Consider the following 57,033-nt stretch of genomic DNA (forward strand, 5'->3'; position numbering starts at 1 on the left):
CACCGTGTGCGACACCCCCGGAGTGTTCTCCACAAAACTGGTGATCAACCAGTTCAGGTTCTGCGCCGCCTGGCTCATCGGCCTCACACTAACGCTCCTACTGGTACGTGGGGCCGAGGCCCCGGTCCGGCCGACCAGGCGTGGTACCGGCCTGGCGTCCCTGCTGAATTCCCCTGCGGAGATTGGTCAACCGGCCCCGGACGTCGTCCGGACGGCGGGAGACCGACGGACCGGTCGGGGCGGCCTGCTGGTGCTGCTGCGCGGCACCGGCCACGAGATTGGCCCGCGGCACGCGCCGCGGCAGGCCCGAGGTGGTGACACCACCCGCGGACGGCTGGCGGAGCTGCTCCGCCTGCCGCCACCGTTCGTCGTTGGGCGACGTACGCCACGTGCTCCCCGTGTCGGCGACCGGCTCCCTGCGGGGAGCGGGGGGCTGTGCCGGGGAGTGCGCGCCCGACGGCGGCCCAGGCTGGGCGGGCCGCGCCGGGAGGGGCGGGTTCTGGGGGGACTGGACAGGGCCTTCCGGCTCCTGCGAGGACGGGGGCGCCGCCGGGGGCGGTGCCTGACGGAGACCGAACCAGGTCGATTCCATCTCCTCGAAGATCGGGGTCCGCTCGGACACGCCCGGGTACTGCCGGGGCTCGGACAGCGGCGTGTGCAGGTCGCCCTGGTCGGGCCGCCGCCCGGTCTGCGCGGGGGGCTGCGGGGCGGGCTCGCCCCGGTAACCCTGCGGACGCTGCCCGGAGTTGCCGAACACGTCGTCCTGGTACTGCTGCCGCCCGTCGTAGCCGCGCTGGTCCCGGTAGGGCGGCTCGTCGTACGCGGGCTCCGGGCGGGGCGGCTCCTGGTAGGAGGCCGGCGCCTGGGCGGGCTGCTGGTACGACGGCTGCTGGGGGGGCTGCGGGTAGGACGGCTCCTGGTAGGAGGTCGCGTACGGCTGCTGCGGGGCGGGGAACTCGCCGGTGTCGGACGGGTTGCGTCCGTCGGCGGGGGGCCTGTTGCCGGTCTGCGGGTACGCGTACTGGCCGGTGGTCGAGGGGTCGTCGGCGTGGTCGGGCAGCCCCTGCGCGGCCCGCGCCTGGCGTGCGGCGAAGGCGTCGGCCATCGCGGAACGGCCCGTCGGCTGCTGCGGCGGGGCGGGCGGCTGGTACGGCTGCGGGCCGGGCCCGACAGTCGGGAACTGGCCGGTCGCGGTCCGGTCGTCGTGACCGCGCGGGTGGTCCTGCTCGGCCCGTGCGACCGGTATTCGGCCGCTCTCCTCGACACTCGTGGCCCAGCTCGGCCGTCCGCCGGGCGTGCCGGCCGGGGTCTGCGGCGGGGCGGGCGCGGGCGGCGGGGCCTGCGGCGCGGGGACCGGAGGGGGCGGCGTCTGCGGCGAGACGCGCGGGGCGGACTCCTCGCCCACGGGACGGGAGGGCAGCGCGGGGCGCTCGGCGGGGCCGCCGACCTGGTTGCGGGGCCGTTCGGCCGGGCGGCCACCGAGGCTGCGCTGCCTGCCGGGCCCGGTGCCGTCCCCGAGCCGCCCGGGACCGAGCCGTCCCGCCTCGGCGGCGGGGCGGCGGACCGGCGGCGGCTCGCGGTGGAGCGTGGCGGTCGGCGGGGCGGAGCCGTCGGCCGGGCGCGGCCTGACGCCGTCCTGGGCGACGTCGGCCGGGAGCATGACCAGCGCGGTGGTGCCGCCGGAGTCGGAGGGACGCAGCTGGATGCGGATGCCGTGCCGCAGGGACAGGCGGCCGACCACGAACAGGCCCATGCGCCGGGAGACGGAGACGTCCACCGTCGGCGGGTTGGCGAGCCGGTCGTTGATCTCGGCGAGGTCCTCGGGCGACAGGCCGATGCCGGTGTCGTGGATCTCCACGAGCACCCGGCCGTCCGGCAGGGCGTGGCCGGTGACCTTGACCTTGGTCTGCGGGGAGGAGAACGACGTGGCGTTCTCCAGCAGCTCGGCGAGGAGGTGCACGAGGTCGTTGACGACGCGTCCGGCGACGTCGGTCTTGGGGACCGCCGACAGCTCGATGCGCTCGTACTGCTCCACCTCGGAGGCGGCGGCGCGCAGGACGTCCACCAGCGGGACGGGGCGCGTCCAGCGGCGGCCGGGCTCCTCACCCGCGAGGACGAGGAGGTTCTCACCGTTGCGGCGCATGCGGGTCGCGAGGTGGTCGAGCTTGAACAGCGAGGAGAGCTGGTCGGGGTCGGCCTCGCGGGACTCCAGCTCGGAGATGAGCGACAGCTGACGCTGGATCAGGCCCTGGCTGCGGCGGGAGAGGTTCGTGAACATCGCGTTGACGTTGCCCCGCAGCAGGGCCTGCTCACCGGCGAGGCGGACGGCCTCGCGGTGGACGTCGTCGAACGCCTCGGCCACACGGCCGATCTCGTCCCGCGTGTAGACGCCGATCGGCTCGACGGACGTGTTGACGTCCTGCGGCTCGGCCTCGGACATCTGGCGCACGACCTCGGGCAGCCGCTTGTGGGCGACCTCCTGGGCCGTCGCCTGGAGGCGGCGCAGCGAGCGGACCATCGAGCGGGCGACGACGAACGCGCCGACCAGCGAGAGCCCGAGGACCAGCAGGACGACGGCGCCGTTGAGGATCGCCTCGTTCTCCGCCTCGTCCTGGAGCGCGCGGGCCTGGGCGATCATCTCGTCGAGCAGCTGCTGCTCGATGCTGTTCATCGCCTGGATCTTGTCGCGGTCCTGCTCGAACCAGTACTGGTACGTGCGGTAGCTGCCCGCGATGCCTTCCTCGGCGGCGAAGACCTGGTCGGCGAAGGTGCGGGCGGCGGAGATGTTGACGCTGCCGCCGTACAGGGGCGCCAGCAGCTCGGTGGCGCGGTCGGAGTCCTGGTAGATGTCGCGGAACGTGTTGAGCTTGGCGCTCTCGTTCATCATGTTGCTGCGGCCGTAGCGCCAGTCGCTCTCGGAGAGTTCGGCACGGCCGCCGGGGAGCTGGTCGCGGGCGAGGCCCGCGGTGATGACGGCGCGCTGGATGGAGGCGTGCTCCTTGGCGGCCGAGAACGCGGCGAGGGCGCGGGTGCTGCGGATCATCACGCCGTTGCCGGTGGCCTGCGCCATGTCCTGCGAGAGGCTGAGCAGCGAGGTGATCATGCCGTTGTAGCGGGAGATCGTCTGGGAGACGTACTCCGGGTCGAGGAACGCGTCGTTGCGCAGACCGCTCAGCTCGTAGAGCTGGGTGCCGATGTCCGTGATGCTGGCGGTGATACCGGCCATCGCGGGGTCGGTGGTGTCGATGCGCTGCGTCGCGTTGTTGAACCGCCCCAGGGCCGCGTCGGACGCCTCGCGCGGGCCGATGACCTCGTCGCTGGTGTCCGGCTCGCCGACGATCAGCGGGCCGACGGCCCGGTCGCGCTCCTCCTGGAGGGCGGCGGCGAGGAGGGTGGCGTTCTCGGTGACCTCGGTGAGCAGCTGCATGTCGTCCAGCTGGTCGATGTTGGCCATCGAGTTCTGGAGCCGCAGACCGCCGAGGATCGTCGCGGCGACGACGGGCAGGGCGATGAGGGAGACCAGCCGGGTGCTGATGCGCCAGTTGCGCAGGGCGAGCCGGGAACCGGCCTGGCTGGGCCGCGCGGGCGCCGCCCCCGCTTCCTTCTTGTCCTTGTCCCCCTCGGAGGTGCCCTCGGACGTGGGGCGTCCGCCGTCGGGGTCAGGGCGCGCCGGGCCGTCGCCCGTGCCGGGGTCGGCCGCGGCATCCCGGTCGGTCACACCACCTGGCCCCGCATCCCCCGCAGCACTGCCTTCCCTCTTCAAACGTCCCTGCACTAGCGTCGCAACCTCTGGACCTTGGCGCCCGTCGTCGTGACGACGAAGCGGTGTCGAGCCGGGGGCGGATGGTACGCCCCGTTCCGGTCGTTCGGGCAACCGACGCGTCTTGCGATCAGCCAGTGCGTGACGCCTGATGCGCGCCCCTCACAGGGCGGCCGACCCGCGACGGTCCGTGGAATTCCAGCACAGTGGCCGACCGGCAACAAGGGCCCGGAACAAGGCCGTGACATCTATGACGCTGTGGCGACGAACCCTCACGGTGTGTGGAACTCACGTGGGGGCAAACCGGACTTACGCCCACCCGAGCACCACGGGATACACACGGCGCGACGGCCGGGGACGCGGCAGAAGTAAAGCCATATCGCCCTTTGTCGGCTTTGTCCACGTCGAACTCACGTCTGCTTTGACCGCTTTTGATCGGAGGGCGTGAACAAAATCACAACGATTCCGTGACAGATTGATGGTTTATCGATGTTCCCGGAGACATAAGTGATCACAGTTGTGCGGACGCGCGACGGCCCCCCGGACGGTGAACCGTCCGGGGGGCCGGGGTCGCAGGGCGTGGACCTCGGGGGCGGTCAGCCCTGCCAGCTGTGGGGCGCGCGGAAACCGGTGCTGCGCTCCAGGCGCCGCCAGCCCGCGCTGGAGCGCACCCGGACGGTCGGCGCCACGGGGCCCTGCGCGGCGCGCGAGATCAACAGCGCGGTCACCGCCGCCAGTTCCTCGGCGCTCGCCTGGCCCTTCTCGACCTTGACCAGTCTCGGGTCGCCACTCGTCTCGACGCTCATCAGACCTTCTCCTTCATCCGTACTCGTCGCTCACCGTCGGACGGACACCGCGGGGACCGCGCCTCGTCGCGCGTTCCGCCCACCGGGCCGCCGGGAACTCACAGGGGCGGGTTGCCGTGCTTGCGGACCGGGAGGTCCGCGTGCTTGGTGCGCAGCATCGCCAGCGTGCCGATCAGGACGGACCGCGTCTCGGCCGGTTCGATGACGTCATCGACCAGACCGCGCTCCGCCGCGTAGTAGGGGTGCATCAGCTCGGCCTTGTACTCCTTGACCATCCGCGCCCGCATCGCCTCCGGGTCCTCGGCCGCGGCGATCTGGCGGCGGAAGATGACGTTGGCGGCTCCCTCGGCGCCCATCACCGCGATCTCGTTCGTCGGCCAGGCGAGCGTGACGTCCGCGCCGATCGTCTGGGAGTCCATGACGATGTACGCGCCGCCGTACGCCTTGCGCAGGATGAGGGAGATGCGGGGCACCGTCGCGTTGCAGTACGCGTACAGCAGCTTGGCGCCGTGCCGGATGATACCGCCGTGCTCCTGGTCCACGCCGGGCAGGAAGCCGGGCACGTCCAGCAGCGTCAGGATGGGGATGTTGAACGCGTCGCACATCTGGACGAAGCGTGCGGCCTTCTCCGACGCGTGGATGTCCAGCACACCGGCCATCGACTGCGGCTGGTTGGCGACGATGCCCACGACCTGGCCGTCGAGGCGGGCCAGCGCGCAGATGATGTTCTGCGCCCAGCGCTCGTGGACCTCCAGGTACTCGCCGTCGTCCACGAGTTCCTCGATGACGGACCGCATGTCGTAGGGGCGGTTGCCGTCGGCGGGGACGAGATCGACCAGCGCCTCGCCGCGCCGGTCGGCGGGGTCCTTGGCGGTGACGGCCGGGGGGTTCTCGCGGTTGTTGCTCGGCAGGAGCGACAGGAGGTAGCGGACCTCCTCGATGCACGTCTCCTCGTCGTCGTACGCGAAGTGCGCGACGCCCGAGGTGCCCGCGTGCACGTCGGCGCCGCCGAGGCCGTTGTGCGTGACCTCGGCGCCGGTGACCGCCTGCACGACGTCGGGGCCCGTGATGAACATCTGCGAGGTCTCGCGGACCATGAAGACGAAGTCGGTGAGGGCCGGGGAGTACGCGGCGCCGCCCGCGCACGGGCCGAGCATCACGGAGATCTGCGGGATGACCCCGGAGGCCCTGGTGTTGCGCTGGAAGATGCCGCCGTACCCGGCGAGCGCGGAGACGCCCTCCTGGATACGGGCGCCCGCGCCGTCGTTCAGCGAGACCAGGGGGGCACCGGCCGCGATGGCCATGTCCATGATCTTGTGGATCTTCGCGGCGTGGGCCTCGCCCAGGGCGCCGCCGAAGATGCGGAAGTCGTGCGCGTAGACGAAGACCGTGCGGCCGTCCACGGTTCCCCAGCCGGTGACGACGCCGTCCGTGTAGGGACGTTTCGCCTCGAGACCGAAGCCGGTGGCCCGGTGGCGGCGCAGTCCGCCGACCTCCTGGAACGAGCCGTCGTCGAGCAGCAGGTCGATCCGCTCCCTGGCGGTCAGCTTGCCCTTCGCGTGCTGGGCCTCGGTCGCCTTCTCGGACGGACCGCGCAGCGCCTCGGCACGGATCGCGCGCAGCTCGGCGACTCGTCCCTGGGCGTCGAGGACGGGGGCCGGCTCGGTGCGGTCGGACCGCTCGGCCTCGGAAAGATCGGTCATGTATAGACCCTACGAAACCGGGGCCCGGCCTGCCCTCGTCAGATCCGTACAGTCTCCGCCCCCGATTCATGGCCGCGCTGGACAGAAGTCGGCCGCCCAGGGGCCGCCGTGCAGGGAAGTGGCCCAGCGAACCGCGGAGGCGCTGTGGGATGTCCACAGCGCCTCCGCCGCCACTCACTCCTCCGGGTGAAGCCCGGCCCGGAGCAGGCCGTAGGTGTAGGCGTCGTCCAGCGCCTGCCAGGAGGCGGCGATGACGTTGTCGGCGACGCCCACGGTGGACCACTCGCCGGTGCCGTCGCTCGTGGTGATGAGGACGCGGGTCGTGGACTGGGTGCCCTGCTTGCCCTCCAGGATGCGGACCTTGTAGTCCACCAGCTGGATACGGGCCAGCTCCGGGAAGGTCTGCTCAAGCCCGGTGCGCAGCGCGCGGTCGAGGGCGTGGACCGGTCCGTTGCCCTCCCCCGTGGCGATGACCCGCTCGCCCTTGGCGCGCAGCCGCACCGTGGCCTCGTTGTCCACGCCGCCGTCCGTGCGCTGGTCGGTGATCGTGCGCCAGGACTCCAGCCGGAAGAAGCGGCGGCTGCCGCCCGCGACCTCGGCGCGCAGCAGCAGTTCGAACGAGGCGTCGGCCGCCTCGTAGGTGAAGCCCTTCAGCTCCTGCTCCTTGACGCGGGCGACGATCCGGCCGACGAGGTCGCGGTCGCCCTCCAGGTCGTAGCCCAGCTCGCGGCCCTTCAGCTCGATGGAGGCGCGGCCCGCCATGTCGGAGACGAGCATGCGCATCGAGTTGCCGACCAGGTCGGGATCGATGTGCTGGTAGAGGTCGGGATCGACCTTGATGGCGGAGGCGTGCAGCCCGGCCTTGTGGGCGAAGGCGGAGACGCCGACGTACGGCTGGTGGGTGGACGGCGTGAGGTTGACGACCTCGGCGATGGCGTGCGAGATGCGGGTCATCTCGGTCAGGGCGCCCGCCGGGAGGACGCGCCTGCCGTACTTCAGCTCCAGGGCGGCGACGACGGGGAACAGGTTGGCGTTGCCGACGCGCTCGCCGTAGCCGTTGGCGGTGCACTGCACGTGGGTCGCCCCGGCGTCCACGGCGGCCAGGGTGTTGGCGACGCCGCAGCCGCTGTCGTCCTGCGCGTGCATGCCGACGCGCGCGCCGGTGTCGGCGACGACGGTGCGGACGACGGCCTGTACCTGCGCGGGCAGCATGCCGCCGTTGGTGTCGCACAGGACGACGACGTCGGCCCCCGCGTCCGAGGCGGCGCGGACGACGTCGAGGGCGTAGGCGGGGTTGGCCACGTAGCCGTCGAAGAAGTGCTCGCAGTCCACGAAGACGCGGCGGCCCCGCTCACGCAGGTGCGTCACCGTGTCGCGGATCATCGCCAGGTTCTCGTCCAGCGTGGTGCGCAGGGCGAGTTCGACGTGCCGGTCGTGCGACTTGGCGACGAGACAGACGACGGGGGCGTCGGAGTCGAGCAGCGCCTTGACCTGGGGGTCGGCCGTGACGTCGGCCCCGGCCTTGCGGGTGGAGCCGAAGGCGACGAGCTGCGCGTGGCGGAGGTTCAGCTCGGTGCGGGCGCGGGCGAAGAACTCGGTGTCCCGGGGGTTGGCACCCGGCCAGCCGCCCTCGATGAAGCCGACGCCGAAGGTGTCCAGGTGACGGGCGATGGTCAGCTTGTCGGCGACCGTGAGGTTGATGCCCTCCCGCTGGGCGCCGTCGCGCAGCGTGGTGTCGAAGACGTGGAACGCGTCGCTGGGGACGCTCCGGTCCGTGGCGTCGGTGGTCATGTGGTCAGGGCTCCTGTCCTGGGGAGGACTTCCGGTGATGCGGTCGGAGAGTGTGACGGGGGACGGAAACCGGTCCGGGGCGCCGCGTGCCGCGTGCGGAAAACGAAAAGACCTCTCGCGGATGCGAGAGGTCTGCGCGCGGGTCGTGGCACGGTGGCCGCTGCCGCTCTGGGGCGAGGCGTCAGCAGGTCACTGCGGACCGGCGCGCTGGTCACCGATAATCATGGCGAACCGAAGCACGGGCCCAGTGTGGCACAGGGCCATCCCTGTGCCACCCGCCGTCTCACCATCCGGACCCGGCGCCGGGGCGTGCCCGTCAGGCGATCGGGTGCAGCCAGCCGTGCCGGTCCTCGATCCGGCCGGTCTGGATGCCGACCAGGGTCTGGCGCAGCCGCATGGTGACCTCGCCGGGCTCGCCGTCCGCGACGGTCCAGTCGGCGGCGGCCGACTTCACGGAGCCGACGGGCGTGATCACGGCGGCGGTGCCGCAGGCGAACACCTCGGTGATGGTGCCGTCGGCGCAGCCGGTGCGCCAGTCGTCGGTGGACAGGCGGGTCTCGCCCGTCGCGTAGCCGAGGTCGGCGGCGATCCGCAGCAGCGAGTCACGGGTCACGCCGGGGAGCAGGGTGCCGGTCAGCGCGGGGGTGACGATCGTCGCGTCCGCGCCGCTGCCCCGGACGAAGTAGAGGTTCATGCCGCCCATCTCCTCGATCCAGCGGCGCTCGACGGCGTCGAGCCACACGACCTGGTCGCAGCCCTGCCGGACGGCCTCGGCCTGCGCGAGGAAGGACGCCGCGTAGTTGCCCGCGCACTTCGCCTCGCCGGTGCCACCGGGGGCGGCGCGCACGTACTCCTGGGAGAGCCAGACGGAGACCGGCTTGATGCCGCGCGGGAAGTAGGCGCCGGACGGGGAGGCGATGACCATGAACAGGTACTCGTTGGCCGGGCGGTTGATGCCGAGGCCGACCTCGGTGGCGATCATGAACGGCCGCAGGTAGAGCGACTGCTCGCCGCCGTCCGGGACCCAGTCCCTGTCCTGCGCGACGAGCACGTCGATGGCCTCGACGAACAGCTCGGTCGGCAGTTCCGGCATGCCGAGCCGCCGCGCGGAGCGCTGGAAGCGGGCGGCGTTGGTCTCCGGCCTGAAGGTGGCGACGGAGCCGTCGGGCTGGCGGTACGCCTTGAGGCCCTCGAAGATCTCCTGGCCGTAGTGCAGGGCCATGGTCGCCGGGTCCATCTGGAGCGGCGCGTACGGTTCGAGGCGCGCGCCGTGCCAGCCGCGGCCCTCGGTCCAGCGGATGGTCACCATGTGGTCGGTGAAGTACCGGCCGAACCCGGGGTCGGCGAGGGCGGCGTCGCGTTCCGCCGGGGAGAGGGGCCGGGCGGAGGGCTTGAGGTCGAAGGCGAGACCCGAGGTCGTCATGGGGGATGTCCTTGTGCGTCGTGGGATGGGCGGACCGTGTGCCCGTCGCCCGCTTCGGTAGTAGGACGTCCGAGCTTTCGGAGGGAGAGCGGCCCCGTGCCCGATCGTGGCGCGGGGCGGTGCGTACGGTGCGTGCGATGGGTGTGCGCGGCGGGCCCCCGGGGGGATGACCCCGCTCATGGTCGCACCCGGCGGCCGGGTTGCCCAGCCACCGGGTGCCCGTCCCGGCGGTGTCGCCACCGCCGGGACGCGTGATCCGGGGCGGGTCAGCCGGTGACGCGCGCGGCCAGCGCGTCGCCGACGGCCTGCGTGGAGCGGGCGGGCGCGCCGTCGCGTGCGGCGAGGTCGGCCGTGACGGCGTCCTCGACGCGGGTGGCCTCGTCCTCGTGGCCGAGGTGGCGCAGGAGGAGCGCGACGGAGAGCACGGTGGCGGTGGGGTCGGCCTTGCCGGTGCCCGCGATGTCGGGCGCGGAGCCGTGGACCGGCTCGAACATCGACGGGAAGGCGCCCGAGGGGTTGATGTTCCCCGAGGCGGCGAGGCCGATGCCGCCGGTGACGGCGGCGGCGAGGTCGGTGAGGATGTCGCCGAAGAGGTTGTCGGTGACGATGACGTCGAAGCGCTGGGGCTGCGTGACCATGAAGATGGTGGCGGCGTCCACGTGCAGGTAGTCGGTCGCGACCTGCGGGAATTCGCGGCCGACCTGCTCGACGGTGCGCTGCCAGAGGTGACCGGCGTGCACCAGGACGTTGTTCTTGTGGACCAGCGTCAGCTTGCGGGCGGGGCGGGCGGCGGCGCGCTCGAAGGCGTCACGGACGACGCGCTCGACGCCGTACGCCGTGTTGATGCTCACCTCGGTGGCGACCTCGGCGGGGGTGCCGGTGCGCATCGAGCCGCCGTTGCCGACGTACGGGCCCTCGGTCCCCTCGCGGACGACGACGAAGTCGATGTCGGGGTCGCCCGCCAGCGGCGAGGCGACATGGGGGAACAGCTTGCCGGGCCGGAGGTTCACGTAGTGGTCGAAGGCGAAGCGCAGCTTCAGCAGCAGCCCGCGCTCCAGCACGCCCGACGGGACCGACGGGTCGCCGACGGCGCCGAGGAGGATCGCGTCGTGCGCCTTCAGGCGTTCCAGTTCCTCGTCGGGGAGCGTCTCACCGGTGGCGTGCCAGCGGCGGGCGCCGAGGTCGTACGTGGTGGTGCCCAGCTTGACGTCCTGGGGGAGGACGGCGGCGAGGACCTTGAGTCCCTCGGCCACCACCTCGGGGCCGATGCCGTCACCGGGGATCACCGCGAGATCGATACTGCGAGCCATGCCGCGACCCTACGCCCCGTCCCACCGATCGACACAGTCGGTCCACGATCCGGACATGGGTGCGAGCGCGCAAGGGCGCCGGGACGGACCGGCGGCCCGTCCGTGCCGGACGGGCCGCGGGGGGAGCGGGCGGGTCAGTGGTCGGCGACGCCGCCGTTGTCCCGGCGGTCGAGGGCGCGCTGGAGGGCGTGGGCGGCTTCGCGGCGGCTGGCGTCGCGGGCGGCACGGGCGTCGGCGCGGGCGCGGCCGAGGGCCGTGCCCCCGTCGGACGCCTGCCTGCTTCGTGGGGCGTACGGCATGACGGATCAGCTCCCGGATGGAGGACCTGTGACGACTGGGGCGGCTGGGGCAGCGGTGCCCTGAGTGCAACCTCCACAAAAATAGCGGTGATCAGCCGTCATGTCTCGCCAAGTACATGAGCGTCCTACTATCTGAGACGCCCCGGGGTCGATTCCAGCCATCCGGCGGGTCGGGCGGTCAGCCCATGTGCGGGTAGCGGTGGTCGGTCGGCGCGACCAGCGTCTCCTTGATCGCGCGCGGCGAGGCCCAGCGCAGCAGGTTGAACTTGGAGCCCGCCTTGTCGTTGGTGCCCGACAGCCGGGCGCCGCCGAAGGGCTGCTGCCCGACGACCGACCCGGTGGGCCGGTCGTTGACGTAGAAGTTGCCCGCCGCGAACCGCAGGCGCTCGCCCGCGTCGGCCAGCACGGACCGGTCGCGCGCGAACACCGCGCCGGTCAGGGCGTAGCCGGAGACCGACTCCATCTGGTCGAGGACGGCGTCGAACGCGTCGTCCTCGTACACGTGCACGGCGATGATCGGCCCGAAGTATTCGGTGGTGAAGACCTCGTTCTCCGGGTCGGAGCAGGTGAGGACGGTCGGCCGGACGAACCAGCCCACCGCGTCGTCGTGGCCGCCGCCCGCGACGATCTCGCACGCCGGGTCGGCCTCGGCCCGGGCGAGGGCGGCCGTGACCTTGGCGTAGGCGCGGGCGTCGATGAGGGCACCGAGGAAGTGCGACAGGTCGGTGGGGTCCCCCATGGTCAGGGCCTCCGTCCCGGTGACCAGGGCGTCGCGCACCCCGCCCTCCCAGAGCGAGCGCGGCACGTAGGCGCGGGAGGCGGCGGAGCACTTCTGGCCCTGGTACTCGAACGCGCCGCGGATGATCGCCGTCGTGAGGGTGGCCGGGTCGGCGGTGGGGTGGGCCAGGATGAAGTCCTTGCCGCCCGTCTCGCCGACGATGCGCGGATAGTTCCGGTAGCGCTCGATGTTCTCGCCGACGCCGCGCCACAGGTGGCGGAACGTCGCCGTGGACCCCGTGAAGTGGATGCCGGCCAGCTCGGGGTGGGGCAGGGCGACCTCGGAGACGGCCCGCCCGTCGCCCGTCACCAGGTTGACGACCCCGGGCGGCAGCCCGGCCTCCTCCAGGAGCCGCATGAGGAGGACGGCGGAGTGCGTCTGGGTCGGGGAGGGCTTCCAGACGACCACGTTGCCCATCAGGGCGGGGGCGGTCGGCAGGTTCCCGGCGATGGCCGTGAAGTTGAACGGCGTGATGGCGTAGACGAAGCCTTCCAGCGGGCGGAAGTCCATCCGGTTCCAGACGCCCTTCGGCTGCACGGCGGGCTGCTCGGCCAGCAGCTCGCGGGCGAAGTGGACGTTGAAGCGCCAGAAGTCGATCAGCTCGCAGGGCGCGTCGATCTCGGCCTGCTGCGCGGTCTTGGACTGCCCGAGCATCGTGGACGCCGCGATGGTCTCGCGCCAGGGCCCGGACAGCAGCTCGGCCGCCCGGAGGAAGACGGCGGCCCGCTCGTCGAACGGCAGGGCGCGCCAGGCGGGGGCAGCCGCGAGGGCCGCGTCGATCGCGTCGCGCGCGTCCTGCTCCGTGGCCTCGGCGAAGGTGCCGAGGCGGGCGGCGTGGCGGTGGGGCTGGACGACGTCCACGCGCGGGCCGCCGCCCATGCGGCGCTCGCCGCCGATCGTCATGGGCAGCTCGACGGGGTGGTCGGCGAGCTCCTTCAGCGCGGCTTCGAGGCGCGCGCGCTCGGGCGAGCCGGGTGCGTACGAGTGCACCGGCTCGTTCACCGGCACGGGGACCTGGGTCACGGCGTCCATGGCCTCGGACTCTCCTTCGTGAGGGGGTGGTCGGACTGCGGCGGGGTCGGTCAGCCGCGGGTGGCGAGGGAGCGGAGGAAGAAGCCGAGGTTGGCGGGGCGCTCGGCCAGGCGGCGCATGAAGTAGCCGTACCAGTCGGTGCCGTAGGGCACGTAGACCCGCATCCGGTGGCCCGCCGCGGCCAGCCGGGTCTGTTCTTCGGGGCGGATGCCGTAGAGCATCTGGAACTCGTAGCCGTCCTGCGCCAGCCCGGCGCGCTTGGCGACGGTCTGGGCGACGGCGACGAGGCGGGGGTCGTGCGTGGCGACCATCGCGTAGGCGCCGCCGCGCATCAGCGTGCGCAGGCAGCGGACGTAGGCGAGGTCCACGTCGTGCCGCCGCTGGAGGGCCACCTCGGGCGGTTCGCGGTAGGCGCCCTTGACCAGGCGGACGCGGGCGCCGGTCTCGGCCAGGTCGCGGCAGTCGTCCTCGGTGCGGTGGAGGTACGCCTGCACGACGGCGCCGGTGCGCGGGAAGCGCTCGCGCAGGGCGGTCAGCACGGCGAGCGTCGAGTCGGTCGTGGTGTGGTCCTCGGCGTCGAGGGTGACGGTCGTGCCCGCGTCGGCGGCGGCCTCGGCGACGGCGAGCGCGTGCCGGTACGCCAGGTCGTGCCCGTCGGGGAGCGCCTGGCCGAACGCCGACAGCTTCACGGACATCTCGACGCCGGGGCCGTGCCCCGCCGCCTTCAGCCGCCCGGCCAGCGCCAGGTAGGCGTCACGGGCGCGCAGGGCCTCGGCGCGGTCGCGGACGTCCTCGCCGAGGTGGTCGAACGTGACGGACAGGCCGCGCGCGGTCAGCGCCTCGGCGGTGGCGACGGCGTCGTCCAGCCCCTCGCCGGGGACGAAGCGGTCCACCACGGGGCGGGTCACGGGCGCCGACGAGACGAGCCGCCGGACGGCGGAGCTGCGCGAGGCCGCCAGCAGGACCGGTCCCAGCATGGGCACCTCCGGGGGGTGAGGCGGTGGACGGGGGGTGTGTCACGACGGTAGGAAGCCGCCGGGCTCCCGGCCATCGACATCTGTCCTGCCTCCTGCCCCCGGAACTCGGACAGATGTATGACGCCCGCCACTCCCCCGCGTCGGCGCCGCCCTGACCTGCGGCTTCCCGCCGCCCCGCGGCCCGGTCCCCGAGGCGCGGATTCCGGGGCCGGCTTACGCCGAGTTCGCGAACGGCGGGGGCGCCCGGGAGCGGCGCGGACGGGCGGACGGGCGGCACGCCCCCTGGACGGGAGCGGCCCGGTCGCGCTAGGACGGACGGGTGACGGGCACGGAGTACCAGGAGCTGATCGACGAGGCATGCGCGCTGCTCGGCACGCCCGCGACCCTGGAGGGCCGCGACTTCGGACTGATCGCGTACGGGGCGCACGACAGCGCGGACGACCGCGTCATGGACCCGGTGCGGACCCGGTCGATCCTGAGCCGACGCTCCACGGCGGCCGTCAGGACGTACTTCGAGGGCTTCGGCATCACCCGCGCCGAGGGCCCCGTCCGCATCCCGCCCGACCCGGACGCCGGGGTCCGCACGGGGCGGCTGTGCCTGCCGGTACGGCACGGGGGCGTCGTCTACGGCTACATCTGGCTGCTGGACGACGGCGCGACCGCGCTGGACGACCCCCGCCTCGTCGGCGCGTCGGACGTCGCGGACCGGATCGGTACCCGGCTCGCGGCCGAGGCACGCGCGGGAGCGCGGCTCGGCGAGCTGCTGCGCGCGGCGCTCTCCCCCGCCGGGCGCAGCCGCGAGCTGGCCGCCGCGCTCGGGGCCGCGGCGGACGGGCCGCTGACCCTGGTCGCGCTCGCCCCCTGGCCCGAGGGACGGGACACCCCGGCCGGGCTGCCGGGCGCGATCGCCGTGTCGCCGATGGGGCGGGGAGGGCCGCACGGCGCGCTGGCGGTGCTGGCCAGACCGGCGGGCGCCCGTACGGTCGGGATGCGGCTGCGGGAGCTGTTCGGCGGCGCGGCGGGCGTGGGCGGGGCGCGCGAGGGGGTGGCGGACCTGGCGGACGCGTGGACGGAGGCGCTGGCCGCCGCGCGGACGGCCGTGGCGGAGGAACGGTTCGGCGGCCTCGCCGACTGGGCGGCGCTCGGCCCGTACCGGCTGCTCACCGCGCTGCCCGACGCCGCGCCCGACCCGGCCGTGGCGCCGCTGCTGGGGGCGGAGCACCGTGAACTCGCAAGGACGGCCGAGGTGTTCCTCGACCACGCGGGGCAGGCCGCGCGGACGGCGGCGGCGCTCGGCATCCACCGGCAGACGCTCTACTACCGCGTCTCGCGCATCGAGCGGCTGACCGGCCTCGACCTGGCGGACGGCGAGGACCGGCTGCTGCTGCACATGTCCCTCAAGTCGGGCCGCCTGCGCGGCGTGTAGGAAGTGGTCATCCGCCTGCAACGAAGACGGACCGTTAGCACTGGATTGGCAAATCCACGGCTGACTTAGCAGCGGCTACGGTCAGTCGTGGTGTCGACTGTTACCAGTTCCGATCTTCATTCCCGCGGCGTTGCTCACGTCCCTACGGTCCTCGGTAGAGCTGCAAGCTGTGCGAACAGGGTCCGGCAGTTACGCTTCGCTGCCATGGGCAACTACCGGGGACCTGCCGTCGTCATCCTCGACAACGGCCGCCAACTCTCTGTGACCGCCGACCTCCGGACATCGACCGTGTCCGGCCGACCAAGCTGGCAAGGCACACTCAGCACCCCGATCAGCAGTCAACCAGTAGAACTAATCAATCTTGGCCAAGGGGTGCTGCGTGTCGGCACGCGAGACGGGGCGTTCGTCCGCGCTGACATCTCCGACTGGCTCGGATCACCGGCCGGCCTGTTTCAACTCACCATCGAAGGCAACGGAGACGCTCCTTTCTGAGCATCAAGGTCTATCGTTCCCCCCATGCCCGACCACACCTCGCCATCATGGGACTGGTGGAACGCCCAGCTCCCACCCGAGAGTCGAGCGATCGACTTCGTGGACCATGCACGCGCTCAGATACGGGATTTGCTTCCCTATGTGACTCACGATCAGCGAGTAGAGCCACCTGCAGTCGCGAATGCCTGCATTGAGTCATTCTTGGCCAACGTCCGATTGATGGCCGACTTCCTATTCAAGGGTCACCCCGAGAAGGATACACGCGCAGTTGACCTCGTTTCCGGATGGCAATTGAGCCCGCTGCTGAAGGAGCGACTTGAGAAGTGGTGGCTCCTGGCCAGTCGGCACGTCATGCATCTCTCCAGAGAACGAACTCCCGAAGATCTCCGAGACGTACAGCCAGTCACCCGCGACGAGTACAGACAAATGGCTATGGACTGCGAGGAGGCATACAACGCATTCCGCAAGGCTTACCAGAACAAGGGATCGAAATGATAGCCACAAGCGAAGCATCGTTCTCGGCTGACTACCAGCACCACATCGACTCACCCAGGCAGAAACCCTGGATGCCCGCCACTCACACCCATCCTTTTCTCCGCAGGAAGCTTTGAGCACACTGCGCCTACCTGCTGACAGGTGGGCATCGCCTGGGAACGCCTCTTGAGGGCCGTGACCGTCACGACAGGCGATCGGATCGGAATGCTCACGAACAGCCAACGCGCATGATGCTCATAGAGCCCGGATCCCAGTGTTTCCGCGGGACCAGCGCTCACAAGTTCGCGGATCCTACGGGCCCGGGAGACGCCAGGTCCGGCGGTCACCACCGGCGGCGGACGGTGGCCTTGCCGCCGGTCACCAGGCTCGCCGGGGGCACGTCGTCGGCCACGACCGCGCCTGCGGCGACCACGGCGTCACGGCCGATGCTGACGCCGGGCAGGATCGTGGCCCCTGCCCCGATCCACACGTTCTCCGCGACGTCGATGGGCCCGCCGCTCAGCCACCCGCGCCGCTCCCCCGGATCGACCGGGTGCCCGACGGTGAGGAACGTGGCCCGCGGCCCGACCATGACCCGCGGGCCGAGCCGGATGCCCGCGTAGTCGAGGAACGTGCAGTTCTGGTTGATGAACACGCGCTCGGCGAGGTCGAGGCGCAGGCCGTGGTCCGTGTAGAAGGGCGGTTGGATCGTGCAGCGGGGCGGCAGCGGCCCGCCGAGGATCTGCTCGAACAGCTCGGCCCTGCCCGCCTCGTCGTCGAAGGGCAGGACGTTGAGGCGGGAGGTGAGCGCGGTGACGCGCAGGACCCGGTCCGCCATGGCCTGGAACGCGGGGCTGTGGATGCGCAGGAGACGGTCACCGGACATGTCGGCGGTCCTTTCCGGTGTGCGGACGGCTGGCCGGAGGCGGCTGCCGCCGCGCCCAGGAGGGGAGCCACACGGCGCCGGGGAGCCCCGGCAGGCTCCGGAGGTGGGTGAGGAACCCCCGGAGCGCCGGATGGGGGTGCGCCCGGGGGACGAGGAGCGAGAGCGGGTACGCGAGGGTCGGGTCCACGACGGGGATGCGGCGCAGGTCGTGGGGCGCGGGCCAGAGGTACCGGTCGCGGGCGCCGACGAGGGTGGCCGTGTCCGGGGAGTCGGCGAGGGCGTCGAGGAGCACGTCGTCGCCGAAGTGCGGGCCCGCGGCGTCGATGCGCAGGTCGAACGCGTCGGTGAGCTGGTCGTAGAAGTCGCCCCATTCGCTGCGGGGCGCGATCCCGGGCACCCAGATCCGGTGCCCGCGCAGCTGCGGTGGCGTCAGCGTGCGTGCGGTAGCGAGCGGGTGGCGCGGGCCGACGAGGAGGTGCAGCGGGGAGTCGAACGCGCGGATCATCCGCACGTCGGGCGGCAGCGTGTCCGGGTCGGTGACGGACCGGAACGAGGCGTCCACGTCGCCCGCCGCGACGGCGGCGACCGCCACGCGGGGGTCGTCGGCCCGGAGAGTCACCACGTCGAGGTCGGTCCCGGGGCGCGACCGCCAGTACGCGTGCAGGACGACGGCCTGCGCGCTCCGCAGGCCCAGGACGTCGATCCGCAGGGCGCGCGACCCCCGTCTGACGGCGGCGACGGCGCGCTCGACGCCCGCGACGACGCTCCGGGCGTGGGGCAGGAACGCCTGGCCGTCGGGCGTCAGTTCGACGCCTCGGGGGGTGCGGGTGAAGAGCCGGGCCTCCAGCTCGCGCTCCAGCGCGGCGATCCGCCGGGAGACCGCCTGCTGCGTCACGCCAAGCTCGTCCGCCGCCCGCCGCAGCTGTCCGCGCTCGGCCGCCCGGACGAACGTCCGCAATGCCTCGGTGTCCATCGGTGCACCTTATGGGCGCACAACCGATCGTTGTGGCGCGCCCGGGAGCGGTTGTCGCCCGGGACGGCCGACCCGGGATACTCGGGCGACGGTCCCGGCGCGCGCCGGGCGGGGAGGAGAAGCCGGATGTCAGGGACGACGACGGCCGTGGCCCGTCTGGTCACCTTCGTGGAACTCGACGGCGCCCCGACCGCGCGCCAGCTGTCGGTCTCGGCGCGCCTCGACGCCGAACTCGCCGACGGGCGCGGCCTGGTGCTGCTCGGCGACCGCGGCTGGACGATGGCGGGCGGCCCCGGCCTGTGGACGAGCCTGTCCGCGGAGGACATCGAGCGGGACGCCCGTACGGTGGTCGGCCCCGACGAGCCGTTCGACGGCCGGACGCACGAGCGGATGGCGGCGGACCACTGGCGCGCCCTCGCCGACACGCTCGGCCGCCACGGGGTGGCCGTGGACGGGGCGGGGCTGGCGCGGCTGCCGCACGACGTCGTGCTCGGCGAACGCCTCCGCGCCCGCCTGGCCACGAGCCGCTAGGGCCCGTCTTCACAGGGGTCGCCCTGCTCACGACGCCTGGCACGCACGCTCGCTGCGTTGCCGCATCGTCCCAGTACGCCCAGTACAAGGACGATCCGGCGCCTTGCGATCGCACGCACCAGACGCCGCGAGCGGCCGGACGCCCCCTGTGAAGACGCGCCCTAGCGCGCCGCGCGCAGCAGCGTGAGGGCGGCGGCCTTCGCCTGCCCGGTCGGCCCCCGGGCGCCGTCCCCGCCTTGGTGCCCCGCGACGACGGTCGCGCCCTCCAGCAGGTACAGCAGCTGCGCCCCGACCGCGGCGGGGTCGGCGGCGCCCGCGCGGGCGGCGATCCCCGTCAACAGGTCGTGGTAGCGCACGAGATGGCGGACGGCGATCCCCAGCGCAGGTCCCTCGCGGTGCTGGATCGCGGCGTTGACGACGGCGCAGCCGCGGAACGCGGGCTCGCCGTACCAGCCCTCCAGCGCGTCGAAGACGGCGGCGAGCTGCCGCTCGGGGTCGTCGCCCGCAGCCTCGGCGGCGCGTTCGAGCCAGTGGACGGTGCGGTCGCTGCGCGCTTCGAGCACGGCCTCGACGAGCCCGTCCTTCGAGCCGAAGTGGCGGTAGAGCGTCTCCTTGGAGATCCCCGCGCGGGCGCACAGTTCGGCGACGCCGATGCCGTCGAGCCCGTGCGCGTAGAAGAGCGCGGTCGCCGCGCGCAGGATCTCGGCACGGGTGCGCGCCGGGTCCAGCCTGGCTCCTTTGGCAACGGGCATGGAGAGATGGTACCAACCGGTCCGATCGCCTGCTACCTTCATCGAACCGATCAGTTCGATGAGAGGCGTCGCCCATGAGCGGACCCACACGCGTGCCCGGCATACCCACCGACCCGGTCGCCACCGACCCGCCCCCGGACGCCCGTCCCCCCGCGGCGACCACCACCCTGTACGTGGACAGCGGCGGCGAGACCCTGCTCGGCGTCCTCTACCTCCCGGCGGGCCCGGGACCGCACCCCGTCGTCGTGCTGCTCCACGGATTCCCCGGCAACGAGCCGAACTTCGACATCGCCCAGGCGCTGCGCCGCGCCGGGTACGCCGCCGTCGTCTTCCACTACCGGGGGTCCTGGGGCGTCGGCGGCTCCTGGTCCTGGCGGAACGCGCTGGACGACAGCGCCCGCGTCGCCGCGGCCGTCCGCGAGCCCGCGTTCGCCGCCGAGCACGGCCTCGACCCCGGCCGGATCGCGCTCTGGGGCCACAGCATGGGCGGGTTCGCCGCGCTCATGACGGCAGCGGACGACCCCACGATCGACGCCGCCGTCTCCGTCGCCGCCTTCGACTTCGGCACGGCGGCGCGCGCCCTCGCCGACGACCCGGCCGCGAGCGACCTCCTCGCCCGGGACTGGGAGGGCAACCTCGACCCGCTCACGGGCACGAGCGGCGCCGCCCTCGTCGCCGAGACGGTGGCCGCCGGGCAGGCGTGGAGCCTGGCGGGCCTCGCCCCCAGGCTCGCCGACCGGCCGCTGCTGCTGATCGGGACAGGACGCGACACCGTCACACCGGCCGACGTCCACCACCACCCGCTCGTGGCCGCCTACCTGGCCGAGCCGGTGCCCCGCCTCGAACACCTGGTCCTGGAGACCGACCACCCGCTCTCCGACCACCGGGTGACGCTCGCCCGCACCACGATCGCCTTCCTCGACCGCCACCTGAAGCGGAGCCCGTGAGCGCCGTCTCCCCCTGGCGGCTCGCGCTCGGCACGGCCTCGGCGCTGGGGTTCGCGCGGTTCGCCCCCGGGCTCCTCCTGCCCGACATGCGCCAGGACCTCGGCTGGAGCCTGGCGCGCGGCGGGGTCCTGACCACCGCGAACGGCGTGGGCTACCTCGCCGGAGCCGCACTGACGGCGGCCTGTGTGCGCCGCCTCGGGCCCACCGCGACGTTCCGCGCGGGCATGCTGCTGACCACGCTCGCCCTCGCCGCCACCGCCGTCGGCGAGGGTGCCCCCGCGCTCGACGCGGCGCGGGCGGGCGCGGGGCTCGGCGGCGCGCTCGTCTTCATCGCGGGCGGCCTGATCGCCGCCCGCGCCGGGGCGACCGCCGTCACCGTCTACTTCGCCGGGACGGGCGCAGGGATCGTCCTCGGCGCCCTGACCGTCCCGCCCTTCCTGGGGCAGCACCCCGGCAGTTGGCCCGTGGCCTGGGCCGGGCTGGCCCTGTGCTCCGGCCTCGCCACCGCCCTCTCCTGGACGGCCGCCCGCACCGACGCGCCCACCGGCGGCGGTGGCGGTGGCGGCGGCCGGGCACGCCTGCGCCCGCTGTGGCGCACGGCCGCCGCGTACGCCCTCTTCGGCGCCGGGTACATCGCCTATCCCACGTTCCTCTCCACCACGCTCGCCGCCGCGGGCACCCCGTCCTGGCAGGTGGCGCTGCTGTGGACGCTGCTCGGGGCGGGCGTCCTCGCGGCGCCGCGCCTGTGGCGGCGGCCGGTCCTGCGATGGCCCGCGCACCGGCTGCTCGCCGTGCTGCTGGCGCTGCTCACCGCCTCGGCGCTGCTCGCACTCCCCTGGCTCCCCACCCCAGCGACCGTCGCGTCGGTCCTCCTCCACGGGCTGTGCTTCATGGCCGTGCCCGCCACCGTCACCGCCCTGATCCGCTCGTCCGTCCCGGCCGACGGACAGGCGTCCGCCCTGGGCGCGTTCACGGTGCTCTTCTCCGTGGGCCAGACCCTGGGCCCCTGGGCGGCGGGGGCGCTGGCCGACCTGACCCGCCCCTCGGCGACGCTCCTGTGGACCGCCGCGCTGTGCGCCGCCGCCGCACTCCTCTCCGCGGCCGGACGACACGAGGCCGGTCGGCGGTGCGGCGCCACCGACGGGGAAGATGTGCGTACATGAGAGCACCGGACGTACCGCCCAAGGCCCTGCTGCTCGACTTCTACGGCACGCTGGTCCACGAGGCCGGCGGCATCATCGCCGCCATCTGCGACGAGGTGCGGCGTACGGCGCCGCGCGCCGCGGCGGTGACGGCCGGGGACGTCTCCCGGCTGTGGTGGACCGGCTTCCGGGAGCGCACCGGCCGGTCGTACGGACGCGACTTCCGCACGCAGCGGGACATCGACCGCGCCGCCCTCGCGGTCGCGGTGCGACGGTACGGCTCCACCGCCGACCCCGACGCGCTGGTGGAGCGTCAGTACGCCTACCGGCGGCGGGCGCCGCTGCACCAGGACGCGCGCGAGCTGCTCGCCACCGGCGTGCCCGCGTGCGTCGTCTCGAACATCGACCGCGCCGACCTCGACGCGGCGCTCGCCCACCACGGGCTCGGCGGGCGCTTCGTCCACGTCGTGACCAGCGAGGACGCGCGCGCGTACAAGCCACGCCCCGAGATGTTCGCCGCCGCGCTCGACCTGCTCGGCTGCGCGCCGGAGGACGTCCTGCACGTCGGCGACTCGTACGCGAGCGACGTCCTCGGCGCGCGGGCGGTCGGCATCCCGGCGGCCTGGGTCAACCGCTCGGGGCGCGCCAGGCCCGACGGCCCGCCGCCCGCGCACGAGGTGACCGCCCTGACCGGGCTGCTGCCGCTGCTCACCTGACCCGAGGGGCGAACGCCCGGAGCGTCGCGTCCACGAGAGCGTCGGCGTACGAGGCGGTCAGCGGGCCGCTGCGGTGCAGCCACCGCTGGAAGAGCGGGGCGTAGAGCACGTCGAGGACCAGGTCGAGGCCCGCGTCGGCGTCGAGCTGTCCGGCCGCCTGGGCGCTGCGCAGGCGCACCTTCTTCGCCTCGTCGAGCGGCCGGGCCAGCTTCTCCGCGTACTCGGCCGCCAGCGCCGCGTCGTCGGCGATCTCGATGGTGAGCGCCCGGATCAGGCGGTCGAAGGACGGCTCGGCGAACTCCTCGGCCGTGGCGCGCAGGACGAGCTTGAGGTCAGCCTCGACGTCCCCCGAGCCCGGCAGCGTGACGGACTGCCCGCCCGCGTCCTCGCTCAGCGCCAGCAGGGCGGCGAAGACGACCGCGCTCTTCGACGGCCACCGCCGGTAGATCGTCTGCCTGCCGACCCCGGCGCGGGCGGGGATGGCCTCGACCGTGACCTTCTCGTACGGCTCCTCCGCGACCAGGGCGCGGGTGGTCGCGAAGACCGCCTGCCGGGACCGTTCCTTGCGCCGGGAGTGGTCCGGGCCCTTCTCGTGGGACATGCGGCCACGGAGGTCGAGGCGCTCGGCGTCAAGGTCACCGTCGTGCAGATGGGCGGCTACGACACCGGCCTGTTCACCACGGGCACCACGAACACCGGGCCCCAGGCGCTGTACGGGCCCCTGCGCGCCCAGATGGAGGCGATGTGGGGCGACGCCGTCTCCCCCGGGCCGGAGACCGCCGCCCCGGTCGTCATGGAGCTGGCCTCCCTGCCCGACGCGCCCCGGCGGCTGATCGTCGGCAGCCAGTCCTTCGACCACGTCCTGGCGATGGGCGAGGCGCAGGCGGATCTCTACCGCTCCTGGGAGCGCCTCAGCCGCCTCGCCCCGGGCTGACCGGGGGCGGGGGCGGGGGCGGATACGACGAAGGCCCGGTCGATGACCGGGCCTTCGTGTGTAGTAGCGGGGACAGGATTTGAACCTGCGACCTCTGGGTTATGAGCCCAGCGAGCTACCGAGCTGCTCCACCCCGCGGCGACATGTCGAACTCTACGCCACCGAGCGGGCCCGGCCAAACCAACCGCCTCCCGGGCCGTCGCACAGCTGGCCGATGCACCGTCAACTCCCTTTGCCTGAGCGCTCGTTGATCGCAGGAGAAAATCCACGGGTGGTTTACGCAGCCGGAGCGGGAACGCTATCTTCGACACCCCATGGGAGCGCTTCCAGTCCCCCCACCGCTGCGCCGTCCCGGAAGGAACGATCCGTTGCGCACCTCACGAGCCGCCCTCACCTCCACCGCGCTCGGCCTGCTGGTCGCGGCCGGTGCCGTGTTCACCGGCCCCCTCGCCCCCGATCGGGCGGCGGCGACCACCCAGGACGCCCCGGCCGCCGCCGGACTGCCGGACGACACCGTCTTCCTCAACCACCCCGACCAGGTGCACGCCTGGGTCGCCGCCAACCCGGACGACCACCGCCGCCCCCTCGTCGAGAGCCGGATCGCGGACCGGCCGCAGGCCCTGTGGTTCTCCAACTACGAGCCCGACGAGGTGACGGCCGACGTCGCCGCCGTCACCGGCGCGGCGCGCGAGGCCGGGCACGTACCCGTCCTCGTCTCGTACATGATCCCGAACCGCGACTGCGGCGGCGCGTCCGCCGGGGGCGCGCCTGACTTCCCCGCCTACCTGGAGTGGACCGGACGGTTCGCCGCCGGGCTGGGCGACGGGACGTCCCTCGTCGTCCTGGAGCCCGACTCGCTGGCGCTCACCACCTGCCTCGACGGGGCCGGGCGCGCCGAGCGGTTCGCCGCGCTGCGTGAGGCGGCCGACCTGATCCACGCCGCCGCCCCGCAGGCCCGCGTCTACTTCGACGCCGGGCACTCCGGCTGGCACGCGCCGGAGACGATCGCCGCCGTCCTGGCCGAGGCGGGCGTCGCCGCGCACGGCGACGGCATCTACTCCAACGTCTCCAACTACCACCGCACCGCGGACGAGACGGCCTTCGCCGAGGACGTCCTGAACCGGCTGGGCGACCCGGAGCTGACCGCCGTCATCGACACCAGCCGCAACGGCAACGGCCCCGACGGCGACGCCTGGTGCGACCCGCCCGGCCGCCTCGTCGGCGACGCGCCGACCGCCGCCACGGGCCACGACCGCATCGACGCCCTGCTGTGGATCAAGCGTCCTGGCGAGCTCGACGGCTGCGCGGGCCCCGCCGGGCAGTTCTCGCCCGACATGGCCTACGCGCTCGCCGGTGGCGGGTCGGGCGGCTGAACGCGCGGACGGGGGCGGCCGGTGGGCCGCCCCCGTGCGTGTGCCGCGTCGATCAGTCGGTCAGTCGGTCAGGTCCACGCCGCGCGCCGAGGTGGCGCCGATCTCGGAGGCGATCTCGCCGAGGACGGCGGCCGGGATCGTGCCGTCCACGGTGAGGGCGATCAGGGCCTCGCCGCCCTCCTCGGCGCGCGCCACCTGCATCCCCGCGATGTTGATGCCCGCCTCGCCGAGGACGCGCCCGAGGGTGCCGACGACGCCGGGGCGGTCGGTGTAGCGCAGGAACGCCATGTGGTCCGCCACGGCCAGGTCCACCGTGTGCGCGCCGATGGCGACGATCTTCTGCTGGAACTTCGGCCCGGCCAGCGTGCCGGACACCGAGACGACGTCCCCGTCCGTCAGGGTGCCGCGCACGGTGATGACGTTGCGGTGGTCGGGCGACTCGGAGCTGGTCGTCAGCCGCACCTCGACGCCGCGCTCCTGCGCGAACAGCGGGGCGTTCACGTACGAGACGGTCTCGGCGACGACGTCCTCGAAGACGCCCTTCAGCGCGGACAGTTCCAGGACCTTCACGTCGTGCTGGGTGATCTCGCCGCAGACCTCGACGTCGAGGCGCTGGGCGACCTCGCCCGCCAGGGCGGTGAAGATGCGGCCCAGCTTCTCGGCGAGCGGCAGGCCGGGGCGTACGTCCTCGGCGATCACGCCGCCCTGGACGTTGACCGCGTCGGGGACCAGCTCACCGGCCAGCGCGAGGCGCACGGACTTGGCGACGGAGATACCGGCCTTCTCCTGCGCCTCGCCGGTGGAGGCGCCCAGGTGCGGGGTGCCGATGACCGTGTCGAACTCGAACAGCGGCGAGTCCGTACAGGGCTCGGTGGAGTACACGTCGAGACCGGCGCCCGCCACGCGGCCCTCCTTGAGGGCGCTGAGCAGCGCGGCCTCGTCCACGATGCCGCCGCGCGCGGCGTTGACGATGCGGACGGACGGCTTGACCTTGTGCAGCGCCTCGTCGCCGATGAGGCCCAGCGTCTCGGGGGTCTTCGGCAGGTGGACGGTGATGAAGTCGGCGGCGGTCAGCAGCTCGTCGAGGCTCACCAGCTTGACGCCCATCTGCGCGGCGCGCGCGGGCTGGACGTACGGGTCGTAGGCGACGATCTCCATGCCGAAGGCGGCCATGCGCTGCGCGACGAGCACGCCGATGCGGCCGAGGCCGACGACGCCGAGGGTCTTCTCGGCCAGCTCGACACCGGTGTACTTGCTGCGCTTCCACTCGCCGTTCTTCAGCGCGGCGTTGGCCTGCGGGATGTTGCGGGCGGTGGAGATCAGGAGGCCGCAGGCCAGCTCGGCGGCGGTGACGATGTTGGAGGTGGGGGCGTTCACCACCATGACGCCGGCCTTCGTGGCGGCGGAGACATCGACGTTGTCCAGGCCGACGCCGGCGCGCGCCACCACTTTGAGGCGCCCCGCCGCGGCGATGGCCTCGGCGTCCACCTTGGTGGCGCTGCGGACGAGGACGGCGTCCACGTCGGTGATCGCGGCCAGCAGCTCGGCGCGGTCGGCGCCGTCGCAGTGGCGGATCTCGAAGTCGGGCCCGAGGGCATCGACGGTGGCGGGGGAGAGCTCTTCAGCGATGAGTACGACGGGCTTGCTCACGTTGTCTCACAGATCCTTCGGGGATGGCCGCGTCCCGACGGCCGAGGCGGGGAGAGGTAGGCAGCCACGAGAAGACGCACGACGCTGTGAGCCTGTGACGCGCTTCGTGCTGTGAAGTGTATCGGCGGGACGGCGGGACGGGCGGCTTGTGCCCGTCCCGCCGCCCGATCGAGCGAACTCCCGCGGTCGCGTTGGCGATCGCGAAGATCAGGCTTCGTCGTCCACCCAGCTCATGAGCTTGCGCAGCTCCTTGCCGGTGGTCTCCAGCAGGTGGTCGGCGTCGGCCTTCTTGTACTCGTTGTACTTCGGCAGGCCCGCGTTGTACTCGGCCATCCAGTTGTTGGCGAACGTGCCGTCCTGGATCTCGGCGAGGATGCGCTTCATCTCGGCCTTGGTCTCGCCGGTGATGATGCGCGGGCCCGTGACGTAGTCGCCCCACTCGGCGGTCTCGGAGATGGACCAGCGCATCTTCTCCAGGCCGCCCTCGTACATGAGGTCCACGATGAGCTTCAGCTCGTGGAGGCACTCGAAGTACGCGATCTCCGGCTGGTACCCGGCCTCGACCAGCGTCTCGAAACCGGCCTTGACCAGGGCGGAGGTGCCGCCGCAGAGCACGGCCTGCTCGCCGAAGAGGTCGGTCTCGGTCTCCTCGGTGAAGGTCGTCTTGATGACACCGGCGCGGGTGCCGCCGATGGCCTTCGCGTAGGAGAGGGCGAGGGGGAACGCGGCGCCGGTCGCGTCCTGCTCGACGGCCGCGATGCACGGCACGCCGCGGCCCTCCTCGTACTGGCGGCGCACGAGGTGGCCCGGGCCCTTGGGGGCGACCATGCACACGTCCACGCCCGTCGGGGGCTTGATGAAGCCGAAGCGGATGTTGAGGCCGTGACCGAAGAAGAGCGCGTCGCCCTCGTTCAGGTTGTCGCGGACGGACTCCTCGTACACCTTCCCCTGGATCGGGTCCGGGACCAGGATCATGATCACGTCGGCCTCGGCGGCGGCCTCGGCGGGGGTGGTCACCCGCAGGCCCTGCTCCTCGGCCTTGGCACGGGACGTCGAGCCCTCGTGCAGGCCGACGCGGACATCGACGCCCGAGTCACGGAGCGACAGGGCGTGGGCGTGACCCTGGCTGCCGTAGCCGAGGACCGCCACCTTCCGGCCCTGGATGATGGACAGGTCGGCGTCGTCGTCGTAGAACAGCTCGGCCACTTTCAGTCTTCTCCTCTTGTGTCTCACATGTCCGGGCCCGCACGGGAGGCGGGCCCGGGTGCTGCGCGGTGGTCAGCCGCCGGTACCACCGTATGCGGTGGCGGCGGGCGGCCCGTGCCGGTCTCGCTATGCGGATCGGTCCAGGGCCCGCAGCGACCGGTCGGTGATGGACCGCGAGCCGCGTCCGATGGCGATGGCGCCCGACTGGACCAGCTCCTTGATGCCGAAGGGTTCCAGCATGCGGAGCATGGCCTCCAGCTTGTCGCTGCTGCCGGTGGCCTCGATGGTGACGGCCTCGGGGGCGACGTCCACGGTCTTGGCGCGGAACAGCTGGACGATCTCGACGATCTGCGACCGCGTGTCGTTGTCGGCGCGGACCTTGACCAGGACCAGCTCGCGGTGGACGGCGGCGCCCGGGTCGAGTTCGACGATCTTCAGGACGTTGACGAGCTTGTTGAGCTGCTTGGTGACCTGTTCGAGGGGGAGGTCGTCCGCGCCGACCACGATGGTGATGCGCGAGACCTCGGGGTGTTCCGTGGTGCCGACGGCGAGGGAGTCGATGTTGAACCCGCGCCGGGAGAACAGCGAGGTGATCCGGGAGAGGACACCCGGCTTGTTCTCCACCAGGACGGAGAGTGTGTGCTTGGGCATGTCGGTTCGCTACCTCGTCGTGGGTCAGTCGTCGGTCTCGCCGAAGTCGGGGCGGATGCCCCGGGCGGCCATGACCTCGTCGTTGGAGGTGCCTGCGGGGACCATCGGCCACACCATGGCGTCCCCGTGCACGATGAAGTCCACGACGACCGGGCGGTCGTTGATGGAGTTGGCCTTCTCGATGACGGCGTCGAGGTCGGCGGGGTCCTCGCAGCGCAGGCCGACGCAGCCCATGGCCTCGGCCAGCTTGACGAAGTCGGGCACCCGGGTCCCGGCGGCCGACCCGTCGTGGAGCACGGTGTTGGAGTAGCGCTGGTTGTAGAACAGCGTCTGCCACTGCCTGACCATGCCGAGGGCGCCGTTGTTGATGACGGCGACCTTGATCGGGAGGTTGTTGAGGGCGGCGGTGGTCAGCTCCTGGTTGGTCATCTGGAAGCAGCCGTCGCCGTCGATGGCCCACACGGTGGCCTCGGGGCGGCCCGCCTTGGCGCCGACGGCGGCCGGGACGGCGTAGCCCATGGTGCCGAGACCGCCGGAGTTCAGCCAGGTGCCGGGGCGTTCGAAGGGCAGGTAGTGCGCCGCCCACATCTGGTGCTGGCCGACGCCCGCGGTGAAGACCGTGCCCTCGGGGGCGAGCTGCCCGATGCGCTCGATGACCTGCTGCGGGGAGAGCGAGCCGTCCGCCGGCAGGTCGTAGCCCAGCGGGTAGGCGTCCCGCCAGGCGTCGAGCTGCTGCCACCAGGCGGCGTACCCGGCGGTGGCGTCCGGGCCGCGGCCCTCGGCGTGCTCGTCGGAGCGCAGCGCGGCGAGGAGGTCGGTGACGACGTCCTTGGCGTCGCCGACGATGGGCACATCGACGACGCGGATCTTGCCGATCTCGGCCGGGTCGATGTCGGCGTGCACGATCTTCGCGTGCGGCGCGAAGGAGTCGATGCGGCCGGTGACGCGGTCGTCGAAGCGGGCGCCGAGGGCGAGGATCAGGTCGGCCTTCTGGAGCGCCGTGACGGCGGCGACCGAGCCGTGCATGCCGGGCATGCCCAGGTGCTGGCGGTGGCTGTCGGGGAAGGCGCCGAGGGCCATCAGCGTGGTCGTGACCGGGATGCCGGTCAGTTCGGCCAGGTCGAGCAGCTCCGCCGCCGCGCCCGCCTTGACGACGCCGCCGCCGACGTACAGCACCGGGCGGCGTGCCTCGCCGATCAGGCGGGCGGCCTCGCGGATCTGCTTGGCGTGCGGGCGGCTGACCGGGCGGTAGCCGGGCAGGTCGGGGGTGGGCGGCCAGCTGAACGTGGTGGTCTTCTGGAGCGCGTCCTTGGCGATGTCCACCAGGACGGGCCCGGGGCGGCCTGTGGAGGCGATGTGGAACGCCTCGGCGATGGTCCGCGGGATCTCCAGGGGGTCCGTGACCAGGAAGTTGTGCTTGGTGACCGGCAGGGTGATGCCGCAGATGTCGGCTTCCTGGAACGCGTCGGTGCCGATGACGCCCGAGGCGACCTGCCCGGTGATGGCGACCAGCGGGACGGAGTCCATGTGGGCGTCGGCGATCGGGGTGACGAGGTTGGTGGCGCCGGGGCCCGAGGTGGCCATGCACACGCCGACGCGGCCGGTGGCCTGGGCGTAGCCGGTGGCGGCGTGGCCCGCGCCCTGTTCGTGCCGCACGAGGATGTGGCGGACGGCCGTGGAGTCCATCAGCGGGTCGTAGGCGGGGAGGATCGCGCCGCCGGGGATGCCGAACACGGTGTCGGCGCCGACCGCTTCGAGGGAACGGATGAGGGACTGGGCGCCCGTCATGGTCTCGGTTGCGGCGGCGGGCTGCTGTCCGCCTCGGGGGGCCCGCGGCTGCGGCTTCGGTGCCCCGGTGGCCTGCTCGGTCATCGGCGTTCTCTTCTCGGGGAATGAGGGGGTGACGCTGGGGTGGGCGGTCGCCGGGATCGCGCCGGCCGACCGGTCCTGTGCAACAAAAAACCCCTCGTGCCGTCATGGCATGCGAGGGGGAGCGCGTCGCTGGTGGTCCGGAAGGTCGTCCCGGGGTCAGCCGACGCGCCGTCCAAGTACGAGGATTCGCGAGTGCATGGCACTGACATTGCTCCCCTGTGGCGTGGTGTGTCAAGCGACCGCGAATGACGTCTCACTATGTGGGCTTACTAGGTGGGCCGAGTATCGGGGCCGCCTGGCGGGGGTGCGTGGCGGCGGCGGGACGTGGGTCTGCCAGGGGCGTCGCGGAGGGCGCGGCGCCCGGCGGGCGGCCCGGCGAGGGCGGCGGAGGCGGTGATCACGGCGGGGGCGGCGGGCCCCGGCGTGGCGCGGATCACGGGGGCGGGGGGCGGCCCGTCGGCACGTTCCGGCCGTGGTGGCGGGAGCGGCCGGGCGCCGCCGGGTACGGGCACGCGCCCCTCGGCCAGCAGGCGGCGCAGCCGCCCGGCGTCGAGGGGGCCGCTGAAGGCGAGGCCCTGGGCCTCGCCGCAGCCGAGGGCGCGGAGCGCGGCGGCCTGCTCGGCGGTGTCCACGCCGTCGGCGAAGGTGTCGATGCCGAGATCCGCGGCCGTGTGCAGCAGGGCCGCGGCGACGGTGCGCAGCACGTCGGACTCGGCCAGGCCATCGACCAGGTGGCGGTCGAGGCGCAGCAGCCGTACGGGGAGGCGCTGGAGCGCGGCGACTCCGGTGGCGCCGCCGATGCCGCTGAGGGCGATGGCGATGCCGAGGCGGCCGAGGTCGGCGACGCGCCGGGAGAGGTCGGCCGTGGCGAGGACGGCTCCCGCGTCGGGCACCTCGATCATCAGGGCGCCGGGGCCGAGGCCGTGGCGCCCGAGGAGGCGTTCGAGGCGGGGGGCGGCGAGCGTGCGGTCCGCGAGCGAGGGGCCGGGGATGCGGACGGCGACCGGGACGGTGAGGCCGTCGAGGTGGCGCCCGGCGGCCTCCGCGATGGCTTTCTCCAGCAGGCGGCCGGTGATCTCGGCGGGCTGCTCGCCGTGGGCGCCGGGGCCGCGGCGGGCGGCGGGCGGGCCGGGCGACTGGGCCGGGACGCCGTGGGCGCAGGGGCGCCTGGCGAGGGCGGAGACGGCGGTGACGCGGCCGTCCGCCAGGTCCACGATGGGCTGGTGCAGGAGGACCAGGGGCTCGGGCGGGCGCGGCGCGTGCCTGCGGCGTTCGCCCCACCGGTCGTGTCCGGCGTGGCCGGGGTGCTCGGCGTAGGCGCGCGGCATGTACAGCTCGACGCGGTCCTTGCCCGACTGCTTGGCCCGGTACATGGCGAGGTCGGCGTCGCGCATGAGGGCCGTGGGGGTGGCGCCGGGCTCGGCGAGGGCGACGCCGATGCTGGCGGCGATGCGCAGTTCGCGGCCGTCGATGAGGTACGGGCGGGCGACGGCGGCGCGCATGCGTTCTGCGATGCCGAGGACGCGTCCCGCGCGGGTGCGCGGGTCGTCGCCCGGGTCGCCCGCGATGAGGGCGGCGAACTCGTCGCCGCCGAGCCGCGCCGTGGTGTCCTGGGCGCGGACGGACTCCCGCAGCCGGGCGGCGGCCTGGATGAGCAGTTCGTCACCCGCCTGGTGGCCCGCCGAGTCGTTGACCGCCTTGAAGCCGTCGAGGTCGATGAAGAAGAGGGCGGCGGCCCGGCTCGCGGGGTGGTCGGTGGCGAGGGCGTGGCGCACGCGCTCGGTGAACAGGGCGCGGTTCGGCAGGTCCGTGAGCGGGTCGTGGGTGGCGCTGTGCTCCAGCTGGGCCTGGAGTCTGACGCGCTCGGTGACGTCCCGGCTGTTGAGGATGAGGCCGCCCGCGTGGCGGTTGACGGTGGACTCGACGTTGAGCCAGCGGCCGTCGCCGTGCCGGACGCGGCACTCGATGCGGGTGGCGGGCTCGCGGACGGGCGGGACGGACAGGAAGCGGCGCAGCTCCTGCCGGACGCGCCCTTCGTCGTCGGGGTGGATCAGGGCGGCCAGCGCGCCGCCGATGAGGCGGTCGGCCTGCTGTCCGTAGACGCCGCTGGCGGCCGGGCTGACGTACCGGAGCGTGCCGTCCCGGTCGGCGATCATGATGACGTCGCTGGATCCCTGGACGAGGGAGCGGAACCAGTTCTCCTTCTGCGCCAGTTCGCGGGTGAGCTGGACGTTGTCGAGGAGGGTGAGCCCTTGGCGGACCAGCAGGGCGAGGACGACCGCGCACGCGGTGAAGCCGACGACCCGGTCCACGTCCCGGCCGCTGACTATGGTGATCAGGATGCCGAGGACGCAGACGGCCGCCGCCAGGTAGGGGGTGAGGGCCGCGAGTGACCCGGCGAGCGGGCGCACGGGTCTGGCCGGGACGTGGCCCGCGGGTCCTGGCGGGAGGTCGGGCGCCTGGTCCTGGGCGTCCTCGCCGCGGCCGACCAGCCAGGGCGCGACGGCCAGCAGCAGGGAGGCGGCGAACCAGCCCGCGTCGAGCAACTGGCCCGAGCTGTAGCGCTCGCGCAGCAGCGGCGAGGTGAAGAGCGCGTCGCACATGACGGTGAGGACGAGCGCGCCGACGACGGTGTTGATGGCCGCCCGGTGGGCGGCGGAGCGCCGGAAGTGGAGCACGAGGACGATGCTCACGAGCGCGATGTCGAGGAGGGGGTAGGCGAGCGCGAGGACGGCGCGGGTGGCCGTGATGCCCTGCCACTGGGCGGTGTGGGCCAGGGCGACGCTCCACGAGAGCGTCATCAGGGAGCCGCCGATGAGCCAGGCGTCGAGGGCGAGGCGGATCCAGCCGGAGCGTGTGACGGGGCGTTTCGCCAGCATGAGGAGGCCGACGATGGCCAGGGGCGCGAACAGCAGGTAGCAGAGGTCGGCGACCGAGGTGCGGGGCACGGGCTGGCGCAGCACCACCTCGTACCAGGCCCAGACGGTGTTCCCCATGCCGATCATCAGCGACGAGAGGCCGATGAGGGCCCAGCCGGGCCGCAGGTCGCCCGCCCGTCCGTGCGCGAACCACAGGCAGGACCCGGCGGCGAGGAACGCGGCGGCGCTGAGGCCGAAGTCCCCCATGACGAGGGCGGCGCCGGTGGATCCCCAGCCGAGGAAGGCGCCCGCCGCGTAGCCGGTGCAGACGGCCGCGAGCGCCAGCTGGGGGACGGGTCCGCTCAGCAGGGACCGTCGGTCGGATGCGGGTCGTCGGAAGGTCTTCCGGTGGAACATGCGCGTGCCGCCCCCCTCTCGTTCGGGCTCGCCCCGGACGGACGATACACCAGAACAGTCACTCAGCGACATACCCATCTCACTTAAAGTGACTACAGGGGAGAGGGGTTGCCCCACCCGTCCGTGTGGGCCGCGGGCCCGGCCGGTCAGCCCTGCGCGCCGGTCGCCTTGACGTACCGCACGGGCTCCCCGGCGGCGAAACGGGCGAGCTGCGCGTACAGCAGCCGCTCGGCGCGCGGCCGGAAGGCGGAGCTCGGCCCGCCGACGTGCGGCGTGATCAGGACGCCGGGCGCGTGCCAGAGCGGGTGTCCGGCGGGCAGCGGCTCGGGGTCCGTCACGTCGAGCGCGGCGCGCAGCCGTCCCGCCACCGTCTCGGCGAGCAGCGCGCCGGTGTCCACGACGGCGCCCCGCCCGACGTTGACCAGCAGCGCGCCGTCCTTCATGCGGGAGAGGAAGGCGCCGTCCACCATGCCGCGCGTGGACGCGTTGAGCGGCGCGGAGAGGATGACGACGTCGGCGGCGGGCAGGAGGCGGGGCAGCTCCGTGGTGGCGTGGACGGGGCCGCGCGGGGTGTCCCGGGCGTGGCCCGCGACGCGCAGCACCTCGGCGACCTCGAACGGGAGCAGGCGGTCCTCGATCGCGGCGCCGATGCCGCCGTAGCCGACGATCAGCACCGTCAGGTCGGCCAGCGAGGCGCGGAAGCCGGGCTGCCAGCGGCCCTCGGCCTGGGCGCGCACGTCGCCGGGGATGCCGCGCAGGGAGGACAGGGTCAGGGCGAGGGCGAGTTCGGCGGTACTGGTGTTGTGCAGGCTTCCGGCGTTGCACAGTTGCGCCCCCTGCGGAAGGGAGGGGACGGCGGGCAGCATATGGTCGATGCCCGCGGTGAGTGTCTGGACGACGCGGACCCCCGTCATGTGGGGCAGCGGGCGGAGCACGTCCTCCTGCGGACGCATGTACGGGACCACGTAGAAGGCACAGCGCGCCGGGTCTGCGGGGAACTCCCCCGATGCGTCCCAGTGGTGATAGGTGAGCGCCTCGGGCAGGGCGGTCAGCTCGGCGGGCGGGAAGGGCAGCCAGACATCCTGTGTGGTCATACGGTCAGGCTATGACCCCGTTCCCGGCCGCCCGGCGAGAGGGCGGCGGTGCCGGAGGACGCGGCCCGGCGCGGGGAACGGCCGCGAGCAGCGGCGTGCCAGTGGAAGGAACGGCGGCGGGTGCGGTACAGGACGGTGGGGGCGTCGGCCCTGCGGGTGGGGGCCGTCGGGCTGGGCTGCATGCCGATGAGCTGGGGCTACTCGGCGTCGGAGCGGTCCGGGGAAACGTCACTGCGCGCCGTGGACGCGGCGCTGGACGCCGGGTGCTCCCTCCTCGACACGGCCGACATGTACGGGCCGTTCACCAATGAGCTGCTGCTCGGCCGGGTGCTGCGCAGGCGCAGGGCCGACGTGTTCGTCGCCACCAAGGGCGGGCTCCTGGCCGGTGAGCAGCACCTCGTGGCCGACGGCCGTCCCACCTCGATACGCCGGGCCTGCGACGCCTCGCTGCGGCGGCTGCGGACGGACGTGATCGACCTCTACCAGCTGCACCGCCCCGACCCCGAGGTGCCGGTGGAGGAGACGTGGGGCGCCATGGCCGACCTGGTGCGGGCGGGCAAGGCGCGGGCGCTCGGGCTGTGTGCGCTGGAGGGCCGCGTGCGGCGGCGTGGCCCCGGCGAGCCGCCGCACGCGGCGACGCTGCGGCTGCTGGCGCGCGTCCAACAGGTGTTCCCGGTGAGCGCCGTGCAGGCCGAGCTGTCGGTGTGGGCGACCGGCGCGCTGGAGCGGCTGGTGCCGTGGTGCGCGACACGGGGTGTGGCGTTCCTGGCGGCGATGCCGCTGGGCAGCGGATTCCTGACGGGCACGCTGGTGCCCGGCGGCGGCTTCGAACCGGCGGACCTGCGGGCGCGGCACCCCCGGTTCACCGCCGAGATGATGGCGGCGAACCAGCCGGTGGTGGCCGGGCTGCGGCGCGTCGCGGCCCGGCATCCCGGCGCCACCCCGGCCCAGGTCGCGCTGGCCTGGCTCCTCGCGCTGGGACCGCACGTCATCCCCGTGCCCGGCACGAAGAAGGCGCGCTGGGCGGTGGAGAACGCGGGGGCCGCCGAACTGGAACTGACGCCGCGCGACCTGGCGGAGATCGCGGCCCTGCCGCCCGCCCGCGAGTCCTGGGAGTGAGGACGGCGGCGCGCGCGACGCATCAAGAGGGGCGGGGCGGGGTACGGCGCCTCCCGGAGGTGTGCTGATGACGTTCCGCCATGGCACGTACGCGACACTCGCCGCGCTGGCGCTGCTGCTGTCGGCCTGTTCCTCGGACGAGGGGGACGGCGCGGAGGGCGGGGGCACGTCGGCGGCGCCGTCCCCCGCGCCGTCGGGGAGCGGGACGCCGCCCGAGGAGTCGGCCTCGGCGCCGGTCGCCTCGGTGGCGCCCGCCGAGGGGTCGGCCGAGGTGGTCGGCACGGTGGCCGAGGGGCTCGACGCGCCGTGGAGCCTGGTCGCGCTGCCGGGCGGGGACCTGCTCGTCGGCTCGCGTGACGACGGCACCGTCCGGCGTATCGCGGCGGACGGCGGGGCCGTGACGGACGCCGGGACGCTCCCCGGCGTCGCGGGCGGCGAGGGCGAGGGCGGGCTGCTCGGCCTCGCGACGGCGCCCGACTTCCCCGAATCGGGCCGCCTGTACGCCTACTTCACGACGGACGACGACAACCGCGTCGCGACCTTCCGCTACGACGGCTCGGCCGCCGCGGGGGAGCAGCTGACCCCGGACGGCGACCTCGTCACCGACATCCCCAGGGGCGCGGCGATCCACCACGGCGGGGCGCTCGCGTTCGGGCCCGACGGCATGCTGTACGCGGCGACCGGCGACACCGACAACACCGGCCGCCTGTCCCAGGACGAGCGGTCGCTCGCCGGGAAGATCCTCCGCATCGACCCGGTGACGGGCGGGGCACCGCCGGACAACCCCGCGCCCGACTCGCTGGTGTACTCGCTCGGGCACCGCAACGTGCAGGGGCTGGCCTGGGACTCCGAGGGCACGCTGTGGGCGACCGAGCTGGGTGACGACACCTGGGACGAGCTGAACCGCATCGAGCCGGGCGGCAACTACGGCTGGCCGGAGCAGGAGGGGCGCGGCGGCGAGGACGCGGGCTTCGTCGATCCGGTCGAACAGTGGCCCCCGGCCGAGGCGTCGCCGAGCGGCATGGCGTTCCAGAGCGGTTCCCTGTGGCTGGTCGGGCTGCGCGGGGAGCGGCTGTGGCGCGTGCCGCTGGACGGCGGCGAGCCGGTGGCGGAGCCGCAGGCGTTCCTGGAGGGCGAGCACGGGCGGCTGCGGACCGTCCTGCCGGTGGGCGAGGACGAGCTGCTGGTCGTCACCAACGAGACGGACGGCCGCGGCAGCCCGGAGGAGGGCGACGACCGCGTCCTGCGCGTCCGGGTGAGCTGACCTCCGGCGCGGCTCAGGAGGGGGCCGGGGCCTGGTCGAGAAGGCCGAGGCGGTGCGCGACCGCGGCGGCCTCGCCCCGGCCCGAGACCTCCAGCTTCGCGAGGATGTTGGAGACGTGCACGCTCGCCGTCTTCGGCGAGATGAACAGCTCCTCGGCTATCTGCCGGTTGCTGCGACCCACCGCCACCAGCGCGAGGACGTCACGCTCCCGGGGCGTGAGACCGGCCGACGGGCGGGCGGCCCGCGCGTGCCCGGCGGCGAGCGGCAGCCTGGCCCGCTGCGCGATCCTGCCGAGCCGTTCCTTCAGCAGTCCCGCGCCGAGGGCGTCGGCCTGGGCGTACGCCGCGGTGAGACGCTCGGCCGCCGCGTCGCGCTCCCCCTCGGCGAGCAGCGCCTCGCCCCAGCGGGCGGCGACGTGCGCCGTGTCGTACGGACGGCCGAGGCCGTCGAACGCCGCCGCCACACTGGCCCAGTCGGCCGCGCGGGCCGTGCCCTCGGCCCGGCGCAGCTCCGCCTCGACCAGGTCAGCGTGGGCCTTCCAGACCGGATAGTCGCGCCGGACGCCGGACGCGTACTCCCGGATCGCCGCGACGGCCTCGGCGCGGCCGGGACCGGCCGCCGGTACGCCGAGGGCCTCCGACTCCGCCTCGGCGGCGCGCGCGAGCAGGGGCCAGGTGTACCGGCCGCTGCCCGTGTGGTGCCGCTCGGCGACGAGACCGGCGAAGATCTCCCGCGCGTCGAGGACGCGGGCGTCCACGGCGGCGAGCGCGATGCGGTACTCGATCAGCGGGTGGCCGTACTGCGGGGCCCAGCCGTACGGGCTGTGCTGTCTCAGCACCTCGGCGACCTCCTCGCGGGCCGCCGCGAGGTCACCGCGCGCGAGGGCGAGGCGGGCCAGCCGCTGGGCCGCGAGGGCGCGGGCGACCGGGGTCTGCGCGTGGCGGCGCGCCTGCCGGGCGGCGGCCTCGGCCTCGGCCCAGCGGCCGAGGGAGAAGTAGGCGTCGGCCTGGTTCCCGTGGAGCCACGCGACGCTCTCCCGCAGGCCGTACTCGTCGGCGATGCGCAGACCGCTCTCCCCCACCCCCAGCGACTCCGCCGAGGAGCCCATCGACTCCAGCAGCGACTGGAGGTTGACGTGGCAGCGCGCGACGAGGCTGTGCAGCGAGCAGGCCGTGACGCGCTCCACCACCGCCCGCATGTGGACCAGGCCCTCGGCGCCCCGGCCGGTCTCGATGAGGAGCCCGCCGAGGCTCAGCCGGGCGTTCAGCTCCGTGTCCTCGTCGCCGACCTGGCGGGCCAGCTCCATGGCGCGCTCGGCCAGCGGCAGATGCTCGGGCCTCGGGTCGAAGATGGAGCTCCACAGCGCCGACTCGGCGGTGACCTTGGCGTGGATGGGGGACGGCGGCAGGTCCCCCAGCAGGCGGCGGGCGGCGGCCAGCTCGTCGGCGCCGGTGCCGCGGCCGAAGTTCCGTACGTGCTTGGACTGCTCGGAGCGGAACCACGCCTCCCGCAGCGGGTGTCCGAGCCCGTCCAGCACGCGCAGGGCACGCCGCCCGACGGACAGGCCGCGCTCGGGCTCGCCCGCGTAGCGTGCGGCGAGCGTCATCTCGGCGAGCAGGTCGAGGAAGAGCAGTTCCTCGTTGTCGCAGGCGCACAGCGGGTAGGACTCGGCGTCCTCGGCGAGCGGCAGCCGCCTGCGCACCTCGGCGGGCACGTCGTCCCACAGTTCGAGGGCGCGCTCCAGCAGGTGCAGCTGCTCGGCGTAGGCGTAGCGGACGCGGGCGTTCTCGGCGGCCTTCATCACGGCGGGCAGGGCGCGCACGGGGTCGTGCGCGCGGTACCAGTACCCGGCGAGGCGGACGGGCAGCTCGTCGGCGCAGACGAGTCCCGGGTCGGCCTCCAGCGCCTCCGCGTAGCGGCGGTTGACGCGGCTGCGCTCGCCCGGCAGGAGGTCGTCCTCGACGGCCTCGCGCAGCAGGGCGTGCCGGAATCCGTAGGTCTCGTTGTCGCGGGCCCGCAGGACGTTGGCGCCCACAGCGGTGCGCACGGCATCGATCAGCTCGTCGTCACCGAGGCCGGTGACGGCCCGCAGCAGCCGGTGCTCGACGTGGGAGCCGCCGGGGGCGGCGACGGAGACGACGCGCTGCACGGCGTCCGGCAGGTTCTCGACGCGCATGAGGAGCAGGTCGCGGACGGAGTCGCTGAGCACCCCGGGGCCGGGGAGACAGGACAGCTCCTCGACGAAGAAGGCGTTGCCCTCCGAGCGGCGGAATATCTCGTCGAGCTGGTCGTGCGCCGGTGCGGCGCCGTGTATCCCGGCGAGCTGGCCGCGCACCTCGTCGCGGGTGAACCGGGCCAGGTCGAGGCGGCGGACGGCGCGCAGCCTGTCCAGCTCGGCCAGGAAGGGGCGCAGCGGGTGGCGGCGGTGGATGTCGTCGGACCGGTAGGTGGTGACCAGCAGGACGCGGCCGTGCTGGAGGGACCGCAGGAGGTAGCCGAGCAGTTCGCGGGTGGAGCGGTCGGACCAGTGCAGGTCCTCGACGACGAGCACGAGCGTGCGGTGCTCGGAGAGCCGTTCCAGGAGGCGGGCGGTCAGCTCGAACAGCCGCGTCCTGCCCTCCTGTTCGCGGGCGGCGGGCGCCGCCTCGTCCTGCGGGCCGAGCTCGGGCAGGAGCCTGGCCAGCTCGCCGCCGAATCCGGCGGCGGCCGTCGTCAGGTCGTCGCCGAGCCGGTGGTGCAGGGCGCGCAGCACGGCGGCGAAGGGGGCGAACGGGAGGCCGTCGGCCCCGGCCTCCACGCACGCGCCGAGCGCGGTGACGGCGCCGGTGGCCCGCGCTCCGGCGAGGAACTCCTCGGCGAGCCGGGTCTTGCCGACGCCCGCCTCGCCGCTGATCAGGACGGCCTGCGGCCGTCCGGCCGACGCGTCGGCGAGCGCCGCCGACAGCCGTTCACGCTCGGCGAGGCGGCCGATGAACACCGGGCTGACAGTCCTGTTGAGCATGTCGCGAAGCATCGCATATCCCACTGACAGTGCCGAGGGCGTCGGGCGGCGTCAGGCGTTCGCCCTGCGCCACGGCGTCCAGCGGCGGACGGCGGCCCCCGGTGTCGGCCCCGGCGCGCCGTCCCGCGTGCCCTCCGCCCGTCGGCGGGCGGCGGCGCCCCGCGCGGCGACGGAGGCGAGACGTTCCTGCTCGGCCTGGCGGCGCAGCTCCGCGAGGCGCATCTCGACGATCCTGAGTTCGGTGGTCATGGCCCGCTCCTCCTGTGTCCCCGGGGCTCCTCCCCCGTGGTCTCCAGACTCCTCGCCAAGGCAGGGCGGCCACCTCGGGAGAACGGCGCATCTCCCTGCCTCACGGGGACCTCAGACAGGGGGCGCGGGACGTCTGAGGCCCCCTCGGGGTCCTTAGAGGAGTGCGGGGACGGACGGAACGCGGGGCGGCGGGCGGCCTGTTGACCCGCGCGGGCGTGCAGGCATACAGGTGTGCCGACAGGCGACGGCAGCCGTCCCGTGGGGTCAGCCGTCCGCCGGGGGGACGAGCCCGAGCCGGTGCACGAGGGCGGCGGCCTCGACACGGCCGGTCACCTCCAGCTTGGACAGGATGTTGGAGACGTGCACGCTCGCCGTCTTCGGCGAGATGAACAGCTCCTCGGCTATCTGCCGGTTGCTGCGGCCCACCGAGACCAGCGCGAGGACGTCACGCTCCCGGGGCGTGAGGCCGAACGGGTCCGCGGGCCCGGCGGACGACGCGCCGTCCCCGCCGCGGACGGGGCCGGGGCCCGAGGGCCCGGGATCCGTGAGGCTGATGCGCGCCGAGGCGGCGAGCCGTTCGGCCCGCGCGCGCAGCGGCACGGCGCCCAGCTCCCCGGCGACCCGCACGGTGTCGCGCAGCAGGTCGGTGGCGGACGCGCGGTCCACCGCGCCCCCGGCGGTCAGCAGCGACTCGGCGAGGGCGCAGCGGGCCTCCGCCAGGTGGAAGGGGATGCCGAGGCCGGCGAGGGCGTCGGCCGCCGCGCTCCAGTCCGCCGGTGTGTCGCGGCCCTCGGCGCGCAGCAGCCGCGCGTCCACGAAGGGGCCGAACGCCGCCCAGGCGGGCATCAGTTCGGGCAGCCGCTCGCGGACCTCCCGTATCCGCCGCAGGGCACCGGCGCGGCCGGGGGCGGCGGCGGGCAGCCCCCGTACGTCCGCCTCCGTCCCGGCGGCGAGGGCGAGGACCTGCCAGGCCAGTGACGACGTGAAGGGCGGCGCGGGGACGGCGAGGGCGTCGGCGGCGAGCCGCCTGACGTCGAGGAAGCGGCCCTCGGCCGCCGTGAGGCCGACGCTGAGCCGCGCGCGGAGGAGGACGTGGTCGCCGTCCGCGTCCCCGGGCGGCAGTGCGCCGTCCGCCGCCGCCCGGCGGGCACGCGCACCGGCCAGGTCGCCCCGCAGCACGGCCAGGTACCCGGCGGTGAGCGCGGACATGCCACGGGGGCGCGGCACGTCGGACTCGTGCACCAGGGCCAGCACGGCGTCGGCCTCCCGCCAGCGCCCGAGCGCGACGAGCGACTCGGCCATGTTGCCCCGGATCCATGCCCGCGTGTCGGAGAGACCGAAGCGCTCGGCCGTGTCGAGGCCGCGGTCACCCGCGGCGAGGGCCTCCTCCAGACGGCCCACCTCGCCGAGCGTCGCCGCGTAGTTGACCAGGCAGCGGCCGAGGAGGGCGATCCGGCCGCTCGCGATGACGCGTTCGGTCAGCGCGGACAGTTCGGCGAGGCCCTGGGCGACGTCGCCGGAGTCGGCGCGCAGGCTGGCGAGGGAGAAGCGCATGTACAGCTCGGTGTCCTCGGCGCCGACCTCGCGGGCCACGCCGATCGCCCGCCGGGCCAGCTCGTACGTCGCGGGCTCCGGCCTCTTCTCCGCGAGGCGGCGGGAGGCGATCTGCGCGAGCACCTGGGCCTGGACGACGGACGGCGGACGCTCGTTGACGAGGGCCTCCGCGCGCAGCAGGTCGGACCACCCGTCGTCGCATCCGGTGCCGTGGGCCAGGGAGCGGGAGCGCTGCAGCAGGAACCAGGCGGCGCGCAGCGGATCGGCCCGCTCGTCCAGGTCGCGCAGTGCGCGGCGGCTGATCGCGAGGACGCGGCCGAGGCGTTCAGCGAGCGAGGCGGCGGCCGTCGCCTCGGCGAGCAGGTCGATGTGGTCGAGGGGCCGGTCGTGCGGCTCGGGGGCGGGGTACGCCCACAGCGGCTCGGCGGGCCGCAGGCGGGAGCGGACCTCGCCGGGGACGGCGTCCCACAGTTCGAGGGCGCGTTCCAGCAGGCGGAGCCGTTCGGCCTGCGCGGTGCGGCGGCCCGCGTCCACGGCGGCGGCGAGCACGGCGGGCAGTGCCTCGGCGCGGTCGCCGGACTGGTACCAGTGGCTGGCGAGCCGCGCGGCGCGCTGGTCGGCGCCGACGAGGGTGGGGTCGGCGGAGAGTGTTTCGGCGAACCGTCGGTGGAGACCGGCCCGTTCGCCCGGCAGCAGGTCGTCGAGGACGGCCTCGCGCATCAGGGCGTGGTGGAAGCGGTAGCCGTCGCACTCGGGCACGGGCACCAGCAGCCGGGCGCCCACGGCGGCGCGCAGCGCGGTCAGCAGGTCGGCCTCCGGTATCTCGGCGACGCGGGCGAGCAGCGCGTGCTCGACGGACGCGCCGCCCACGGCGACGGCCCGCAGGACGTCCTGCTCGGCCTCGGGCCTGGCCTCGACACGGACGAGGAGCAGGTCGCGCAGGGGCTCGCTGAGGCAGGCGGCTCCGGCGGACGCCAGGGCCTCGACGAAGTAGGCGTTGCCGCCGGAGCGGTCGTAGACCTGGTCGAGGACGACCCGGTGCGGCGCCGCGCCGGTGATGCCGGTGACCTGGGCCGCGACCTCGTCCCGCGTGAAGCGGCTCAGCTCCATGCGCCGGACGGTGCGCAGCCGGTCGAGCCCGGCCAGGAACGGGCGCAGCGGGTGGCGGCGGTGGATGTCGTCGGACCGGTAGGTGGCCAGGAGCAGGAGGCGGGCCGAGCGGACGGAGCGTATGAGGTAGCCGAGCAGTTCGCGGGTGGAGCGGTCGGCCCAGTGGAGGTCCTCGAAGGCGACGATCAGCGGCCGGTCGGCGGCGGCGCGCTCCAGCAGACGTGCCACCGCCTCGAACATGCGGGCGCGGTCCTGGCCGTCAGGGGCGGCGGCGGGGGCCTCGCCCAGCTCGGGCAGCAGGCGGGCCAGCTCGGCGTCCAGGCCGCCCGCCGCCGCGTCGGCCCGGCCCGCCTCCAGGTGCTGGCGGAGGGCGCGCAGGACGGGCACGACGGGCGCGAACGGCAGGCCGTCCGCCTCGCCGAGCTCGACGCAGACGCCGACGGCCGCCACCGCGCCGTCCTCCGGTGTCCTGGCGAGGAACTCCTCAAGCAGCCGTGACTTGCCGACCCCGGCCTCGCCGCCGATGACGAAGACCTGGGTCTCCCCGCCCGCGGCCAGCCGCAGCCCGTCCGTCAGCTCGGCCAGCTCACCTGAGCGGCCGATGAACACGGGACTGACGGGCTGGCTCTCCACGGGATCGAGGATGGCATGGAGCACTGACACGGGCTGACCCTTTTCACGGAAGGCGGAGCGGGACGGGCGGGTGCGGGGCGCGGGGCGCCGCCGCAGGGGGACGGACGACGGTCACGCCGCCGCGGTCCACCGGCCCTCGGTGGGCCCGGCGGTCGTGGCGGAGCGGGGCGCCCCCGAGCCGGTGCCCGAGCCGGTGTCGGCGTCGGTGTCGGCGTCGGCGTCGCGGCGGCGGGCCTTGCGGGTGAGTCGGTGCTCCCGCGCCGCCTGTTCCAGCTCGGCGGCGCGCTGTCGGTGCAGGTCGAAGGTGAACATGCCCCTACCCTCGCCGGGCAGGCGTCCCCGCCGCATCGGGCATCAGCCGCGTTTCCGCCCCCCTGGGGACCTCAGAAAGCCGCCGCGCCGCCTTAGGGGCAGGGTGAGGTGTCTCAGAGCCAGTCGTGTTCCCGCGCGTAGCGCGCCGCCTCGTGCCGGGTGCGGGTCTGGGTCTTCTGCATGGCCCTGGAGAGGTAGTTGCGCACCGTCCCCTCCGCCAGGTGGAGCCGGGCGGCGATCTCGGCGACGGCGAACCCCTCGCGGGTCCCGCGCAGCACGTCGATCTCCCGGTCGGTGAGCGGGCAGTCGTCCACGAGGGCGAGTGCCGAGACGTCCGGGTCGATCCACCGCCTGCCCTCGTGCAGGGCCGTGATGACCGTGGTGATGTGGCCCGGCTCGGCCGCCTTGCTGACGAAGCCCTGGACCCCGAGCTTCAGTGCCTTACGGAGCACCCCTGGCCTGGCGTGCCGGGTCAGCATGAGGATCACCTGCTCGGGCAGCGCGCGGCGGATCTCCGAGACGGCGCCGAGCCCGTCGAGTCCTGGCATCTCCAGGTCGATGACGAGCACGTCGGGCCGGTGCCGCAGCGTCGCCTCGACGGCCGACCCGCCGTCCGCCGCCTCGGCGAGCACGGTGATCCCCCCGCCCAGGGGCAGCAGCGACGCCAGCGCCTTGCGGAGCAGGGCCTCGTCGTCGGCGAGCACCACGGTGGTCATCGGTCGTCCTTCCGCGTCCGCGGGCGGTCCCGGCGGGTGCCGGGGCCGGGGTCGGGGAACTGCGCGGCCGTGCGGAACCGCCCGTTCTCCTGTGCCACCGTGAGCTGCCCGCCGTCCCCCGCCACCCGCTCCCGCAGCGCGGAGAGCCCGCGCAGCCCGGGGAGCGGCCCGTCCGCCGCGCCGTCGTTGACGATGTCGATGCCGGTCTTCGAGAGGGTGATCGACACCCGCGTGGCCTGGGCGTGCCGCAGGATGTTGGTCGTCGTCTCGCGCAGGACCTGGCCGAGCTGCTCGTTGACGCGCTCGTCCACGCCGGTCTCACGGTCCACGCGCACCCGGATGCCCGCCGCCTCGAAGAGGTTCTTCGCGTTCTCCAGCTCGACGGACAGGTTGAGCCGCCGCTGGGCGTAGGCGAGCGCCTTGGTCTGGGTGATCGTGTCGCCGACGAGGGCGTGGACCTCGCGCAGCTCCTGCCGCACGCGCTCCGGTTCTTCGCCGTCCAGCAGCTTCTCGGCCAGCGCGATCTTCAGCTTGACCACGTGCAGGGTGTGGCCCTGGATGTCGTGCAGATCACCGGCGAACCGCACGCGTTCCCTGACGACGGCCAGCTCCGCCTCGCGTTCCCTCGCCTGCTCCACGAACGTGTAGAACAGCCGGTTGGCGAACTGGAGGCCGATCGCCGCCCCGACCACGCCGGTGGGCAGGAGGACGTAGAGGAGCAGGACGTCGGCGACCGCCTCGTGCGACACGAGCAGCCGCGCCGCGCCCACCGCGGCGACGAAGACGACCAGCCCGGTGATCGCCGGGCCACGGCGGCGTGGCAGCTGCGCGACGAGGACCGGGCCGACGACCGACAGCCCGTAGGACGCCGTGTGCCCGCCGGTCACGAACACCCCGAACACCCACACGGCTCCCGTGACGGCCAGGCAGGGGACCGCGACGCGCGAGAGGTCGCCCGCCGTCCACCGCTCGACGATCACCAGGGCGGCGGCCACGCCGAGGGACAGCACGGCGGCGTCCCACCAGGTGCGGGCATCGACCGCCACCAGCAGCGCGCCCACGGCGGCGAGCGGCGGCAGCAACGTGACGAGGTTGATCCGGCGCAGCCGTCCGCGCGTCGCCTCGCTGTGCCCCGGCATCGTGTTGACCATCGGCCGTGCCGGTCTCACCGCTCGTCCTCCGGCCGCTGCGGCAGCTGGCTGAGCAGCGGGATCAGCGGGGCGTTCGACAGCGTGACGACCGCGGCCGTCCACATCAGCCACTGGTTGTCCTCCAGCCAGGACTCCATGGCGTCAGGGTAGAGCCCGACCCCCAGCTGGTGGACGAGGAAGACCACGCAGACCAGCAGGAAGACCGCCACGTTGGCGGCCAGCACGGCGCGCAGCGGCCGGGTGTCCATGTGCGGCTCTCCGGGGTCGGGCGGCAGGGTCCGCGTCCCAGTGTCGCCGCCGCCCCGCGCCCCGACCAGTGACACCACGTCATGCGTTCGCGGGACGAATGTCACGGCCGGGTGATGACACGGGCGCACTGCCGCGGAGGCTCACGACAGGGTGGGATCGGTACATGACCTCGACACCCGTCATCGATGTGGAACGGCTCAACCTCAGCTACGGCGACTTCCACGCCGTGAAAGACCTGTCCTTCCAGGTCGCGAAGGGGGAACTGTACGCGCTGCTCGGCACGAACGGCGCGGGGAAGACCTCGGCCCTTGAGGTCGTCGAAGGCCACCGGCCGCCGGGCTCGGGCACGGTACGGGTCTTCGGGCACAGCCCGCGGGACCGCCTGGCCGTGCGGCCCAGGATGGGCATCATGCTCCAGGAGAGCGGCTTCTCGCCCGACCTCACGGTGCGGGAGTCCGTCCGGCTGATCGGCGGGCTCTCCCGGCGCAAGGACTCGGTCGGACGCGTCCTCGGCGTCGTCGGCCTCACGGACAAGGCCGGGACGCGGGTGTCCCAGCTCTCCGGCGGCGAGCGGCGGCGCCTCGACTTCGCCACCGCCGTGTACGGGACGCCTGAGCTGTTGTTCCTGGACGAGCCCACCACCGGCCTGGACATCCAGTCGAGGGACGCCCTCTGGCAGGCCGTGGACCGGCTGCGCGAGGACGGCGCCACCGTCGTGCTCACCACGCACTACCTGGAGGAGGCCCAGCAGCGCGCCGACCGCATCGGCCTCATGCACAAGGGCACCCTGCACCAGGAGGGCACCGTCCACGAGCTGACGCGGACCCTGCCGGGCACCGTCCGTTTCTCCCTCAAGGACCCCGCCCCTGCGCTGCCGCTGCCCGCCACGCGCGAGGGCGACGGCACGTTCCTCGTGCGGACCTTCCACCTCCAGAAGGATCTCCACACCCTCCTCGGCTGGGCGCACGACAACGGCCTGGAGCTGGGGCAGCTCCAGGCCGGGCCGACACGGCTCGACGACGTGTTCCGCGCCGTCACCGGCGACTAGACCACCCGCTCCCTGCACCTCCCGAGAAAGGGACGGCCCCATGCTCTCCATCGCTCTCAGCGAACTGATCCAGATCTTCAGGAACCGGCTGGTCCTGGTGACCAGCTGCATCATGCCCGCGGCGGTCAGCGCGTACTTCGTGTACCAGCACGAAGCCTTCGCCGACCTGGGCAGCCTCGGGTACATCGCCGCGGTGGTGGCGTTCACCGTGGGCGCGTTCGGGCTCTACACGACGGCGGTGACGACGCTCGCCGCGCGGCGGCAGAACCTCTTCCTCAAGCGGCTGCGCTCCACCGCGGCGGGCGACGCCCGCATCCTCGCCGGGCTGCTCCTGCCGGTGACGGTGCTCGCGCTGGTCCAGGTGACGGTGATCCTCGTCGCGCTGGCCGCCGTCGCGGGGGGCCCGTCCGACACCCCGCTGCTGGTCGCGGCGGTCCTCGCCGTGGTGGTCATGATGCTGGGCCTCGGCCTGGCCACGGCGGGGCTGACGAACTCCCCCGAGCACGCCCAGGTCACGACGCTGCCCGTCAGCCTCGGCGGCATCGCCGTGGCGAGCTGGGTCGGGATCAGCGGCACCGAGGAGCTGGCCCCGCTCAAGCGGCTGCTGCCCGGCGGCTCGGCCACCGAGCTGATCATGGACGCGTGGAACGGCGGCGTCCCCACCGGCGACTCGCTGCTCCTGCTGGCGCCGACCCTCGGCTGGGTCGTCGTCGCGGTCGTGCTGGCCACCCGCCTCTTCCGCTGGGAACCGCGCCGCTGACCTGCGACCGCGCCGACACGAAGGCCCCGGTCCCCTCCCCCACGCGGGGGACGGGCCGGGGCCTCGGCCGTGGGCGCGCCGTACGGGCGCTCAGGCGTCCGCGCCGAGCCGTTCCAGGATCAGTTCGCGTGCCCGTCCGGCGTCCGCCTGGCCGCGCGTGGCCTTCATGACCGCGCCGACCAGCGCGCCGGCCGCCGCGACCTTGCCGCCGCGCACCTTCTCGGCGACGGCCGGGTTGGCCGCGATGGCCTCGTCCACGGCGGCGCCGAGGGCGCCCTCGTCGGAGACGACCCGCAGGCCGCGCTTCTCCACGACGTCGTCGGGGCCGCCCTCGCCCGCCAGCACGCCGTCGATGACCTGACGGGCCAGCTTGTCGTTGAGCGCGCCCTCCGCGACCAGCGCGGCCACCCGCGCGACCTGCGCCGGGGTGATGGGCAGGGCCGTGAGGTCGGTACCGGCCTCGTTCGCCCGGCGGGCCAGCTCGCCGAGCCACCACTTCCGCGCGGAGGTGGCGTCCGCCCCCGCCTCGACGGTGGCGACGACGAGATCGACGGCGCCCGCGTTCAGCGCGGACTGCATCTCGTGCGCCGAGATGCCCCACTCCTCGCGGAGCCTGGCGCGGCGGGCGAGCGGCAGCTCGGGCAGCCCGGCACGCAGCTCCTCCACCCAGGCACGGGCGGGGGCGAGCGGCACGAGGTCGGGCTCGGGGAAGTAGCGGTAGTCCTCCGCCTCCTCCTTGACGCGGCCCGAGGTGGTGCTGCCGTTCTCCTCGTGGAAGTGCCGCGTCTCCTGGACGATGACGCCGCCGTCGTCCAGGACCGCCGCGTGCCGCTGGATCTCGAAGCGGACGGCGCGCTCGACGCTGCGCAGCGAGTTGACGTTCTTGGTCTCGCTGCGCGTGCCGAACTTCTCCCGCCCGTGGGGGCGCAGCGACACGTTGACGTCGCAGCGCAGCTGGCCCATCTCCATGCGCGCCTCGGAGACGCCGAGCGCCCTGATGACCTCGCGCAGTTCGGCCACGTAGGCGCGGGCGATCTCCGGGGCACGGGCGCCCGCGCCGGTGATCGGCTTGGTGACGATCTCGATCAGCGGGATCCCGGCGCGGTTGTAGTCGAGCAGGGAGTGCGACGCGCCGTGGATGCGGCCGGTCGCGCCGCCGATGTGGGTGGACTTGCCGGTGTCCTCCTCCATGTGGGCGCGCTCGATGCCGACCCGGAAGACCTCGCCGTCCTCCAGCTGGACGTCCAGGTGGCCGTCGAAGGCGATCGGCTCGTCGTACTGGGACGTCTGGAAGTTCTTCGGCATGTCCGGATAGAAGTAGTTCTTCCGGGCGAAGCGGCACCACTCGGCGATGTCGCAGTGCAGGGCGAGACCGATGCGGACGGCCGACTCGACGCCCGTGGCGTTGACCACGGGCAGCGCGCCCGGCAGCCCCAGACAGACCGGGCAGGTCTGTGAGTTGGGCTCGGCGCCCAGGGTGGTGGCGCAGCCGCAGAACATCTTGGTGGCGGTGCCCAGCTCGACATGGACCTCCAGGCCCATGACGGGGTCGTAGGACGCGAGCGCGTCCTCGTACGACACCAGGTCGGTGACGGTCACGGTTACCTCTCGGTGCTCAGTCGTCGGTGGTCATGCGGCGGATCTCCCGGACGAGCAGGGCGACGCCGGTGACGATGGCGGCACCGTGGACGATCGCGTCGGCGAGCCGCAGCGTGTCCTTCTCCACCCGGGCCTCGCGCAGCTGCCGGGTGACGCTGACGGCGCCGAACAGCGTGGTGCCGATGGACAGGTAGGTGCTGGCCTTCGACCGCTGCTTCTTCTTGCTCATAGTGCGGGTGCCTCCTCCAGGATCGGGTGCCCCCAGCGTGCCTGGTACGCGGCCTCGACCGCCGCTCCGACGCGGTAGAGGCGGTCGTCGGCCATGGCGGGCGCGATGATCTGGAGCCCGACCGGCAGACCGTCCTCCGGTGCCAGACCGCAGGGCAGGGACATGGCACTGTTACCCGCGAGGTTCACGGGGATGGTGCACAGGTCGGCGAGGTACATCGCCATGGGGTCGTCCACGCGCTCGCCGATGGGGAACGCGGTGGTGGGGGTCGTCGGGGAGACGATGACGTCCACCTGGCCGAAGGCCGCCTCGAAGTCGCGCGCGACCAGCGTGCGGACCTTCTGGGCGCTGCCGTAGTAGGCGTCGTAGTAGCCGGACGACAGCGCGTAGGTGCCGAGCATGATGCGGCGCTTCACCTCGGGGCCGAACCCGGCCTGGCGGGTGAGGGAGGTGACCTCCTCGGCCGACCTGCTGCCGTCGTCGCCGACGCGCAGGCCGTAGCGCATGGCGTCGAACCGGGCGAGGTTCGAGGAGCACTCGGACGGCGCGATCAGGTAGTAGGCGGCCAGCGCCTTGTCGAACGAGGGGCAGGACAGCTCGACGATCTCGGCGCCGAGGCCGCGCAGCAGCTCGACCGACTCGTCGAAGCGCTGGAGCACCCCGGCCTGGAAGCCGTCGCCCCTGAACTCGCGGACGACGCCGACGCGCAGCCCGGCGACCGAGCCGCTGCGCGCGGCCTCGACCACGGCGGGGACCGGCGCGTCCACCGAGGTGGAGTCCAGCGGGTCGTGCCCGGCGATCACCTCGTGCAGCAGCGCCGCGTCGAGGACGGTGCGGGCGCAGGGGCCGCCCTGGTCGAGGGACGAGGAGAACGCCACCATGCCGTAGCGGGAGACGCCGCCGTAGGTGGGCTTGACGCCGACCGTGCCGGTGACGGCGGCGGGCTGGCGGATGGAGCCGCCGGTGTCGGTGCCGATGGCCAGCGGCGCCTGGTAGGAGGCGAGGGACGCGGCCGAACCGCCGCCCGAGCCGCCGGGGATGCGGGTGAGGTCCCACGGGTTGCCGGTGGGGCCGTAGGCGCTGTTCTCGGTGGACGAGCCCATGGCGAACTCGTCCATGTTCGTCTTGCCGAGGATGACGATGCCCGCGTCCTTGAGGCGGCGGGTGACCGTCGCGTCGTAGGGCGGCAGCCAGCCTTCGAGGATCTTCGAGCCGACGGTCGTGGGCACGCCCTCGGTGGTGAAGATGTCCTTCAGGGCCAGCGGCACCCCGGCCAGCGGGCCCAGCTTCTCCCCGGCGGCGCGGCGTTCGTCCACCGCGCGGGCCTGGGCGAGCGCGCCCTCGCGGTCCACGTGCAGGAAGGCGTGCACCTTCTCGTCCACGGCGTCGATCCGGTCGAGGTGGGCCTGCGCCGTCTCGACGGCGCTGACGGAGCCGTCGGCGACGCGGGCCGCCAGTTCGGCGGCGGTGAGCCTGGTCAGCTCGCTCATGGTCACTCCTCCCCCAGGATCTGCGGCACCTTGAAACGCTGCTGCTCCTGCGCGGGAGCGGCGGCGAGCGCCTGCTCGGCGGTCAGGCTCGGCCTGACGCGGTCCGCGCGCATCACATTGGTGAGCGGCAGCGGATGGGAGGTCGGCGGGACGTCCTCGGCGGCGACGTCGGCGACGCGGGCGACCGCGCCGATGATGTCGTCGAGCTGTCCGGCGAAGTGTTCCAGCTCTTCGTCGGTCAGCTCCAGACGCGCCAGCCGGGCGAGGTGGGCGACCTCCTCGCGCGTGATGCCGGGCATGTGGCGATCCTCTTGCTCGTCGCGGGTTCGGGTTTCCGCGGCCAATCCTATGGCGGCTGCGTGGCGGTCCGCGCACCGATTCCCGCCCGGCCCGTGCGGGGGCTCAGGCTTCGGCCGACAGGGTGCGGGCCGGGATCTCCGCGGGCAGGCTTCCGGCGGGCAGTTCGGCGGGCAGCGTCCCGGCGGGCAGGCCATCGACCGACGGGCTGTCGCGGGCGCGGAGCCAGGCGGTGGCCTCGGACGCGGGCATGGCGGCGGCGACGAGCCAACCCTGCACGGCGTCGCAGCCGAGGTCGCGCAGCCGCTCCCACGTCTCGTCGTCCTCGACGCCCTCGGCGACGACCACCAGGCCCAGGGAGTGGGCCAGTTCGACGGTGCAGCGGACGATCTCGGCGTCCTCCGGGTCCACGACGAGCCGCGCGACGAACGACCGGTCTATCTTCAGCTCGCTCACGGGCAGGCGGCGCAGGTGCACGAGGGAGGAGTAGCCGGTGCCGAAGTCGTCCAGGGACATGCGGACGCCGTGGCCCGTCAGCCCGGCGAGGGTGTCGGCGGCGTGCTGCGGGTCCTCCAGCATGACGTGCTCGGTGATCTCCAGCTGGAGCGATCCGGCGGGCACGCCGTGCCGCGCGAGGCGGGCGGCGACGGCGCCCGCGAACCCGGGGGTGTAGACGTCGCGCGGCGACACGTTGACGGCGACGGGCACGGTCAGCCCGTGGGCGCGCCACTCGGCGACCTGCCGCAGCGCCGTCTCCAGGACGTACTCGGTGAGGCGCGGCATGAGTCCGGAGGTCTCGGCCATGGTGATGAACTCGTCGGGGGGCACCCGGCCGCGGTCCGGGTGCTCCCAGCGGATCAGGGCCTCAAGACCGGCCACCTCGCCGTCGAAGCGGACCTTGGGCTGGTAGTGCAGCTCGACCTGACCGGCGTCGAGGGCGTGTCGCAGGTCGCCGAGGAGCGCGAGGCGGTCGGGGGTGTTGCCGTCGCGGCTGGCGTCGTAGACCTCCACGCCGCTGCGGTCCTGCTTGGCGTCGTACATCGCGACGTCGGCGCGGCGCAGCAGGTCCTCGGCGCCGGGCGCGTGCTCGGGGAAGACGGCGACGCCCGCGCTGGCCTCCACGACGATGGTGAGGCCGTCGAGGTCGAGGGGGGCGCCGAGGGAGCCGACCAGGGCGCGGGCGACGCGCTGGGCGCTGGTGGTGGAGGCGACGCGCGGCAGCAGGACGGCGAACTCGTCGCCGCCGAGCCTCGCGGCCTCGGCGCCCGGGGGCAGTTCGGCGCGTATGCGGTCGGCGATCTGGAGGAGGAGGCGGTCGCCCGCGAGGTGCCCGAGGGTGTCGTTGACGGCGCGGAAGCTGTCGAGGTCGATGAGGACGAGGGCGGCGCGGTCGCCGCTGCTCCCGGCGTCGTCGAGGGCGCCCCGGGCGCGTTCCAGGAGCCACTGGCGGTTGGGGAGGCCGGTGAGGGGGTCGCTGAGCTGGTCCTCGGCGCGGGCCCGTGCCATCCAGAAGGTGGAGTCGAGCGAGATGAGCGGGACGGCGAACAGCGGAAGCAGCAGCGGCGCGTGGGCGGCGACGACCGCGATGAGCGGGGCGATGCAGAGCAGGGCGGAGGCGACCAGGCCCTGCTTCAGCAGCGCGGCGCAGGCGAGGGACGGGAGGCCGCCCGGCGGGGCGCTGACGAGCCAGAGGAGGAAGCGGGTGATGACGAGGTACGCGCAGGCGCCGAGCAGGAGTTGCGGCAGCGTGGCGACCTGCCAGTCGCCCGGCTCCCAGGGGTTCTCGACGCTGGGGCGGGAGCCCCAGGCGGCGAGGGTGAGCGCGGCGCCGCCGACGCCGAGGATGTCGATGGCGCCGTGCCGGGTGGCCTGGAGGCGGCTCTCGCGGCGGGCTATCCCGGCCAGGGTGACCACGGCCAGGCTGACGAGCATGGCGGGGACCCAGCCGTAGAGCAGCAGCATGGCCAGGGCCAGGGCGGCGCCGGAACCGGAGCCGCCGCCCCACCAGCTGTTGCCGCCGAGCGCGACGAGGTGCGCGACGACCAGACCGGTCAGGACGGCGAAGCCCCAGCCGGGCCGGTCGCCGGGGAAGAGGGCGTGGCCGCCGCTGACGAGGCGGCACACCCCGATGAGGAGGGCGACCCCGGCGGCGGCGAGGACGGCCGCGCCCGCGTGCCGCGCCATCCAGGTGTATCCGCGCGGCAGAGGCCGTCCCACCCCGGAAGCTGTGTGCATGCGGGTCCCTCTCACGGCCGTGTCCGCCGCGCCCGGGGCGGACGTGTCTGCCCCACACTAGGCGTCCCGGCGGGCCGGGTGTCAGCTAACCCGGCTGCTTGCCCAAAGCACCTCACGGTGTGACGTGCCTCTGGTATATGCCACGGTCGCATGCCGCCCACGCTTCCCAACTCGTCCGTACCGTCAGGATTCTGACTCCTCATCTGTATCTTCCGTCACTTTCACGGCCACGGCGCGCGCGGCGTCGGGGCCGTCGGCGAGCAGGACGCCGAAACCCTCCTCGTCCAGGATCGGCACCTTGAGCTGCACGGCCTTGTCGTACTTGGAGCCGGGGCTCTCACCGACGATCACGAAGCCGGTCTTCTTGGAGACCGATCCGGTCACCTTCGCGCCGAGCCCTTGGAGCGCGTCCCTGGCGCCGTCGCGCGTCCAGCCGTGCAGGGTGCCGGTGACGACGGCGGTGACACCGGCGAGCGGGCGGGGCGCCTTGTCCTCGCCGGTCTCCTCCGCGAGCCTGACCCCGGCCGCGCGCCAGCGCTCCACGATGGCGCGGTGCCAGTCCACGGCGAACCAGTCCTTGAGCGAGGCGGCGATGGTCGGGCCGACGCCCTCGACGGCGGCCAGCTCCGCCTCGTCGGCCGCGGCGATGCGGTCGATCGAGCCGAACTCGCGGGCCAGCGCGCGGGCCGCGACCGGGCCGACGTGCCGGATGGACAGGCCGGTGAGGAGGGAGGCGAGCGGCCGGTTCTTCGCCTGCTCGATGCTCTCCAGGAGGGCGAGGGTGTTCTTCTTCGGCTCGCCCTTCTGGTTGGCGAAGAAGGTGACGATCTTGGGCTCGCCGGTCTCGGGGTCGCGCCGCGGCAGGCCGGTGTCCGGGTCGAGGACGTAGGACCTGATGGGCAGCAATTCGTCCACGGTCAGCTCGAACAGGCGTCCCTCGTCCCGTAGGGGCGGCTCCGAGGGTTCGAGCGGCTGGGTGAGCGCCGTCGCGGCGACATAGCCGAAGTGGTCGATGTCGAGGCATCTGCGGCTGGCCAGGTAGAAGACGCGCTCCCGCAACTGGGCGGGGCAGGACCGCGCGTTGGGGCAGCGCAGGTCGATGTCGCCCTCCTTCATCGGCTGGAGGGCGTGCCCGCACTCGGGGCACTGCTCCGGCATGACGAACTCCCGCTCGCTGCCGTCCCGCAGGTCGGCGACCGGGCCGAGGATCTCCGGGATGACGTCGCCCGCCTTGCGCAGCGCGACCGTGTCGCCGATCAGCACGCCCTTGGCCTTCACGACCTGCTGGTTGTGCAGCGTGGCGAACTCGACCTCGGAACCGGCCACCGTCACCGGCTCGACGACCGCGTACGGGGTGACGCGGCCGGTGCGGCCGACGCCGACGCGGATGTCGAGCAGGCGCGTGTTGACCTCCTCGGGCGGGTACTTCCAGGCGATCGCCCAGCGCGGGGCGCGCGAGGTGCTGCCGAGGCGGCCCTGGAGCGCGATCTCGTCCACCTTGACGACGACGCCGTCGATCTCGTGCTCGACGGCGTGCCGGTGCTCGCCGTAGTAGGCGATGAACTCCCGCACCCCGTCCAGGTCGGTCACCACGCGGGCGGCGCGGGCCGTGGGCAGGCCCCACTCCTCCAGCAGCCCGTACGCGTCGGACAGCCGGTCGATGGCGAAGCCGTCCCGGGCGCCGATGCCGTGCACCACCATCTGGAGCGCCCGGCCCGCGGTGACCTTCGGGTCCTTCTGCCGCAGGGAACCGGCGGCGGAGTTGCGGGGGTTGGCGAACGGCTTCTCGCCCGCCTCCACGAGCCGCGCGTTCAGCTCCTCGAAGCGCTCCATGGCGAAGAACACCTCGCCGCGGATCTCCACCAGGTCGGGCACGCGGTCGCCGGTGAGCCGGTCGGGGACCTCGTCGATGGTGCGGACGTTGGGCGTGATGTCCTCGCCCGTGCGGCCGTCGCCGCGGGTGGCGGCGCGGGTCAGGCGGCCGTGCTCGTACGTCAGGTTGACGGCGAGGCCGTCCACCTTCAGCTCGCACAGGAAGTGGTACGGGATGCCGTCCAGCTCGGCGGCGACGCGGTCGGCCCAGGCGGACAGTTCCTCGTCGTCGAACGCGTTGTCCAGCGAGAGCATGCGCTCGCGGTGCTCGACCGGGGTGAACTCCGTCTCGTACCGGCCCGCGACGGCCTGGGTGGGCGAGTCGGCCGTGCGCAGCTCGGGGTGTTCCTCCTCCAGCGCCTGGAGCTCCCGCATCAGCGCGTCGAACCGGCTGTCACTGATCACCGGCGTCCGCACGTAGTAGCGGAAGCGGTGCTCCTCGACCTGCTCGGCGAGCCTGGCGTGCCGTTCGCGCGCCTCGGGGGGCACGGAGGACTCCGCGCCGCCACCGCCGGACCGTGTCCCAGCCACCTTCTCGTCTCCCGTCACTCAGGGTCGTTCGCGAGGGATCGCGCCGCCCGGACGCAGTGCGTGAGGGCGGCCCGCGCGTACGCCGGGGAGGCGCCCGCCAGCCCGCACACGGGAGTGACGGTCACGGCCTCCGGGAGGAGCGCCGGTGACAGCCCCAGCCTGCGCCAGAGCGTTCTGACTCCTGAGACAGTACCGGCCGGGTCTGACAATTCCCCGGCCCCGGAACCGGTTCCGGGCACGATGCCGACGAACAGCGCGGTGCCGCCCTCCGCCGCCTCCCCGAGCGCGTCGTCGTCACGCTCGGTGATCAGCCCGAGGTCGAACGAGATGCCGCCCGCCCCGGCCCTGCGCAGCAGTCCGAAGGGCACGTCGGGCGCGCAGCTGTGCACGACCACCGGGGCGTCCCCGGCGACGGCGATCACCCCGCGCAGCGTCTCCTCGACCACCGCACGGTCCGGCGTGCGGTGCGTCCGGTAGCCGCTCGCGGTCGGCACCCGGCCCAGGAGGACGGCGGTGAGCGACGGCTCGTCGAGCTGGAGGACGAGACGGGCGCCCGGCACGCGCCGCGCCACGTCGGCCAGGTGCCCGCGCAGCCCTTCGGCGAGGGACGCCGCCAGGTCGCGCACGGCCCCCGGGTCGCCGAGCATGGCCTCGCCGTTGCGCCGTTCCAGGGCGGCGGCGAGCGTCCAGGGGCCGACCGCCGAGACCTTGAGGGCGCCGGTGTACCCCTGGGTGAACTCCTCAAGGGCGTCGAGGTCCTCGCCCAGCCAGGCGTGGGCCCGGCGGGTGTCACGGCCCGGCCGGTCGCCGAGGCGCCAGCCGCTGGGCTCGACGCGGGCGTACAGCTCGGCGAGCAGCCCGGCCGTCCTGCCGATCATGTCGGCGCCGGGGCCGCGCGCGGGCAGCTCCGGCAGGAACAGCAGCGTGTCGAGGGAGCCGCTGACGACGCGCGCCGCCTCCCTGGCGTCCTCGCCGGGGAGGGAGCCGATGCCGGTCGCGGCGGCCGGTCCCCAGGGGAACGCGGCGCCGTCCGGCTCCCCGGCGGCGGCCGTGGTCGGTGTTGTCGTGGCGCGGCTGTCCGCGCGGTGTGTTGCGTCCCTCGATGCGTCGGTCACGGGGACAACGTAAGTCACCCGGCGGGGCGCACCGAGAGGTCGGTCACCTCCGCCCCGTGCGGCAGGTCGAGGGCGGCGAGCACGACGGTGGCGACGGCGTCGGCGGTCATCCAGCGGTCGGGGTCGTAGGCGGCCCCCTCCTGCTGGTGGACCTTCTCCTGCATGGGCGTCGCCGTGCGGCCCGGGTGGACGCTGGTGACGCGCAGGCCGTGCGGTGCCTCCTCGG

47 protein-coding genes, 1 tRNA gene and 1 pseudogene (1 of these 49 only partly in view) are annotated in these 57,033 nt (G+C 73.8%); 13 read left to right on the forward strand and 36 right to left on the reverse strand.

All coding sequences use genetic code 11. The features are described from left to right. The 10 genes and pseudogenes from IF27_RS04065 to IF27_RS04105 all read right to left on the reverse strand — a co-directional run. Positions 1 to 87: pseudogene (locus tag IF27_RS04065) on the reverse strand (roadblock/LC7 domain-containing protein); the annotation flags it as partial. A gap of 10 nt (positions 88 to 97) precedes the next feature. Further along, complete coding sequence (locus tag IF27_RS04070) at positions 98 to 3,718, reverse strand: sensor histidine kinase (RefSeq protein WP_420821977.1); 3,621 nt, start codon at positions 3,716 to 3,718, stop codon at positions 98 to 100. A 638-nt stretch (positions 3,719 to 4,356) separates the two neighbouring features. Beyond that, positions 4,357 to 4,566, reverse strand: coding sequence for an acyl-CoA carboxylase subunit epsilon (locus IF27_RS04075; protein WP_052847940.1), 210 nt, complete (start codon positions 4,564 to 4,566; stop codon positions 4,357 to 4,359). Between the two features lie 98 nt (positions 4,567 to 4,664). Further along, positions 4,665 to 6,269 (reverse strand): acyl-CoA carboxylase subunit beta, encoded by a 1,605-nt coding sequence (locus IF27_RS04080; RefSeq protein ID WP_052847941.1) that lies wholly within the window; start codon positions 6,267 to 6,269, stop codon positions 4,665 to 4,667. A 174-nt stretch (positions 6,270 to 6,443) separates the two neighbouring features. Next, positions 6,444 to 8,060, reverse strand: a complete 1,617-nt coding sequence (gene cimA, locus IF27_RS04085) for a citramalate synthase (RefSeq protein WP_052847942.1) — start codon at positions 8,058 to 8,060, stop codon at positions 6,444 to 6,446. A 316-nt stretch (positions 8,061 to 8,376) separates the two neighbouring features. Beyond that, entirely contained in the window at positions 8,377 to 9,483 is a 1,107-nt protein-coding gene (locus IF27_RS04090; RefSeq protein ID WP_052847943.1) for a branched-chain amino acid aminotransferase, read from the reverse strand. A 266-nt stretch (positions 9,484 to 9,749) separates the two neighbouring features. Next, positions 9,750 to 10,793, reverse strand: coding sequence for a 3-isopropylmalate dehydrogenase (locus IF27_RS04095; RefSeq protein WP_052847944.1), 1,044 nt, complete (start codon positions 10,791 to 10,793; stop codon positions 9,750 to 9,752). 134 nt (positions 10,794 to 10,927) lie between these two features. Then, the gene (locus tag IF27_RS30830; RefSeq protein WP_190232794.1) at positions 10,928 to 11,092 is read right to left on the reverse strand and encodes a hypothetical protein; all 165 of its coding nucleotides are present in this window, start codon (positions 11,090 to 11,092) and stop codon (positions 10,928 to 10,930) included. A 178-nt stretch (positions 11,093 to 11,270) separates the two neighbouring features. After that, complete coding sequence (gene pruA / locus IF27_RS04100) at positions 11,271 to 12,902, reverse strand: L-glutamate gamma-semialdehyde dehydrogenase (RefSeq protein WP_052847945.1); 1,632 nt, start codon at positions 12,900 to 12,902, stop codon at positions 11,271 to 11,273. A gap of 50 nt (positions 12,903 to 12,952) precedes the next feature. Then, positions 12,953 to 13,879, reverse strand: coding sequence for a proline dehydrogenase family protein (locus IF27_RS04105; RefSeq protein WP_052847946.1), 927 nt, complete (start codon positions 13,877 to 13,879; stop codon positions 12,953 to 12,955). 319 nt (positions 13,880 to 14,198) lie between these two features. Here IF27_RS04105 and IF27_RS04110 point away from each other — a divergent pair, with 319 nt between their 5' ends. The 3 genes from IF27_RS04110 (at position 14,199) to IF27_RS30840 (ending at position 16,292) form a co-directional block, all read left to right on the forward strand. Further along, a complete protein-coding gene (locus tag IF27_RS04110; RefSeq protein WP_052847947.1) occupies positions 14,199 to 15,305 on the forward strand; it encodes a PucR family transcriptional regulator in 1,107 nt (368 codons plus the stop codon). A 204-nt stretch (positions 15,306 to 15,509) separates the two neighbouring features. Further along, on the forward strand, positions 15,510 to 15,797 hold the full coding sequence (locus IF27_RS30835) for a hypothetical protein (protein WP_190232795.1): 288 nt from the start codon (positions 15,510 to 15,512) through the stop codon (positions 15,795 to 15,797). A gap of 24 nt (positions 15,798 to 15,821) precedes the next feature. Next, positions 15,822 to 16,292: a hypothetical protein gene (locus IF27_RS30840; RefSeq protein WP_190232796.1), complete on the forward strand. Its 471-nt coding sequence runs from the start codon at positions 15,822 to 15,824 to the stop codon at positions 16,290 to 16,292. Positions 16,293 to 16,614: 322 nt separating this feature from the next. Here IF27_RS30840 and IF27_RS04115 read toward each other — a convergent pair whose 3' ends face one another. Both IF27_RS04115 and IF27_RS04120 read right to left on the reverse strand, forming a co-directional pair. Next, positions 16,615 to 17,157, reverse strand: a complete 543-nt coding sequence (locus IF27_RS04115) for a DapH/DapD/GlmU-related protein (protein WP_052847948.1) — start codon at positions 17,155 to 17,157, stop codon at positions 16,615 to 16,617. Continuing rightward, positions 17,147 to 18,130: a LysR family transcriptional regulator gene (locus IF27_RS04120; RefSeq protein ID WP_052847949.1), complete on the reverse strand. Its 984-nt coding sequence runs from the start codon at positions 18,128 to 18,130 to the stop codon at positions 17,147 to 17,149. Before IF27_RS04120 ends, IF27_RS04115 begins: the two co-directional genes overlap by 11 nt. 126 nt (positions 18,131 to 18,256) lie before the next feature. Between IF27_RS04120 and IF27_RS04125 the strand changes: the two genes are divergently transcribed. Continuing rightward, positions 18,257 to 18,661 carry a hypothetical protein gene (locus IF27_RS04125; RefSeq protein ID WP_052847950.1) on the forward strand — a complete coding sequence of 135 codons (405 nt, stop codon included), beginning with the start codon at positions 18,257 to 18,259 and terminating at the stop codon, positions 18,659 to 18,661. 161 nt (positions 18,662 to 18,822) lie between these two features. Here IF27_RS04125 and IF27_RS04130 read toward each other — a convergent pair whose 3' ends face one another. After that, entirely contained in the window at positions 18,823 to 19,413 is a 591-nt protein-coding gene (locus IF27_RS04130) for a TetR/AcrR family transcriptional regulator (RefSeq protein WP_052847951.1), read from the reverse strand. 74 nt (positions 19,414 to 19,487) lie between these two features. On the opposite strand from IF27_RS04130, the gene IF27_RS04135 reads away from it, so the two are divergent. From IF27_RS04135 to IF27_RS04145, 3 genes are read left to right on the forward strand one after another with little or no spacing between them, the layout of a single operon-like run. Further along, a complete protein-coding gene (locus tag IF27_RS04135) occupies positions 19,488 to 20,360 on the forward strand; it encodes an alpha/beta hydrolase family protein (RefSeq protein WP_052847952.1) in 873 nt (290 codons plus the stop codon). After that, on the forward strand, positions 20,357 to 21,523 hold the full coding sequence (locus tag IF27_RS04140) for a YbfB/YjiJ family MFS transporter (RefSeq protein WP_052847953.1): 1,167 nt from the start codon (positions 20,357 to 20,359) through the stop codon (positions 21,521 to 21,523). Before IF27_RS04135 ends, IF27_RS04140 begins: the two co-directional genes overlap by 4 nt. Then, positions 21,520 to 22,218, forward strand: coding sequence for an HAD family hydrolase (locus IF27_RS04145; RefSeq protein ID WP_052847954.1), 699 nt, complete (start codon positions 21,520 to 21,522; stop codon positions 22,216 to 22,218). The genes IF27_RS04140 and IF27_RS04145 overlap by 4 nt, the downstream gene beginning before the upstream one ends. Here IF27_RS04145 and IF27_RS04150 read toward each other — a convergent pair. Further along, the gene (locus IF27_RS04150; protein WP_052847955.1) at positions 22,211 to 22,819 is read right to left on the reverse strand and encodes a TetR/AcrR family transcriptional regulator; all 609 of its coding nucleotides are present in this window, start codon (positions 22,817 to 22,819) and stop codon (positions 22,211 to 22,213) included. The genes IF27_RS04145 and IF27_RS04150 overlap by 8 nt on opposite strands. Between IF27_RS04150 and IF27_RS04155 the strand changes: the two genes are divergently transcribed. Next, entirely contained in the window at positions 22,811 to 23,152 is a 342-nt protein-coding gene (locus tag IF27_RS04155) for an SDR family oxidoreductase (RefSeq protein ID WP_190232797.1), read from the forward strand. The two genes, IF27_RS04150 and IF27_RS04155, sit on opposite strands and share 9 nt — an antisense overlap. 64 nt (positions 23,153 to 23,216) lie before the next feature. Here the strand turns inward: IF27_RS04155 and IF27_RS04160 are convergent. Continuing rightward, positions 23,217 to 23,290, reverse strand: a tRNA-Met gene (locus IF27_RS04160). 230 nt (positions 23,291 to 23,520) lie between these two features. On the opposite strand from IF27_RS04160, the gene IF27_RS04165 reads away from it, so the two are divergent. Continuing rightward, complete coding sequence (locus IF27_RS04165) at positions 23,521 to 24,525, forward strand: glycoside hydrolase family 6 protein (RefSeq protein WP_052847956.1); 1,005 nt, start codon at positions 23,521 to 23,523, stop codon at positions 24,523 to 24,525. A 60-nt stretch (positions 24,526 to 24,585) separates the two neighbouring features. Here IF27_RS04165 and serA read toward each other — a convergent pair whose 3' ends face one another. The 6 genes from serA to IF27_RS04195 form a co-directional block, all read right to left on the reverse strand. Continuing rightward, complete coding sequence (gene serA / locus IF27_RS04170) at positions 24,586 to 26,175, reverse strand: phosphoglycerate dehydrogenase (RefSeq protein WP_052847957.1); 1,590 nt, start codon at positions 26,173 to 26,175, stop codon at positions 24,586 to 24,588. A 207-nt stretch (positions 26,176 to 26,382) separates the two neighbouring features. Next, positions 26,383 to 27,381 (reverse strand): ketol-acid reductoisomerase, encoded by a 999-nt coding sequence (ilvC, locus tag IF27_RS04175; protein WP_052847958.1) that lies wholly within the window; start codon positions 27,379 to 27,381, stop codon positions 26,383 to 26,385. 126 nt (positions 27,382 to 27,507) lie between these two features. Beyond that, positions 27,508 to 28,032, reverse strand: coding sequence for an acetolactate synthase small subunit (ilvN, locus tag IF27_RS04180; RefSeq protein WP_052847959.1), 525 nt, complete (start codon positions 28,030 to 28,032; stop codon positions 27,508 to 27,510). A gap of 24 nt (positions 28,033 to 28,056) precedes the next feature. Beyond that, positions 28,057 to 29,904, reverse strand: coding sequence for an acetolactate synthase large subunit (locus tag IF27_RS04185; RefSeq protein ID WP_052847960.1), 1,848 nt, complete (start codon positions 29,902 to 29,904; stop codon positions 28,057 to 28,059). 269 nt (positions 29,905 to 30,173) lie between these two features. Then, the gene (locus IF27_RS04190; RefSeq protein ID WP_052847961.1) at positions 30,174 to 33,179 is read right to left on the reverse strand and encodes a putative bifunctional diguanylate cyclase/phosphodiesterase; all 3,006 of its coding nucleotides are present in this window, start codon (positions 33,177 to 33,179) and stop codon (positions 30,174 to 30,176) included. A gap of 146 nt (positions 33,180 to 33,325) precedes the next feature. Then, positions 33,326 to 34,273 (reverse strand): 2-hydroxyacid dehydrogenase, encoded by a 948-nt coding sequence (locus tag IF27_RS04195; RefSeq protein ID WP_052847962.1) that lies wholly within the window; start codon positions 34,271 to 34,273, stop codon positions 33,326 to 33,328. 120 nt (positions 34,274 to 34,393) lie between these two features. On the opposite strand from IF27_RS04195, the gene IF27_RS04200 reads away from it, so the two are divergent. Next, positions 34,394 to 35,392: an aldo/keto reductase gene (locus tag IF27_RS04200; protein WP_110945533.1), complete on the forward strand. Its 999-nt coding sequence runs from the start codon at positions 34,394 to 34,396 to the stop codon at positions 35,390 to 35,392. A 67-nt stretch (positions 35,393 to 35,459) separates the two neighbouring features. Then, positions 35,460 to 36,656: a PQQ-dependent sugar dehydrogenase gene (locus IF27_RS04205; protein WP_052847963.1), complete on the forward strand. Its 1,197-nt coding sequence runs from the start codon at positions 35,460 to 35,462 to the stop codon at positions 36,654 to 36,656. Between the two features lie 13 nt (positions 36,657 to 36,669). Here IF27_RS04205 and IF27_RS31900 read toward each other — a convergent pair whose 3' ends face one another. From IF27_RS31900 to IF27_RS04240, 7 genes are all read right to left on the reverse strand, one after another. Next, on the reverse strand, positions 36,670 to 39,657 hold the full coding sequence (locus IF27_RS31900; RefSeq protein ID WP_275935575.1) for a helix-turn-helix transcriptional regulator: 2,988 nt from the start codon (positions 39,655 to 39,657) through the stop codon (positions 36,670 to 36,672). A 51-nt stretch (positions 39,658 to 39,708) separates the two neighbouring features. After that, positions 39,709 to 39,906: a hypothetical protein gene (locus IF27_RS04215; protein ID WP_052847965.1), complete on the reverse strand. Its 198-nt coding sequence runs from the start codon at positions 39,904 to 39,906 to the stop codon at positions 39,709 to 39,711. A 264-nt stretch (positions 39,907 to 40,170) separates the two neighbouring features. Further along, entirely contained in the window at positions 40,171 to 43,233 is a 3,063-nt protein-coding gene (locus tag IF27_RS04220) for a helix-turn-helix transcriptional regulator (RefSeq protein ID WP_052847966.1), read from the reverse strand. A gap of 81 nt (positions 43,234 to 43,314) precedes the next feature. Next, positions 43,315 to 43,515: a hypothetical protein gene (locus IF27_RS04225; protein ID WP_052847967.1), complete on the reverse strand. Its 201-nt coding sequence runs from the start codon at positions 43,513 to 43,515 to the stop codon at positions 43,315 to 43,317. Between the two features lie 113 nt (positions 43,516 to 43,628). Then, complete coding sequence (locus IF27_RS04230; RefSeq protein WP_052847968.1) at positions 43,629 to 44,231, reverse strand: response regulator transcription factor; 603 nt, start codon at positions 44,229 to 44,231, stop codon at positions 43,629 to 43,631. Next, entirely contained in the window at positions 44,228 to 45,400 is a 1,173-nt protein-coding gene (locus tag IF27_RS04235; RefSeq protein ID WP_223290914.1) for a sensor histidine kinase, read from the reverse strand. The genes IF27_RS04230 and IF27_RS04235 overlap by 4 nt, the downstream gene beginning before the upstream one ends. Then, positions 45,397 to 45,630, reverse strand: a complete 234-nt coding sequence (locus tag IF27_RS04240; RefSeq protein ID WP_052847970.1) for a hypothetical protein — start codon at positions 45,628 to 45,630, stop codon at positions 45,397 to 45,399. Before IF27_RS04240 ends, IF27_RS04235 begins: the two co-directional genes overlap by 4 nt. A gap of 164 nt (positions 45,631 to 45,794) precedes the next feature. On the opposite strand from IF27_RS04240, the gene IF27_RS04245 reads away from it, so the two are divergent. Together IF27_RS04245 and IF27_RS04250 are read left to right on the forward strand one after the other, a co-directional pair. Continuing rightward, a complete protein-coding gene (locus IF27_RS04245) occupies positions 45,795 to 46,679 on the forward strand; it encodes an ABC transporter ATP-binding protein (RefSeq protein WP_052847971.1) in 885 nt (294 codons plus the stop codon). Positions 46,680 to 46,719: 40 nt separating this feature from the next. After that, positions 46,720 to 47,439 (forward strand): ABC transporter permease, encoded by a 720-nt coding sequence (locus IF27_RS04250; RefSeq protein WP_052847972.1) that lies wholly within the window; start codon positions 46,720 to 46,722, stop codon positions 47,437 to 47,439. Between the two features lie 90 nt (positions 47,440 to 47,529). On the opposite strand, the gene gatB is transcribed toward IF27_RS04250, so the two are convergent. The 8 genes from gatB to IF27_RS04290 form a co-directional block, all read right to left on the reverse strand. Beyond that, positions 47,530 to 49,038: an Asp-tRNA(Asn)/Glu-tRNA(Gln) amidotransferase subunit GatB gene (gene gatB / locus IF27_RS04255; protein ID WP_052847973.1), complete on the reverse strand. Its 1,509-nt coding sequence runs from the start codon at positions 49,036 to 49,038 to the stop codon at positions 47,530 to 47,532. A 16-nt stretch (positions 49,039 to 49,054) separates the two neighbouring features. Further along, complete coding sequence (locus tag IF27_RS04260) at positions 49,055 to 49,267, reverse strand: hypothetical protein (RefSeq protein WP_052847974.1); 213 nt, start codon at positions 49,265 to 49,267, stop codon at positions 49,055 to 49,057. Continuing rightward, on the reverse strand, positions 49,264 to 50,757 hold the full coding sequence (gene gatA / locus IF27_RS04265) for an Asp-tRNA(Asn)/Glu-tRNA(Gln) amidotransferase subunit GatA (protein ID WP_052847975.1): 1,494 nt from the start codon (positions 50,755 to 50,757) through the stop codon (positions 49,264 to 49,266). The genes IF27_RS04260 and gatA overlap by 4 nt, the downstream gene beginning before the upstream one ends. A gap of 2 nt (positions 50,758 to 50,759) precedes the next feature. Continuing rightward, positions 50,760 to 51,056, reverse strand: coding sequence for an Asp-tRNA(Asn)/Glu-tRNA(Gln) amidotransferase subunit GatC (gene gatC, locus IF27_RS04270; protein WP_052847976.1), 297 nt, complete (start codon positions 51,054 to 51,056; stop codon positions 50,760 to 50,762). 103 nt (positions 51,057 to 51,159) lie between these two features. Then, on the reverse strand, positions 51,160 to 53,238 hold the full coding sequence (locus IF27_RS04275) for a putative bifunctional diguanylate cyclase/phosphodiesterase (protein ID WP_275935576.1): 2,079 nt from the start codon (positions 53,236 to 53,238) through the stop codon (positions 51,160 to 51,162). A gap of 234 nt (positions 53,239 to 53,472) precedes the next feature. Beyond that, on the reverse strand, positions 53,473 to 55,692 hold the full coding sequence (ligA, locus tag IF27_RS04280; protein ID WP_052848409.1) for an NAD-dependent DNA ligase LigA: 2,220 nt from the start codon (positions 55,690 to 55,692) through the stop codon (positions 53,473 to 53,475). A gap of 14 nt (positions 55,693 to 55,706) precedes the next feature. After that, positions 55,707 to 56,681, reverse strand: coding sequence for a methionine synthase (locus tag IF27_RS04285; protein ID WP_052848410.1), 975 nt, complete (start codon positions 56,679 to 56,681; stop codon positions 55,707 to 55,709). A gap of 140 nt (positions 56,682 to 56,821) precedes the next feature. Further along, positions 56,822 to 57,033: the final stretch of an SDR family oxidoreductase gene (locus tag IF27_RS04290; RefSeq protein ID WP_052847977.1), read on the reverse strand. It continues 478 nt past the right edge of the window; the window shows 212 of its 690 coding nt (coding positions 479–690); its start codon lies beyond the right edge, outside the window; it ends in the stop codon at positions 56,822 to 56,824.

The sequence above is a fragment of the Streptomyces avicenniae genome, from assembly GCF_000719135.1.
In the GTDB taxonomy this organism is placed as follows: Bacteria; Actinomycetota; Actinomycetes; order Streptomycetales; family Streptomycetaceae; genus Streptomyces; species Streptomyces avicenniae.

Excerpts from the sequence above, each read along its gene's own strand:
- IF27_RS04115 (WP_052847948.1), bottom strand. The coding sequence starts at position 17,157 with ATGTCCGGTGACCGTCTCCTGCGCATCCACAGCCCCGCGTTCCAGGCC.
- IF27_RS04240 (WP_052847970.1), bottom strand. The coding sequence starts at position 45,630 with ATGGACACCCGGCCGCTGCGCGCCGTGCTGGCCGCCAACGTGGCGGTC.
- IF27_RS04150 (WP_052847955.1), bottom strand. The coding sequence starts at position 22,819 with ATGTCCCACGAGAAGGGCCCGGACCACTCCCGGCGCAAGGAACGGTCC.
- IF27_RS04135 (WP_052847952.1), top strand. The coding sequence starts at position 19,488 with ATGAGCGGACCCACACGCGTGCCCGGCATACCCACCGACCCGGTCGCC.
- IF27_RS04225 (WP_052847967.1), bottom strand. The coding sequence starts at position 43,515 with ATGTTCACCTTCGACCTGCACCGACAGCGCGCCGCCGAGCTGGAACAG.
- IF27_RS04095 (WP_052847944.1), bottom strand. The coding sequence starts at position 10,793 with ATGGCTCGCAGTATCGATCTCGCGGTGATCCCCGGTGACGGCATCGGC.
- IF27_RS04120 (WP_052847949.1), bottom strand. The coding sequence starts at position 18,130 with ATGGACACCGAGGCATTGCGGACGTTCGTCCGGGCGGCCGAGCGCGGA.
- IF27_RS04230 (WP_052847968.1), bottom strand. The coding sequence starts at position 44,231 with ATGACCACCGTGGTGCTCGCCGACGACGAGGCCCTGCTCCGCAAGGCG.
- IF27_RS31900 (WP_275935575.1), bottom strand. The coding sequence starts at position 39,657 with ATGCTCAACAGGACTGTCAGCCCGGTGTTCATCGGCCGCCTCGCCGAG.
- IF27_RS30840 (WP_190232796.1), top strand. The coding sequence starts at position 15,822 with ATGCCCGACCACACCTCGCCATCATGGGACTGGTGGAACGCCCAGCTC.
- pruA (WP_052847945.1), bottom strand. The coding sequence starts at position 12,902 with ATGGACGCCGTGACCCAGGTCCCCGTGCCGGTGAACGAGCCGGTGCAC.
- IF27_RS04260 (WP_052847974.1), bottom strand. The coding sequence starts at position 49,267 with ATGAGCAAGAAGAAGCAGCGGTCGAAGGCCAGCACCTACCTGTCCATC.
- IF27_RS04215 (WP_052847965.1), bottom strand. The coding sequence starts at position 39,906 with ATGACCACCGAACTCAGGATCGTCGAGATGCGCCTCGCGGAGCTGCGC.
- IF27_RS04185 (WP_052847960.1), bottom strand. The coding sequence starts at position 29,904 with ATGACCGAGCAGGCCACCGGGGCACCGAAGCCGCAGCCGCGGGCCCCC.
- gatC (WP_052847976.1), bottom strand. The coding sequence starts at position 51,056 with ATGCCCGGCATCACGCGCGAGGAGGTCGCCCACCTCGCCCGGCTGGCG.
- IF27_RS04275 (WP_275935576.1), bottom strand. The coding sequence starts at position 53,238 with ATGGCGCGGCACGCGGGCGCGGCCGTCCTCGCCGCCGCCGGGGTCGCC.
- IF27_RS30830 (WP_190232794.1), bottom strand. The coding sequence starts at position 11,092 with ATGCCGTACGCCCCACGAAGCAGGCAGGCGTCCGACGGGGGCACGGCC.
- IF27_RS04125 (WP_052847950.1), top strand. The coding sequence starts at position 18,257 with ATGTCAGGGACGACGACGGCCGTGGCCCGTCTGGTCACCTTCGTGGAA.
- cimA (WP_052847942.1), bottom strand. The coding sequence starts at position 8,060 with ATGACCACCGACGCCACGGACCGGAGCGTCCCCAGCGACGCGTTCCAC.
- IF27_RS04250 (WP_052847972.1), top strand. The coding sequence starts at position 46,720 with ATGCTCTCCATCGCTCTCAGCGAACTGATCCAGATCTTCAGGAACCGG.
- IF27_RS04205 (WP_052847963.1), top strand. The coding sequence starts at position 35,460 with ATGACGTTCCGCCATGGCACGTACGCGACACTCGCCGCGCTGGCGCTG.
- IF27_RS04130 (WP_052847951.1), bottom strand. The coding sequence starts at position 19,413 with ATGCCCGTTGCCAAAGGAGCCAGGCTGGACCCGGCGCGCACCCGTGCC.
- IF27_RS04245 (WP_052847971.1), top strand. The coding sequence starts at position 45,795 with ATGACCTCGACACCCGTCATCGATGTGGAACGGCTCAACCTCAGCTAC.
- IF27_RS04075 (WP_052847940.1), bottom strand. The coding sequence starts at position 4,566 with ATGAGCGTCGAGACGAGTGGCGACCCGAGACTGGTCAAGGTCGAGAAG.
- IF27_RS30835 (WP_190232795.1), top strand. The coding sequence starts at position 15,510 with ATGGGCAACTACCGGGGACCTGCCGTCGTCATCCTCGACAACGGCCGC.
- IF27_RS04105 (WP_052847946.1), bottom strand. The coding sequence starts at position 13,879 with ATGCTGGGACCGGTCCTGCTGGCGGCCTCGCGCAGCTCCGCCGTCCGG.
- IF27_RS04090 (WP_052847943.1), bottom strand. The coding sequence starts at position 9,483 with ATGACGACCTCGGGTCTCGCCTTCGACCTCAAGCCCTCCGCCCGGCCC.
- IF27_RS04190 (WP_052847961.1), bottom strand. The coding sequence starts at position 33,179 with ATGTTCCACCGGAAGACCTTCCGACGACCCGCATCCGACCGACGGTCC.
- ilvN (WP_052847959.1), bottom strand. The coding sequence starts at position 28,032 with ATGCCCAAGCACACACTCTCCGTCCTGGTGGAGAACAAGCCGGGTGTC.
- gatA (WP_052847975.1), bottom strand. The coding sequence starts at position 50,757 with ATGAGCGAGCTGACCAGGCTCACCGCCGCCGAACTGGCGGCCCGCGTC.
- IF27_RS04080 (WP_052847941.1), bottom strand. The coding sequence starts at position 6,269 with ATGACCGATCTTTCCGAGGCCGAGCGGTCCGACCGCACCGAGCCGGCC.
- IF27_RS04195 (WP_052847962.1), bottom strand. The coding sequence starts at position 34,273 with ATGACCACACAGGATGTCTGGCTGCCCTTCCCGCCCGCCGAGCTGACC.
- IF27_RS04145 (WP_052847954.1), top strand. The coding sequence starts at position 21,520 with ATGAGAGCACCGGACGTACCGCCCAAGGCCCTGCTGCTCGACTTCTAC.